The sequence below is a fragment of the Niallia sp. HCP3S3_B10 genome (assembly GCF_052064465.1).
Lineage (GTDB): Bacteria > Bacillota > Bacilli > Bacillales > Cytobacillaceae > Niallia > Niallia hominis.
Genome location: NZ_JBQHVO010000041.1, coordinates 1 through 48,739, shown reverse-complemented (window position 1 = coordinate 48,739; position 48,739 = coordinate 1). Strand labels below are relative to the sequence as shown.

General features: G+C 34.6%; 42 protein-coding genes and 1 pseudogene. 13 read left to right on the top strand and 30 right to left on the bottom strand.

Annotation, left to right across the window (positions count from 1 at the left end):
* Positions 1 to 907: 907 nt before the first annotated feature.
* Positions 908 to 1,180, top strand: a pseudogene (locus ACTNDN_RS16785) (transposase domain-containing protein); the annotation flags it as partial.
* A 271-nt stretch (positions 1,181 to 1,451) separates the two neighbouring features.
* On the opposite strand, the gene ACTNDN_RS16780 reads toward ACTNDN_RS16785, so the two are convergent.
* The 17 genes from ACTNDN_RS16780 to ACTNDN_RS16700 form a co-directional block, all read right to left on the bottom strand.
* Entirely contained in the window at positions 1,452 to 2,618 is a 1,167-nt protein-coding gene (locus ACTNDN_RS16780; protein WP_441131594.1) for a nucleotide sugar dehydrogenase, read from the bottom strand.
* Between the two features lie 53 nt (positions 2,619 to 2,671).
* A complete protein-coding gene (locus ACTNDN_RS16775; RefSeq protein ID WP_441131593.1) occupies positions 2,672 to 4,054 on the bottom strand; it encodes a sugar phosphate nucleotidyltransferase in 1,383 nt (460 codons plus the stop codon).
* Positions 4,055 to 4,367: 313 nt separating this feature from the next.
* Positions 4,368 to 5,627: a WcaI family glycosyltransferase gene (locus ACTNDN_RS16770; RefSeq protein WP_441131592.1), complete on the bottom strand. Its 1,260-nt coding sequence runs from the start codon at positions 5,625 to 5,627 to the stop codon at positions 4,368 to 4,370.
* Between the two features lie 29 nt (positions 5,628 to 5,656).
* Positions 5,657 to 6,223, bottom strand: a complete 567-nt coding sequence (locus tag ACTNDN_RS16765; protein ID WP_441131591.1) for a putative colanic acid biosynthesis acetyltransferase — start codon at positions 6,221 to 6,223, stop codon at positions 5,657 to 5,659.
* A complete protein-coding gene (locus ACTNDN_RS16760) occupies positions 6,198 to 7,295 on the bottom strand; it encodes a glycosyltransferase family 4 protein (protein WP_441131590.1) in 1,098 nt (365 codons plus the stop codon). Before ACTNDN_RS16760 ends, ACTNDN_RS16765 begins: the two co-directional genes overlap by 26 nt.
* On the bottom strand, positions 7,292 to 8,233 hold the full coding sequence (locus ACTNDN_RS16755) for a glycosyltransferase (protein ID WP_441131589.1): 942 nt from the start codon (positions 8,231 to 8,233) through the stop codon (positions 7,292 to 7,294). Before ACTNDN_RS16755 ends, ACTNDN_RS16760 begins: the two co-directional genes overlap by 4 nt.
* A gap of 18 nt (positions 8,234 to 8,251) precedes the next feature.
* The gene (locus tag ACTNDN_RS16750; protein WP_441131588.1) at positions 8,252 to 9,700 is read right to left on the bottom strand and encodes a flippase; all 1,449 of its coding nucleotides are present in this window, start codon (positions 9,698 to 9,700) and stop codon (positions 8,252 to 8,254) included.
* 2 nt (positions 9,701 to 9,702) lie between these two features.
* On the bottom strand, positions 9,703 to 10,827 hold the full coding sequence (gene glf, locus ACTNDN_RS16745) for a UDP-galactopyranose mutase (protein WP_441131587.1): 1,125 nt from the start codon (positions 10,825 to 10,827) through the stop codon (positions 9,703 to 9,705).
* A 35-nt stretch (positions 10,828 to 10,862) separates the two neighbouring features.
* Positions 10,863 to 12,020 carry a glycosyltransferase family 4 protein gene (locus ACTNDN_RS16740; RefSeq protein ID WP_441131586.1) on the bottom strand — a complete coding sequence of 386 codons (1,158 nt, stop codon included), beginning with the start codon at positions 12,018 to 12,020 and terminating at the stop codon, positions 10,863 to 10,865.
* A 34-nt stretch (positions 12,021 to 12,054) separates the two neighbouring features.
* The gene (locus tag ACTNDN_RS16735) at positions 12,055 to 13,215 is read right to left on the bottom strand and encodes an EpsG family protein (protein WP_441131585.1); all 1,161 of its coding nucleotides are present in this window, start codon (positions 13,213 to 13,215) and stop codon (positions 12,055 to 12,057) included.
* A 126-nt stretch (positions 13,216 to 13,341) separates the two neighbouring features.
* Positions 13,342 to 14,418, bottom strand: a complete 1,077-nt coding sequence (locus ACTNDN_RS16730; RefSeq protein ID WP_441131584.1) for a glycosyltransferase family 4 protein — start codon at positions 14,416 to 14,418, stop codon at positions 13,342 to 13,344.
* An 89-nt stretch (positions 14,419 to 14,507) separates the two neighbouring features.
* The gene (gmd, locus tag ACTNDN_RS16725; protein WP_441131583.1) at positions 14,508 to 15,587 is read right to left on the bottom strand and encodes a GDP-mannose 4,6-dehydratase; all 1,080 of its coding nucleotides are present in this window, start codon (positions 15,585 to 15,587) and stop codon (positions 14,508 to 14,510) included.
* 40 nt (positions 15,588 to 15,627) lie between these two features.
* A complete protein-coding gene (gene fcl / locus ACTNDN_RS16720) occupies positions 15,628 to 16,569 on the bottom strand; it encodes a GDP-L-fucose synthase (RefSeq protein WP_441131582.1) in 942 nt (313 codons plus the stop codon).
* A 13-nt stretch (positions 16,570 to 16,582) separates the two neighbouring features.
* Entirely contained in the window at positions 16,583 to 17,257 is a 675-nt protein-coding gene (locus tag ACTNDN_RS16715) for a sugar transferase (protein WP_441131581.1), read from the bottom strand.
* Between the two features lie 118 nt (positions 17,258 to 17,375).
* The gene (locus ACTNDN_RS16710; RefSeq protein ID WP_441131580.1) at positions 17,376 to 18,140 is read right to left on the bottom strand and encodes a tyrosine-protein phosphatase; all 765 of its coding nucleotides are present in this window, start codon (positions 18,138 to 18,140) and stop codon (positions 17,376 to 17,378) included.
* A 122-nt stretch (positions 18,141 to 18,262) separates the two neighbouring features.
* Positions 18,263 to 18,970, bottom strand: a complete 708-nt coding sequence (locus ACTNDN_RS16705) for a CpsD/CapB family tyrosine-protein kinase (RefSeq protein WP_031536211.1) — start codon at positions 18,968 to 18,970, stop codon at positions 18,263 to 18,265.
* Positions 18,957 to 19,703 (bottom strand): YveK family protein, encoded by a 747-nt coding sequence (locus ACTNDN_RS16700; RefSeq protein WP_031536210.1) that lies wholly within the window; start codon positions 19,701 to 19,703, stop codon positions 18,957 to 18,959. Before ACTNDN_RS16700 ends, ACTNDN_RS16705 begins: the two co-directional genes overlap by 14 nt.
* Before the next feature lie 231 nt (positions 19,704 to 19,934).
* On the opposite strand from ACTNDN_RS16700, the gene ACTNDN_RS16695 reads away from it, so the two are divergent.
* The 5 genes from ACTNDN_RS16695 (at position 19,935) to ACTNDN_RS16675 (ending at position 29,254) form a co-directional block, all read left to right on the top strand.
* The gene (locus ACTNDN_RS16695) at positions 19,935 to 20,741 is read left to right on the top strand and encodes a hypothetical protein (protein ID WP_441131579.1); all 807 of its coding nucleotides are present in this window, start codon (positions 19,935 to 19,937) and stop codon (positions 20,739 to 20,741) included.
* Positions 20,742 to 21,171: 430 nt separating this feature from the next.
* Entirely contained in the window at positions 21,172 to 23,901 is a 2,730-nt protein-coding gene (locus ACTNDN_RS16690) for an N-acetylmuramoyl-L-alanine amidase (RefSeq protein WP_441131578.1), read from the top strand.
* 136 nt (positions 23,902 to 24,037) lie between these two features.
* Positions 24,038 to 25,153: a mechanosensitive ion channel family protein gene (locus tag ACTNDN_RS16685; RefSeq protein WP_441131577.1), complete on the top strand. Its 1,116-nt coding sequence runs from the start codon at positions 24,038 to 24,040 to the stop codon at positions 25,151 to 25,153.
* A 1,109-nt stretch (positions 25,154 to 26,262) separates the two neighbouring features.
* Complete coding sequence (locus ACTNDN_RS16680; RefSeq protein WP_441131576.1) at positions 26,263 to 27,009, top strand: hypothetical protein; 747 nt, start codon at positions 26,263 to 26,265, stop codon at positions 27,007 to 27,009.
* Positions 27,010 to 29,068: 2,059 nt separating this feature from the next.
* Positions 29,069 to 29,254 (top strand): hypothetical protein, encoded by a 186-nt coding sequence (locus ACTNDN_RS16675; RefSeq protein ID WP_441131575.1) that lies wholly within the window; start codon positions 29,069 to 29,071, stop codon positions 29,252 to 29,254.
* A gap of 133 nt (positions 29,255 to 29,387) precedes the next feature.
* Here ACTNDN_RS16675 and ACTNDN_RS16670 read toward each other — a convergent pair whose 3' ends face one another.
* Both ACTNDN_RS16670 and ACTNDN_RS16665 read right to left on the bottom strand, forming a co-directional pair.
* Positions 29,388 to 29,579 carry a YgaP family membrane protein gene (locus ACTNDN_RS16670; protein ID WP_031536171.1) on the bottom strand — a complete coding sequence of 64 codons (192 nt, stop codon included), beginning with the start codon at positions 29,577 to 29,579 and terminating at the stop codon, positions 29,388 to 29,390.
* Between the two features lie 108 nt (positions 29,580 to 29,687).
* Entirely contained in the window at positions 29,688 to 30,353 is a 666-nt protein-coding gene (locus ACTNDN_RS16665) for a Crp/Fnr family transcriptional regulator (protein ID WP_441131574.1), read from the bottom strand.
* Positions 30,354 to 30,581: 228 nt separating this feature from the next.
* Here ACTNDN_RS16665 and ACTNDN_RS16660 point away from each other — a divergent pair, with 228 nt between their 5' ends.
* Positions 30,582 to 30,896, top strand: coding sequence for a hypothetical protein (locus ACTNDN_RS16660; RefSeq protein ID WP_031536169.1), 315 nt, complete (start codon positions 30,582 to 30,584; stop codon positions 30,894 to 30,896).
* A 67-nt stretch (positions 30,897 to 30,963) separates the two neighbouring features.
* On the opposite strand, the gene ACTNDN_RS16655 is transcribed toward ACTNDN_RS16660, so the two are convergent.
* The 4 genes from ACTNDN_RS16655 to ACTNDN_RS16640 form a co-directional block, all read right to left on the bottom strand.
* On the bottom strand, positions 30,964 to 31,464 hold the full coding sequence (locus ACTNDN_RS16655; RefSeq protein WP_251629187.1) for a MarR family winged helix-turn-helix transcriptional regulator: 501 nt from the start codon (positions 31,462 to 31,464) through the stop codon (positions 30,964 to 30,966).
* Between the two features lie 82 nt (positions 31,465 to 31,546).
* Positions 31,547 to 33,310 (bottom strand): ABC transporter ATP-binding protein, encoded by a 1,764-nt coding sequence (locus ACTNDN_RS16650; RefSeq protein WP_441131595.1) that lies wholly within the window; start codon positions 33,308 to 33,310, stop codon positions 31,547 to 31,549.
* A gap of 43 nt (positions 33,311 to 33,353) precedes the next feature.
* Positions 33,354 to 35,105, bottom strand: coding sequence for an ABC transporter ATP-binding protein (locus tag ACTNDN_RS16645; RefSeq protein WP_441131573.1), 1,752 nt, complete (start codon positions 35,103 to 35,105; stop codon positions 33,354 to 33,356).
* A 236-nt stretch (positions 35,106 to 35,341) separates the two neighbouring features.
* A complete protein-coding gene (locus tag ACTNDN_RS16640) occupies positions 35,342 to 35,899 on the bottom strand; it encodes a thioredoxin family protein (protein WP_441131572.1) in 558 nt (185 codons plus the stop codon).
* Positions 35,900 to 36,060: 161 nt separating this feature from the next.
* Between ACTNDN_RS16640 and ACTNDN_RS16635 the strand changes: the two genes are divergently transcribed.
* The gene (locus ACTNDN_RS16635) at positions 36,061 to 37,119 is read left to right on the top strand and encodes a hypothetical protein (protein ID WP_441131571.1); all 1,059 of its coding nucleotides are present in this window, start codon (positions 36,061 to 36,063) and stop codon (positions 37,117 to 37,119) included.
* 459 nt (positions 37,120 to 37,578) lie between these two features.
* On the opposite strand, the gene ACTNDN_RS16630 is transcribed toward ACTNDN_RS16635, so the two are convergent.
* Positions 37,579 to 38,529 (bottom strand): nuclease-related domain-containing protein, encoded by a 951-nt coding sequence (locus ACTNDN_RS16630; protein WP_048717868.1) that lies wholly within the window; start codon positions 38,527 to 38,529, stop codon positions 37,579 to 37,581.
* Between the two features lie 422 nt (positions 38,530 to 38,951).
* Positions 38,952 to 39,794: an aldo/keto reductase gene (locus tag ACTNDN_RS16625; RefSeq protein WP_031536162.1), complete on the bottom strand. Its 843-nt coding sequence runs from the start codon at positions 39,792 to 39,794 to the stop codon at positions 38,952 to 38,954.
* 197 nt (positions 39,795 to 39,991) lie between these two features.
* On the opposite strand from ACTNDN_RS16625, the gene ACTNDN_RS16620 reads away from it, so the two are divergent.
* A complete protein-coding gene (locus ACTNDN_RS16620; protein WP_031536161.1) occupies positions 39,992 to 40,282 on the top strand; it encodes an AbrB/MazE/SpoVT family DNA-binding domain-containing protein in 291 nt (96 codons plus the stop codon).
* Positions 40,283 to 40,355: 73 nt separating this feature from the next.
* Here ACTNDN_RS16620 and ACTNDN_RS16615 read toward each other — a convergent pair whose 3' ends face one another.
* The 3 genes from ACTNDN_RS16615 to ACTNDN_RS16605 form a co-directional block, all read right to left on the bottom strand.
* Positions 40,356 to 40,676: a YnfA family protein gene (locus ACTNDN_RS16615; protein WP_235252681.1), complete on the bottom strand. Its 321-nt coding sequence runs from the start codon at positions 40,674 to 40,676 to the stop codon at positions 40,356 to 40,358.
* Positions 40,677 to 40,867: 191 nt separating this feature from the next.
* Positions 40,868 to 41,200 carry a CBO0543 family protein gene (locus ACTNDN_RS16610; RefSeq protein ID WP_251629182.1) on the bottom strand — a complete coding sequence of 111 codons (333 nt, stop codon included), beginning with the start codon at positions 41,198 to 41,200 and terminating at the stop codon, positions 40,868 to 40,870.
* Between the two features lie 14 nt (positions 41,201 to 41,214).
* On the bottom strand, positions 41,215 to 41,793 hold the full coding sequence (locus ACTNDN_RS16605) for a CBO0543 family protein (protein WP_048718529.1): 579 nt from the start codon (positions 41,791 to 41,793) through the stop codon (positions 41,215 to 41,217).
* Between the two features lie 159 nt (positions 41,794 to 41,952).
* Between ACTNDN_RS16605 and ACTNDN_RS16600 the strand changes: the two genes are divergently transcribed.
* The 4 genes from ACTNDN_RS16600 (at position 41,953) to ACTNDN_RS16585 (ending at position 46,079) form a co-directional block, all read left to right on the top strand.
* Positions 41,953 to 42,873 carry an HD-GYP domain-containing protein gene (locus ACTNDN_RS16600; protein ID WP_441131570.1) on the top strand — a complete coding sequence of 307 codons (921 nt, stop codon included), beginning with the start codon at positions 41,953 to 41,955 and terminating at the stop codon, positions 42,871 to 42,873.
* A gap of 195 nt (positions 42,874 to 43,068) precedes the next feature.
* Entirely contained in the window at positions 43,069 to 43,521 is a 453-nt protein-coding gene (locus ACTNDN_RS16595) for a MarR family winged helix-turn-helix transcriptional regulator (protein WP_031536157.1), read from the top strand.
* A complete protein-coding gene (locus ACTNDN_RS16590; RefSeq protein ID WP_031536156.1) occupies positions 43,518 to 44,168 on the top strand; it encodes an HlyD family secretion protein in 651 nt (216 codons plus the stop codon). The genes ACTNDN_RS16595 and ACTNDN_RS16590 overlap by 4 nt, the downstream gene beginning before the upstream one ends.
* A 9-nt stretch (positions 44,169 to 44,177) precedes the next feature.
* Positions 44,178 to 46,079 carry a DHA2 family efflux MFS transporter permease subunit gene (locus ACTNDN_RS16585; RefSeq protein WP_441131569.1) on the top strand — a complete coding sequence of 634 codons (1,902 nt, stop codon included), beginning with the start codon at positions 44,178 to 44,180 and terminating at the stop codon, positions 46,077 to 46,079.
* 544 nt (positions 46,080 to 46,623) lie between these two features.
* Here the strand turns inward: ACTNDN_RS16585 and ACTNDN_RS16580 are convergent.
* Complete coding sequence (locus ACTNDN_RS16580; protein WP_235252504.1) at positions 46,624 to 47,601, bottom strand: Gfo/Idh/MocA family protein; 978 nt, start codon at positions 47,599 to 47,601, stop codon at positions 46,624 to 46,626.
* Positions 47,602 to 47,679: 78 nt separating this feature from the next.
* Complete coding sequence (locus ACTNDN_RS16575; protein ID WP_048717698.1) at positions 47,680 to 48,591, bottom strand: glycoside hydrolase domain-containing protein; 912 nt, start codon at positions 48,589 to 48,591, stop codon at positions 47,680 to 47,682.
* Positions 48,592 to 48,739 lie beyond the last annotated feature (148 nt).

The window sequence follows — 48,739 nt, the reverse complement described above, 5'->3', positions numbered from 1 at the left end:
ATTCAGTTGCTATTTCAGTTTATCACATTCACACAATCTAACTCTCTATCAATCTTCGACAAATTTCGGGCCGTCACTGTGACCAAGAGTTCAATGATTTTGGATTCGACAAAACTCGGGTAGTCACATCGAGGTAAACATAGAAGGAAATCTTTTTGAACAAGAACAACTAACAGAGGCAAAGAAACAATCTACCACTCCAATATTCTACAAAATAATCAAATTTCCTGCCAAAATGAAAATAAAAAGAAGAAGACAACAATACACTTGCTGTACTTCTTCTTTAATAAATTCCAACAGCAATCACGCACAAAGCCTCCTGTGAAACATTCGTGTGAAACAAGATTTTTCGGGGTGTCACTGTGACCAAGTATTCTTTAACAAATTCCATCAGCAATACCACAAAGCTTCCCGTGAAACACCCCTGTGAAACAAGATTATTCGAGGCGTCACTGTGACCATGAATTCTAGTTTGACGCTTACCTTAATCCAATGCGTGATGAGGGAAAAAGGAAACGTTGAGTCCGCCTTAATACACTTTATTCCCTGATGATTTGAATGGAAAGAATGGATTTCCTTTCCATTCAAATCATCAGGCCAGCAAGCGTAGCGCGGTAGCCTTGACTGAACACAACACTAAAGTAACTAAATGCGACAACTATGTTGACAAACACCGTTTATCACTCACACAATCTAATTTTCTATCAATATTCGACAAATTTCGGGGCGTCACTGTGACCAAGAGTTCTAACTCTCTATCAATCTTCGACAAGTTTCGGGCCGTCACTGTGACCAAGAGTTTCATTTCATCTGCAATAATCATTACTATTTCAGCTTATCATTCACACAATCTAATTCTCTATCAATCTTCGACAAATTTCGGGGCGTCCCTGTGACCTAGAGTTATAATCGAAGTGAACGGTCGATCAAGTCAGTAGTGATCGGAAGAAAGGCATGGCTGTTCAGCAATACACCGCAAGGTGCTAGAGCCAGTGCCATCATATACAGTATGGTGGAGACAGCAATCGCAAATGGATTAAATCCATATTACTATCTTCGCTATCTATTTGAGCAGCTTCCCAATATGAATTTGACAGATATGGATGCCTTAGACCGAATGCTTCCTTGGTCAACAACTTTACCAGTTTCTTGTATCTCTTTTAAAAAGTTATCTAAATAATAACTTAGGTCCCATCTAATTAATAGGTGGGGCCTATTTGACGCTTACATCGCTATAAAGAATCAATCATACAGAGTTAAATTCCGTTGGCAAGTGGTAACATTTTTAATTGCCGTTTTAAACATTTTTTGCTTGCCAAATACAATAAGCTCTCTGGAACCCCACAGCATAGCCAAGGATTTTCGTTACCATTAATAAAATACAATACCCTCATCTAATTTTAGATGAGGGTATCAATAAACATTAAAATACTATGCAAGTACTATATCAATCAATCTCTACTAAACAAATCTCTAGTATAAACTTTCTCTTTAACATCTTCTAAATCACTAGATAATCGATTAGCAACTATCACATCAGAAATTTCTTTAAATTGATTAAAATCATTAATCACTCTAGAATTAAAGAAAGTTTCTTCCTGTAATGCTGGTTCATAAACAACAACTTCAATACCTTTTGCTTTAATACGTTTCATAACACCTTGTATAGCTGATTGTCTGAAGTTATCAGAGTCCATTTTCATGGTTAAGCGATAAATACCAACAACTTTTGGATTCTGTTTAATAATCATTTCTGCTACATGATCTTTTCTAGTTCTATTGGCGTCAACAATTGCAGACATGATATTATTTGGAACATCCTCATAGTTAGCTAATAATTGCTTTGTATCTTTTGGTAAACAATAACCGCCATAACCAAACGATGGGTTATTATAATGGGTTCCAATTCTTGGATCTAAGCCCACTCCATCAATAATTTGCTTGGCATCTAATCCCCTTACTTCTGCATAGGAATCAAGTTCATTAAAGAAGGCTACTCTCATTGCTAAATATGTATTAGCAAAAAGTTTAATAGCTTCTGCCTCTGTAGAATTTGTAAATAAGACATCGATATCTTCTTTGATTGCACCTTGAACTAATAAATCCGCAAATACCTTTGCTCTTTCTGATTGTTCTCCCAATACGATTCGTGAAGGATATAAATTATCATAAAGTGCCTTACCTTCTCTTAAAAATTCAGGCGAGAAGATAATATTATTCGTTTCAAACTTTTCTCTTATTTTCTCTGTATAGCCAACAGGAACAGTTGATTTTATTACCATAATAGCATTGGGATTAATAGAAAGAACATTAGAAATTACAGTCTCAACGGTTCTAGTATTAAAATAGTTTTTTTCTGGATCATAATTTGTTGGAGTGGATATAATTACATATTCAGCATCTTTAAATGCAGAAAGATTATCTGTTGTTGCCTCTAAATTTAATTCCATTCTCGCTAGATATTCCTCGATTTCATTATCAATGATAGGAGATTTTTTATTATTGATTAAATCTACCTTTTCTTGAATAATGTCAAGGGCAATAACTTCATTATGTTGAGCTAAAAGAATAGCGTTTGATAAGCCCACATACCCTGTCCCTGCTACTGTGATTTTCATTAGCTTTAGCCCTTCTTCCCCGGTATATTAATAAATTATTTTATATTTTATTTTTATAAAATAACACTTGACTTTGAATCTTTATGATAAGTAAGAATATCCTCCCACTCATATGCTATTCGATGTACATCTTCCCCGCTTATTCCAGAACCTGTTTGAACCTCAATAAACTCTAATTCAGAAAAAGCACGAACTCCATGCTTTTTACCAGCAGGAATGTGTATAACGTCACCTGCTTTTACACGAGTAATAGTAGTATCAAGTATTAATTCTCCCTCACCTTTCACTATTGTCCATACCTCATCTCTAAGGTTATGAAAATGATAAGTAGAGTTTTTCTCCTGGTGGATACAAATACGTTTAGTAACCATTTCTTCCCCATTGCTGTATTTAGAATAATCTAGAGTTCGTGACCATCCCCAAATACGTTCTTCATACATAGGTGGTTGGTCAAAGTCCTTAATAAAATCTTTTATTTTGGGGCTTGATGCTTTATCACTAACTAAGATCCCATCTGGACTTGCTGCAACAATCACATCTTTTACTCCAAGTACTGTAATAGGAATATCCAACTCATTAATTAAATGTGTATTTATCGAATCCTCACTTATAATACCTTTACCAACTTGATTAGTTATCATCTCTTCTGTCAATGTATTCCAAGTCCCAAGATCCTTCCAGTAACCATTATATGGCAAAGTAATTATATTGCTGGATTTTTCAACTACTTCATAATCAAAACTAATTTTAGGTAAACTATTATACTGGTTGTTCATCTCATTATAATCAAGATTAAGTTTTTTTTCTCTAAGTATCTCTAACAAGTAACCCAATTTAAATGCAAAAACACCACAATTCCATAAGGCATTTTTTTCTATTAATTTTTTTGCTTTTTCTTCTGTTGGCTTTTCTTCAAAATGACTAACTTTCAAATAATTATCCAAAGCTTCATTAGAAACAATGTAACCATATTTTGAAGATGGATATGTCGGTTTTACACCTATTAATGCTAAATCAGCACTTGACTCTATAATAGCTTTTTCTAAATCTTTTACTCGATGAAAAAAGTCAATTTCAACAAAGGGATCAACAGGTAGAACTATTATAACTTCATCCTCTGATATTTTTTCAACTGTATACAGATAGGTTACAGCTAGAGCTATTGCAGGAAAAGTATCACGTCTATCTGGTTCTGTTATTATTGGTACATCTAAACCTAACTGACTTTGGATTATTTCACGTTGAATTTTTGATGTTGCTATAGTTGCATCATTAGCAAGGCCAGTTTTCTCTAATTGACCCCAAACTCTCTGAACCATAGATACTTTATAGTCCACGTTACTATCTAAGACTTTTAAAAATTGTTTTGATCGTGTATCATTTGATAAAGGCCATAATCTCTTTCCCGAACCTCCAGAAAGTAAGATAAGTTTCAAATTTAACCCTCCTTTTTACTACCTTTATAAAAATAATAATTAACTTAATAACTAATTAGAAATAATTCAAGCTGTTCCCTCTTCACTAGACAAGACTCTTTGCTTAGTTTTAGCGAACTAGTTTTGAATTGTGTATATTTTTCTATTTTCACATTATAATTCAAAGTAGAATATCTTTTCCTCATGAATAAATAGATTAACCAAACAATTCTCTGTTTTCTTTGATTCCAAGCTTTTTTATCATTACCTTATCCTTAAAAATTTTTATAATTGATTAAAGACTTAGTTAATAATAAGATATTTTCTGTCAAAGTTATAGTTTACCTTCACTAAGGAGTTTATCCAAATCCTTTTCAAACCTAGATAATATTTTATTCTTATCAAATGATTCCTCTGCATACTTTCTAGCATTCTTTTCGTAAACATCCAAATTTTCTTGATTTACTAAATTTGAGATTGCCTCATATAACAAATCAGAACGCTCTGGTTCAATTACAAAACCCGATTCAGAACTATTTACAACCTCATACAAAGCTGTCCCTTTATCAGCCGTAGCAATAACAGTTCTTCCAGCTGATAAAATATTCGTCAATTTTGATGGCATTACTAAATCAGCAGCCTCCTTTTTCTGAATAACTAAATGAACATGTGCAACTGCCAATAGTTCAGGTAGTTTTTCTAAGGATTGGACAGGGAAAAACAATACATTATCTAAGCTATTACTTTCTTTTTTACGTACTAATTCTTCTTTTGCTACTCCGTCACCAATAAATACAAATTTAATATTACTAATTTCATTTTTTTTAAAGTCGCTTGCTACATCTAGCACAATGTCCAACCCTTGCTTTTTCCCCATATTCCCAGAGTACATAATAATTTTATCGTACTTACTAATACCAATCTCCTCTCTGAAATTATTTATTTTTGAGAGTGGAGCTATAAATTGGATATCCGACCAATTTGGAAATAAAATAAATTTATTAGTCTTTATTTTTTTTTCTTTAATTCTTAAAATCATTGAATTTGTTATGGACGATATTATGTTAACTTTATTTAAAAAGTATACTTCTACCTTATTAATTAAACTATTTATAAATTTTTGCTTAATAATACCTAGTCTTATTGCAGCATCAAATTCTAAATCCTGTACATGTAATAAAATAGGTATTTTTTTTATAGTTTTAAATATAATAGCATTAATTAGGGGTATTAACGGTGGACAAAGGACTATTATTATATCAAATTGTTTTTTCTTAAAATAAATTGGAAACCAATATCTTAAGGAGTTAAATGTAAATGTAATTTGCATTAATATTCTTTTTAGTGCTGAAGTATTTTTTTTATTAGGAACATATAGAAATGTCCGATATATATTAACTCCATTAATTGTTTCTTTTACATATTTCTTCCCTTTATATTCATCATATATTTCCCATTCAGGATAAGAAGGCATTGCAGTGTATACATCAACCTCATGACCTTTAGATACAAGCCATTCAGCCATTTCGGTATTATATTTTGCTATTCCGGTCATTTCAGGATAATAATTTGTACTATAAAGTAATATTTTCATTTTACACCCTATTATTTAATAAATATTTTTTAGTAATTCCCTATTTTCTCGGCTATATTTCGTTTTTTACAAAATTTCGCAGGATTACCTGCATAAACCATATTATCGGGTACGTCTTTAGTAACTGTACTTCTTGCAGCTATTACTGCATGTTCATTAATTGTTACACCTGGATAAACAAAAACATCACTTGCAACCCAAGCTCCATCCTTTATTATTATTGGCTTTGTTACTAATCCAAAATAAGGGTCTGATATATTATGACTTCCTGTACATAAATAGGATTCTTGAGAAATAATACAATTTGATCCTATAACTATATTGTCAAGGCTATACAACTTTACATTATCACCAATCCATGTATAATCCCCTACTATTACTTTCCATGGATAAGTAAATTTAGCAGTTGAACGTATTTGAACATTTTTTCCAATTTTAGCACCAAACAATCTTAAAAGAAAATTTCTCCAACTATACATATTATGTATAGAAAATCGAAATAACGATCCTTGAACTATCCACCATATTAAAACAACTAAGTTTGATCTACCTCTTGAATACCAAGATTGATCATATTTTTTTAATTCCACTTTCATTTGTTAATACCTCATTAAATATTTTATCTAGTCTTTCAATGTAATGCACTTCTTTGAATTTTGTTAGAGTATAATCTCTATTATTTTTTGCAATATCTATTAAACTATTTTTATCTGATAAATTTATTAATGATTGTACAATTTCATTAGGAGATTGAGGATATATTAAAGCACCATTACTCTCAGATACGATATCAGGTATCCCAGCATGTCTAGTTGTTATTATAGCCAAACCATTTCCCATCGCTTCAATTATAGAAATAGGCTGTCCCTCTTTTTTATAGTACGTTGGTAAGATAAATATTTCACATTTATATAATAAATCTCTTTTTTGCTCTTTTTCAACAATATTATGATAGATAATATATTCTTCTATATCATGTTCTTTAATATAACTGTGAAAATTATTTTCTTCCTCTAGAGAAAAAAAGGCGCCTGCAAAATGAAACTTCATTTTATAATTTGTTTTCTTCAAGATACAAATTGCCTCTAGTATATCTTTATATCCTTTACTCTCTATAAAATTACTTAGAAATAGTACATTCAAAGTATCATTTTTCTTATGATAATTATTTATCTTTTGGGTAAACCTTTTATCACTTAACAAACTTGAATCTTCTATAAAATTTTCACATACTCTAATCTTATCTACACTTATTACATTGCTAAATATACTTTTTAATCCTTCGCTTAAAACAATCACTAAACTCACTTGGCTAATTAACTTCTTATTTAATCTTTTTTGAAAAAAATTAAGAGAATTATATAAACTCTTATAATATCCTCCATGGTAATGGATAATAACTTTCTTGTTTTTTTTTAGCAGTTTATTTAGGATAAGCATATCTCTGATATTTCCCATTTTGGACTGTGAAATTGTAAAATAATAAATATCTGCATAACTATTGTTAATAGATTTTAAATAGCTAAATATTTTCTTATTATTTGTAATATCGAGATTTTCAATTTCATATTTTTCATTTAGATAATCAGATTTTAGTATAGTATCCAAAGCTTTTGATAATCCATGAATTGGAGGAGGAAATTGCCCTATTAAATATACCTTTTTCATTTATTTTTCACCTTGATTTTCTTTTGTATCTTCCTTAAATACTTATAGATTCCAATTTTTCTGCTATAAACACCGATTAAACCAATTAAAGATAAATTATAAAAAGATCCAAAAGATTTTATTATATCTTTATTTAGATAATCATCCTCATTTATATTAATATCACAGATTTTTTCATTAAGAGTAACTTTATATTTATCACTTCTAGAACTATGTGTACCACTGAAATCCATTCCAATATTGTAAATATATGAATATAAAGGATAAACCGTGTGTTTTTTTTGAATAAATTGATTATAAACCCATCTGATGGCCCATGAATCAATCCTATTATTCATTTGATCTTCCAACATATAAACTAAATCATTTCCACCCATATTAAATTCTTTTTTTTGAATCCTATTTTTTTTAAAGTTATAATATTCTTTTATTTCCCAATCAATCGATTCCCATCTATTTTTCCATGTTGCCCATCCCCAAGAACAGCCCCTTGGAGCTAAATAGACACAACTTTTATAATCTTTTTCAATATTTATTTTAGGTCCATATCCTGATATAGACCATATATTCTCATCAGAAGCATACTTCTCTAAACACTCATTCATATAATTCAAAAAAATAGGAGAAGATACTAAATCATCTTCTAGAACAATTACTCTTTCATACCTATCAATTACTTCGCTAACACCATCAATTACGGATTTTGCCAGCCCTTTGTTTTCCCTCTGCTCAATAATATGAATATTTTTAAATCCTCGAATTGAATTAATTACCTTTCTTACTTCTTTTACTTTATCAACATCCCTTTGATTTTTAGGAGCATCTGAAAAAATAAATAAGTCTGTCTCATTTGCAAGAGAGTTTGATTTTAAACTTTGAATTGTTCGTTTAGTATGCTCAGGTCTATTATAAACAAATAAAATTACTGGAGAAATCATCAGATAGTCACACTTTCTTTAAAGTTTTCTAAACTTCACTCTATAATGCATAATGTATTTTAAAATATTGTTAAATACCATTTTATTTAGAGTTGATTTAAATAAAAATAATAAACTAAAATACACTACAATACCTACTACAATTTGAAACAACAATTTAAATTCATTAGTAATAAAAGGGGATAAAAGTCGAATTGATATATACATTAATAAAGAAGAAACAAAATATTTCCAAGTTGATTTTAGCATTCTAGTTATATCTAAGGCTTTCCGCACTAAATAGAATTGCACTAATGTAACTAATATCTCAGCAATTAAAGTTGCAATAGCTGCTCCAACAGCATGATATAATCTAATTAAATATAGATTCAATACAAAATTAACAATCGCTCCTATTAAAACAGATAATGTAAATTTTCTGACTTGCTTTGTTGGCATTAAATATTGTTGCCCAATTACATTACTCCAAGCAATAAAAATGATAATAGGACTAATAATAGTAATTATTATTCCTGTATTTTTAAATGCCTCACCAAAAAACCATGGTGCGAAGTTCATAGCGATACTTGCTAAACCAAAAGCTAATGGAAATGATAGATATGAAGAAAAATTAAATGAGTTATACAAATAATCCTTAACTTGATTCATTTCACCTTTTGCAAATGTATTAGATACTCTAGGTAACATAACGATTCCCATAGAGGTAACGATAGCCAAAATAACTTTTACAATCTTATCTGCATTTTCGAATATACCTACTTCATCAACATTAGAAAAAATACCTAACATTGTTTTATTCAATATCACATATACTTGAATAGCAATCTGAGGAATAAACAATACTATTGATGGAAAAAAATGTTTTTTTATTTCATTCCAACTCATTTTAATTACATTTACTATTTTAGGTAAATAGAACCATAAAGATAAATTGCCTAAAAATTGAGAAAACGTTAAAATAAAAACATATTTCCATAAGTCTTCTGGGTTCTTTACAAAAATAAAAACACATAAAACTCCAAGTAGCTTTACTAATAAATTTCTAACTACCGTTTTTTTAAAATCTTCTAACCCTATAAATAACCATGAAATATCAATTGCCGCTGCTATGATTAAAATTGATTGTATTAAGAAAATTACTTTAAATGAATCAACAAACATAAGAAAAAAAAAGAATAATATTAACGAAAATATCGAAGTAATGAACTTTAGCGAAAAAATGCCCCAAAAAGTTATACTTAATTGGTTTTTATTATCCCGAATATATGCAATTTCTCTACTTCCATATAAACTAATTCCTATAGTTCCTATTAAAATAAAGTATTGCACTATTGAGTTAGTATATGCATTTATACCAATCCCACTCTTTCCTAAAATTCTAGAAACATAGGGAATTGTAATCAATGGTATGACCAAGGTTGCAACTTGATATGTTATGTTATAGATGAAATTTTTTTTTAAATTCATTATTAATTTCCTATACTCTGTTCACTTTCAAATTCATTTTTCACAATTGCTAAAGATGACGCTATTACTTGATGCATATCATAATATTTATACATTCCTAGGCGACCACCAAATATTACATTTGGTAAACTTTCCGATAATTTTTGATATGCTCTATATTTTTCATTATTTACTTTATTATTAATAGGATAATAAGGTTCATCACCTTCAGTCCAATTTTTTGGATATTCTTCTGTTACAATAGTTTTATCCTGTTGTCCAAACTCAAAATGTTTATGCTCTATGATTCTTGTATATGGGGTACTAGAATCTGTATAATTTACAACGGCGTTCCCTTGAAAATTCTTTTGATTTAATATTTTTGTATTAAAAGTTAAACTTCTATACTCTAAAGTCCCATATTTATACTCAAAAAATTGATCAATCATACCAGTATATACAATTTTAGGAAAATTATCTAAATACAGATCTTTTTTGTCAAAGAAATCTGTATTTAATTCAACATCAATTAAGCTACTTGATAACATTTTTTCAACTATTTGTGTGTAACCTCCTATTGGTATTCCTTGATATTTATCATTAAAATAGTTATTATCATAATTAAAACGCACTGGTAATCTATTTATAATAAAGGCCGGTAATTCTGTTGCCTTTCTTCCCCATTGCTTTTCTGTATACCCTTTAATTAATTTTCCATAAATATCAGATCCTACCAATGATATTGCTTGCTCTTCTAAATTGTTTGGTTTCTGAATATTCGCTCGTTTAATTTGTTCTTTTATTTTTGCTTTTGCTTGATCAGGTGTAATAACTCCCCACAACTTATTAAAAGTATTCATATTAAATGGCAGATTATATATTTCACCCTTATAATTAGCAATCGGACTATTTGTATATCTATTAAATTCCGCAAATTGATTTACATATTCCCAAATATTAGTATCATTCGTATGAAAGATATGTGCTCCATATTTATGGACATTTATCCCCTCAACATTTTCGGTATATATATTTCCAGCAATATGTGATCTTTTTTCAATAACTTTTACTCTTTTCCCTCTTTTTGCAGCCTCGTAAGCAAACGTACTGCCAAATAATCCTGAACCAACTACTAAATAATCGTACATTTATATTCTCCAATCATTTAAATTTTTTACCTTGATTAAATCTCATTTAAAATCTCATTAATAATTTTTATATATCCTTCCCCAAATTTCTCTAAAGTACAATTATTTTCATAGAACCTCCTATTACTTTTTTCGTACTCACTTATTGTTCCTTTAGTTAATTCATTCACAAATCTAATTTTTTCAATCATATCTTTTGTATTGGCATTTTTAAATAACGTAACTCCCTCTGATAACCTAGATAAAGTTTTATTCCCACCAGTGTTCGAGGCAATTAATATTTTTCCTTGAGCCATAATTTCTAAAGCAACTAGATCAAAATATGTGTTTCTATTAGGTAACAGAACTATATCAGAACTATTGATTAAATTTTCAACATCATTAATTCTCCCAAGCTCTATCCAATTATTATCAATGGGATGAACTAATCCATCATCATTCCCTGCACATACTACCATAAAGCCCATTTTTTTTATTTCTTCAAAGGATTCAATTAATACATCGTATCCTTTCACAAAATTATGCCTTCCAATATATGTTAGGATTTTCTGATTAGAATTTATTCCTAATACATTCTTTTTATATTCATCTTTTTTGATTGTTGGAATTAGGTAATCAACTCCACTATATAGATATTTAAAAGGGATATTTTTACTTCTTTTGTTATAACCTGGGAATTCATAATAAATTTCTTCTGCCTCTTCACTCGGAAATATAAATCCATCAGCATTTTTATAAGCAAATTTTTCAATTTTTCTTAAGAATAGCTTCAAGATTGGAAAATTATATGATGTATCATACTTAATTTGTAATGAAGAAATAATTTCATTTGATAAAGGTTCTGGTCTATGTGGTGTTAAGATAACCTGTCCTTTATATCGTAATTGTCGTTTTAATAAAAATAAGTCTTCAACAGAATGAACATGTAATACATTTGTGGTACGAAAATTTCCATTTACTTTTATTGCTTTTCTCTTCTTACCAATTAAAAAATGTAAAAGATATTTTAGCTCTTCTAAAAACATATTATTAATTCTACTATTACTAGTATTATTGTCAGTCTTTACTTTTCCCCAAGAAAAAACCTTAACTTCACTATTATTTAGGCCTCTTAATAAATTTGATAAATATCCTGATGGCCCGCCAGCTTTTTCTTTTATAGGACCATTCATAAAAATTCCAAAATTTTTCACGTAACTGATTCTCCCTATAATATTTCATAATAGATTACCAACCAAGATAAAACATACTATCCGGATTATGAACTCCTGCTTCATATAAAATGATCATAAAATTATAAAGTAATAAAAATAAGAATGTTAAATAAACATACCAATTTTTATTTTTATTATTATTATTATATACAAATAGTATTTTAGATAATAGCATAAAATTGCCTATACTAAACAAATAACTTAATCTATATCCTATTGTTGTAGCTGACAAAATTATAAAGATAATATTCACAAAACTCCCAATAATTTGCGAGTTCATGAGCACTCTAAAAGTGGTATCTTTTTCTATGAGCTTATAATATTTAAAAGATATCAATATAATAAGAATATTCATTATTATTATAAAATAAAGATTAAAATTCAAAAGAATAACATGTAATCTACCTAAATAGTGGTATCCATTTCCACTGTTATAGTAAGTTAAATAATAGAAAAATTTCCAAATTATATAATTTTCACCTGAATAATTTATACTTATCAGTTGAGGGAATACTACAACTCTGAAAAAAATGGTTAAAAATATGGTTAGGAATAGTGTTATTAAATACTTTTTCTTTGTCCATTTAGCTTTTAAAAAAGGAAATAAAATTATTGAAGCAACGCTAGAAAAGTGAAATAAAATCGTACTTACATTCTTAATATATGCCTTAAGTTTTTCTCCTTTCGATAAGCTATAAATAGCACTTAAATAAACTATTGCTGCAAAAAAACCCCTAATAACTTCTATCGGTCCTTTTATTAAATATATTAATAAAAAAACACAGTATATTTTAACTGGATTCTGTTCATTTTTAATAATATTGTATAAGATAATCATTGGAATACTTCCCGCAATCAATAAGAAATATTCATAACCAAATCCTCTACTATTCAAAAATATAGATAATATATTAAAAAAAGGCTCCAATCTACTACTAAAGAGTGAATCTAGTGTTAAATCAGAGAATGAACTTCCACTACTTTCAAACCACAATCTATGAGGTTCTAAATCTAATCCAATAACTCTTAAAGATAAAAAAATTGAAATCACTATTGTATAGACCATCAAAAATCTTTTATTTGCTTTTTCACTAAATTTTCTTTCATGAAACGCATGAATTATTATAATTAATAAAATTAAACATACAAATAATATGTTAATTATTCTTATCATAAAATTAACCCTTCTAATTTTTGCTCTTTTTTATTTATTAACTTCTTTACAAACTATTAAATTTAATTCATATCTTTCAAGTCCCAACCAATTATTATGAAGTCGGAATGACTTTATAATAATTGGCTAAATATCTTCTAAAATTTTCACCCATTTGTCAGTTATATTAGTAATATTAAATTTATCAGTTAAATTGGATGTAGCTTTAGACATGGATTTTCTTAATTCAATATCTTCTATTAAATTTGATACTTTTTCAACCATCATATTCTTATTACCAGGCTCTATTAAATATCCATTCTCATTATTTATTATAATTTCACTGGGACCTGTTAAAATATCATAGCTAACTAGGGGCAGTTTATTTGCCAAACCCTCTAATAAGGTCATTGGAAAGCCCTCATATAATGAGGTCATTACCAGGATTGAATAATCAGGGTATTTACTATATAAATTATCAGATTGCCCCATAAGTATTAATTTATTCTGCAATTCATGCTTTTTTACTTCGTTGCTTATTCTTTCCTTTAATTCACCATCTCCATAAATATGCCATTCCCATCCTGGATATTTTTTTAATACTTCAGACGCAACTTCAACAGCATCTATAAAGTTTTTTTGATATGTTAATCTTCCAACACTTATAATTTTTTTTGAATTAATATTATAATTTAATTCATCTCTTTGGAGATACTGATCAATAGGATTATAAATATAATCAATATTATTTAAAACTAAGTTTTCCTTATAGTTTTCCATATCCTTTTTAGTTAATGTTAACACTAAATCAGAAAATCTAGCACCAACTTTTCTTGTAAATCTTTGGAATGAATTATCAGTTGTAACATAAAAATTTGAATGTTCCCAACAAATAAGTTTAGTTTTATTCATTCGTGTTGCTAGTACACCCATTGGGAAAAATAAAGCTCCACAAGCAATTATGACATCAAATTTATTTTTTTTCATTATTTTTCGTAGCTTAAAGGTTCCAGATAATAAGCCTTTTTTCATATCTAATCTGCTATCTAGTAATACATGTTGTTTAACATTTTTATTCAACTTTTTATATAAATTATTCTGATTATAATAGCTGACAATTGATATATCAAAATTCCCACTCAGTTTATTAGCTATTAGGGATACAACCCTTGGTATCCCACCGCTTCCAGAGATATCGCCTAGTAAAAAACAAATCCTTTTCATTTCCCCACCATTTTCTTTTAGAGACTATATTTATCCCATATATAAGCATCTTAATTTCTATATATAATTCTTATTGTATTGGTTATATATTAGTCAAACATTTTTCTATACTTATCTTCATTTTGTACTTTTTTCATATCAGCAATGACCATTTTACGTACTAGCTCATCAAAAGAAGTTTTCGTAGGATTCCAACCTAATAAAGTTTTAGATTTAGTAGGATCCCCCAACAACTGATCAACCTCAGCAGGACGAAAAAACTTAGGATCAACTTCTACAATAACTTCACCAGTAGATTTATTAATCCCTTTCTCCTCTACACCTTGTCCAGTCCATTCAATCTCAATATCAACATGCTTAAACGCAAGATCAACAAACTCACGAACTGTATGCATCTCCCCAGTAGCAATAACAAAATCCTCAGGCTTATCATGTTGAAGAATCAACCACATACATTCAACGTAGTCTTTAGCATAACCCCAATCACGTAATGAATCTAAGTTACCTAAAGTAAGCTTCTTCTGCTTTCCTTGTGCAATACGAGCAGCAGCTAATGAAATTTTTCTAGTTACAAAAGTTTCCCCACGTCTTTCTGATTCATGATTAAATAAAATACCATTAACGGCAAACATATTATAGGACTCACGATAGTTCTTTGTAATCCAAAAACCATAAATTTTTGCTACCCCATACGGAGAACGAGGATAGAAAGGTGTAGTTTCTTTTTGCGGAACTTCTTGAACCTTACCATATAGCTCAGAAGTAGAAGCTTGATATACACGTGTTTTTTCTGTCAGTCCTAAAATACGAACAGCTTCTAAAATATTCAAAGTACCTTTTGCATCAACGTCTAGTGTATAACCCGGCATATCAAAAGAAACTCTCACATGCGATTGTGCAGCCAAGTTATAGATTTCATCAGGTTTAATTTCACCAATTATACGAGTAATATTTAATGCATCCGTTACATCTCCATAATGCAAGTGAAAATTAGAATTATCTAATAAAGCCTTTGATTCTTCCTCAGTAAGAAGCTCTTCCAAACGCTCTTGGTTATAGGAAGAACTTCGGCGAATAATCCCATGTACTTCATAGTCCTTTTCTAATAATAGTTCTGCTAAATAAGAACCATCTTGTCCTGTAACACCCGTAATTAATGCCTTTTTCATCATAATCCCCCAAAATATATTAATTTAAATAGTTTATAAATTATTTAGATACTTCCAATTCATTTTCTAAGAACCAATTATAGGCTTTTCGCAATCCTTCTTCTAAAGAAGTCGTTGCCTTCCAGCCTAAAGAATTTATCTTAGTTACGTCTACTAATTTCCTTGGTGTTCCATCAGGTTTTGATGTATCAAATTTCAATTCACCTTGGAAACCTGTCACCTTTTTAACCAAGTTAGCAAGATCTTTAATAGGTAAATCATCACCAACACCAATATTTACAATTTCATTTCCTTCATAATTATTCATTAAGAATAAACACGCATCTGCTAAATCATCAGAATAAAGAAATTCTCTTTTAGGTGTACCGGTACCCCAAACTTCTACATACTCGCTTTTATTCACTTTAGCCTCATGGAATTTTCTTATTAATGCAGGCAATACATGGGAAGATTTCAAATCAAAGTTATCATTTTCCCCATATAAGTTAGTAGGCATTGCCGATATAAATTTCGCACCATATTGTCTGTTATAAGATTCACACATTTTAATTCCAGCAATCTTCGCAATAGCATAAGGTTCATTAGTTGGTTCTAATTCACCTGTTAGCAAATATTCTTCTTTAAGTGGCTGAGGTGCCATTTTTGGATAAATACAAGTGCTTCCCAAGAATAATAGCTTCTTCACATTTGTACGATAAGATGCGTCAATTACATTTGTTTGAATCATCAAATTATCACGAATAAAGTCAGCTGGATATTCATTATTTGCAACAATCCCACCAACCTTAGCTGCTGCTAGAAATACATATTCAATTTGTTCTTCATCAAAAAATTTGTTAACTTCAATTGGGTTTCTTAAATCCAATTCTTTGCTTGTTCTAGCTACTAGATTTGTGTATCCTTCCGATTCCAGCTTTCTATAAATTGCTGAACCAACTAATCCTCTATGACCCGCCACATAAATTTTTGAATCTTTATTCATGGATGATTTCCCCTTAATAAGCATTTTTCGATCCAAATAACACCAATACAGTTTTTAATATTATTTTTATATCAAATAATAAAGATCTCTCTTTAATATATTTTAAATCCAACTCAACCATCTCATCAAACCCAACATTACTCCTACCACTAACCTGCCAAAGCCCTGTACACCCCGGAGTCACTAACAACCTCTGCCTATCATAAGCAGAATACTCCGCAACCTCCCTAGGAAGAGGCGGTCTTGGCCCAACCAAACTCATATCCCCTCTAAGCACATTAAACAACTGTGGCAATTCATCCACACTAGTTTTCCGAATAAACTTCCCAATCTTCGTTACCCTCGGGTCATCCTTCATCTTAAACATCGCCCCAGAAACCTCGTTCAAAGCCAATAACTCGTTCAAACGCTCTTCTGCATCAGATGCCATCGAGCGAAACTTATACATATAAAATTCTTTCCCGTCTTTCCCAACTCTCAATTGCTTAAAGAAAACCTTCCCCTTTGGATCTTCTACTTTGATCAATAGCGCAATGATAACAAAAAGAATACTTAGCACAACCAATCCACAGAATGAACCAATGATGTCTATTGCTCTTTTCATTACAAGGTAACTACGAGCTGTATTTACAGATATATTCTTTTTCTTTTCTAAATACAGAGATTGATCCTTATAAAACTCAGACATCACCATACCACCTATCTTCCCTTAATTTTTTCTGTCTCTCTATGTAACTATCAGATAACTAACGATAAAATATATTCACTAGTACATTCTATCGTTAGTTATCTAGTAAACTTTCCTATTAAAAAATCCCTAAAAACTTCTTTCTCTGAATACGTTCAGGAATTTCTTTTATCACATTCTTATCTTCCAAAAGCAACTCTGCATTCTCTTTAAAAAGATAAACATAATCTACTCCAAAGTTATCTTCCACCATATCTAATCCTTCCATCATCTTAAAACTTCGATTATGGACGTTATGAGCATCTGAAGCTAAGAAGTGCGTTAAATTACTCTCAATCATCTGCTCCGAAAACTTCTTCACATTCTTCCCAAAGTACCCAGCCACACTAGATGCTGTCACTTGCGTTAACGCCCCATTTTTCACAAACTGATAAAGAAGATCAGGTTTCTCCTGTAATTCTTTATTTCTCTCTGGATGAACAATAATTGGAATGATTCCCTCTATTTGCAGTTCATACAGCAATCTCTCTGCATATCGTGGAACAGAGGAAGAAGGAAACTCAATGAAAAGGTATTTTGTATGATTAAGTGTGAGAATTTCTTCCTTATAATAATCTTCTAACACTTCTCCATAAATTCTTACTTCCTGTCCTGGAAGTATCGAAAGAGGAATATTTTCTTGTTTTAAAACGGTGTTTAAGTCATTTACTTTTGTAAGAATAGAAGATTTTGGATTACTGAACTTGTTATTCTTATGATGAGGTGTAGCAATAATCGTTGTTATTCCTTCTTGGACAGCCGCTCTTGCCATCGCCACGCTATCTTCTATTGTCGCTGCCCCATCATCAATCCCAGGTAATATATGACAGTGAATATCAATCATTATGCTACACCTCTCTATTTTTAGTAATCTATTATTATTTCCAGATAACACTTCAAAAATAGTAACATTGAACTACTGATTCGTAAATAGCGAAGATTGTCGAATTCTCGTCTACTTACTTGTTAATTTGTTCCATAGTAATAATAGTCACCTTTTTTGTCCGCTTTTTTATTATTTAGGACAACTCCTAATACTTTCCCTGAAGTCGCTGATAGCTTTTCTTTTGTTTGCACAACTGCTTCTTTATCCGTTTTTCCACTACTAACTACCAATATACTTCCATGACAATGATTAGCGAGCACTTGTGCATCTGTAACGGCTAATACTGGTGGTGTATCAAATAGGACAATATCAAACTCCTCTAGAGCTCTCTCTAAGAAATGATTCATCGCACGGGAACCCAATAGCTCAGAAGGATTTGGTGGGATCGGACCACTAGGTAAAACATACAGATTTTTCTCTTCATTTTCATGAACAGCTTCCATTAAGCCTAACTGATTCGTTAGAACGGATGTTAATCCAGATGAATTATTCAAGTTAAAGGTATAATGAACAGTTGGTTTACGTAAATCAGCATCAACAAGCAGAACTGTTTTTCCTTGTTGAGCAAAAACAATCGCTAAGTTGGCTGTCGTTGTCGATTTTCCTTCTCCTGGTCCAGAAGATGTCACTAAGATAGAACGTATCTCTTCATCAATACTTGAATAAAGAATGTTTGTACGGATTGTTCTGTATTGCTCAGAAATAGGAGATTTCGGATCATACTTTGCAATAAGTTTTCTTCTATTTAATGCTAAACCGCCTTTTTTGCTTCTCTTACTTGCTGCCAAGTAAATCCCCCCTACTTCTTCCTTTTTGAGCGCCTCTTAACTTCGCTTCATGGCTTTCATCAATGGTTGTAATGGCACCTAATACCGGTAAACCTAGCAATTTCTCAATATCCTGTTCTGTTTTCAGCGTATTATCTAAGTATTCTAGTAAAAATGCTAACCCAACTCCAATCATTAACCCTACTACCGCTGCAATCGCAATATTAAGTGGTGGGTTTGGACTGATTGGCGCTTGATTTTCTTGGTCCTCTGCAAGTGGCAATACTGTCACATTGTCAATGGACATAATATTTTTAATTTCTTTTTCGAACACTTCTGCCGTTTTATTGGCAATTTGCAAAGCTACTGTTGGATCAGCATCCGTAACAGATAGAGTCATTACCTGCGAATTTTGCGCACTTTCCACAGTAATCTTACTATTCAATTCTGAAACACTCATATCTAAATTCAATTCTTCTTTTACAATATTTAAGATAGCCGCACTTTTTAGAATCACACTATATGTGCTAATCATTTGCACGTTTGCCTGTACTTCACCTGAATTAATGACAGCTGATGATTCTTCTTTCTTTTGGTTGACAAGAATTTGTGTTGAAGATTTATACTCCGGTGTAATAATGAAATAACTTACTACCCCACTTACAATCATTGCAATTAAAGTGATGGAGATAATAAGGGCAAATCGTTTCTTAAGTGTGTCGAATAATTCTTTTAGACTAATCGTTTCTTCCATGACTTCCTCCTAGAAAAATATAAAAAACTAAAAATATTATATCATATATCATTGCATATATTATCATTTCTTGTCATAATTTTAATAGATTTGAATTACTACGTTTATTACTATACCAATTAATTGACATTTTTCCTATCTATTTTTTACAAAAGGGAGAAGTTACCTACATACTTGTAAATTATCGGTATACTTAAATAAAACGATTATACTGAATTCCTGGAGGTTGAAATGAAAGCAGCTATTCTATCTATTCTTTCTATTGTTCTTGTTGTGGTTCTTATTATTGGAAATATTCATTGGAATATTCGGGGAGATAGTCCTTTATCACCGATTCACGATACACACGATTCAACGGTTTCCCAAGAAAAAAGTTCTAATTCAGAGAGCTACTTTAGCCTTGATTACTATATGGGCTTTGCTAAATCTTGGCCAGAACAAGCGCAACAAGTATTAGAAGCGAAATTATCAGACAAAAATTCCTTTCATATTTTACTAGTCGGCTCAGATGCGATTGGCGATCAAGAGTCTGGTTTACTTCCCCCTTTAAAAGAAGCATTGACTAGTAAGTATGATCAATATGTAACCATCGACAGTATCGCTTATGACGGAACTACTTCCGATTATGTAAATGACGAAGAGTATGAATCTCTAATTGACAAGAAACCAGATATGGTTATCTTTGAGCCATTCTTATTACATGATAATGACAAAGCAGTAAATATTTCTACAACATTAACGAATATCAATAAGGTCATTAAAGAAACCAAGGATTCGTTGCCTGATGTTACGTTCGTTTTAATGCCAGCACATCCATTATATGAAGCCAACCTTTATCCTATGCAAGTCAGTGATTTAGAGAAATATGCCGAAGCTGAAGAAATTCCCTATTGGAACCATTGGGAAGCTTGGCCAGATAGTAAGGATGAAAAGGTTCAAGATTATTACAAGGAACTAGATGGCGATAAATCGATTGCGAATGAACAAGGGTTTGAAGTTTGGAGCGAGTATTTGGCTGATAAGCTCATTTCACAGTAATTATGTATATAATGTCCTAAATAAGCGAGTAGTACTCGCTTATTTTTTTGTTTAGTCGTTCTATATAACGTACGATTATCTTATCATATTTACTGAATATTCGTAAATACGATTTTTCGATGTGTTTTTATGTAAGCGTTACCTAGTTTCTTCTATTATATATAGTTGAATAATAAAAAGGTAAAGGCATTCCTTTTTTCAACTGTTTTATCACTTTATTTGTTTGATCTGCCTTCCTTTCTTTGTCTTCGGGAATCAAATTTCCCATATTATGCAATTTATTCGATAGGTCTTTTTTCTTATTTATACATTTATAATTAAAAAATACCATAATTTAGTAGGAAAATAGTACTTTTTTCTGCCAGAATTATGCTAGAATAGTAGTGTTATACAGATATATTCTGCAAAAAAATGAAGAAGGGTTTTGGTGATGAGGAATAAAGTTTTATTATTAATTGCTGTAATGGTATTTAGTTTGGTGTTTCCTACTAACTTAAATGTCGGCTATGCCACGGAAAACGGGGATACCGATGAGTTAGATATTGCTCCGAGTTATTATTTCATCTACTATAATGGCGAAAAACAAGATATTAGTCTAAATAAGGATGTGGTTTTACACCTAAATGGCTGGACAGATGACACACAGACATCCGTTCAAGGTTATCTATCAGATAGATTAGGTGATCATGAAGTTTTTTCCATGAATGTTGGAGAAGAGCGGGAACAGCTTTCGATTTCTGATGAAGATAGTATTCTTTATCGAATAGCACCCTCTGAATCCTATAAAGCGGAACAAGTAGAACCGGTTACATTCACAGATCAAACTACTGTGGTGACTGAAAATGATAATGGTACTTCTATAGAAGAAATAAAGACAGTGGATGAATATGGTACAATCGTTCACAATCAAGGTTTAACCTACTATTCTACTGACGAAAATCAGCAAAAAACGGTGATTACGAAGGAAGAATATGATGCTTTAAACCTTGTAACAGACCCTTCTTCTTCTGAAGATGCAGAAGAAACGGCGACTCCTAGTGAAGAAGTTTCTGAAGAACTGCCAACAGAAGATAAGGTGGAACAAGAGAAAGATCAAGATGCTTCCTTAGAAAAGGCGGAAACAGAGGAGAGCAAATCGAAAGAGGAACCGACTACTGTCATGCCAAAAGCAGAAGCTTCTCGTGCTCTGAAAGCAGCTGTCGTGAATCCTTCTATTAACTATTCAAGCTATGTAGAAGGAATCAAATGGCAACTTCCCGTTAAAGACGGAGAACTGTCTGGAACAAGCGGACAAGCGAAGCGATTAGAAGCAGTGAAAATTTTCATCGAAAATGCAACTTACTCTGGTGGCGTAACCTATAAGACGCATGTTCAAGGCTATGGCTGGATGACAGAGGAGAAGGATGGCGCAATCAGCGGTGCACCTGGTGAGAATAAGCGGATGGAAGCTATCCAGATAGAGCTAACCGGTGAAATGGCGAAACATTATGATGTTTATTACCGCCTACATGTACAAACATTTGGCTGGCTTGGATGGGCAAAAAACGGCGCATCTGCTGGTACGGAAGGTCTTTCCAAACGAGTAGAAGCTGTTGAGATTAAATTAGTAGAAAAAGGCGCAAAGGCTCCTGGTTCTACCGATAAATCCTTTATTACCAAACCATCTGTTACATATTCAACACATGTTCAAACAATCGGCTGGCAGCCTAATGTTGCAGATGGAGAAATGAGCGGAACTTCTGGACAAGCAAAACGACTAGAAGGCATTAAAATTGATTTAAAAAATAAGCCGTATGGTGGAAGTATCGAGTATTCCACACATGTTCAAACAATCGGCTGGCAAAATGCTGTGTCTAACGGGGAGCTATCTGGAACTTCTGGACAAAGCAAGCGTCTGGAAGGTATCCGTATAAATCTAACCGGCGATATGGCGAAACACTATGATATTTACTACCGTGTTCATGCCCAAAGCTATGGCTGGCTTGGATGGGCGAAAAACGGCGCATCTGCTGGTACGGAAGGTCTTTCGAAGCGTCTCGAAGCGATTGAGATTGTCTTAGTGGAGAAAGGGGCAAAGGCTCCTGGTTCGACAAGTACATCCTTCGTGAAGAAGCCAACTGTCACATACAGTACGCATGTACAAAGCAAAGGATGGCTATCTAATGTCGCAAATGGTGCTTCAAGTGGCACAACAGGACAATCAAAGCGATTAGAAGCGATTAAAATTGATTTAGCGAATACCGCATTTAGCGGAGATATTGTTTACTCTACTCATATACAAGGCACAGGGTGGGTAACGAACTCTTCTAACGGAGATATCTCTGGTACGGTTGGAAAAAGTAAACGAATGGAAGCAATAAAAATTAGTTTAACTGGTGATATGGCGAAATATTTCGATGTTTACTACCGTGTTCATGCCCAAAGCTATGGCTGGCTTGGATGGGCGAAAAATGGAATGAAAGCTGGAACAGAAGGATTGTCTAAGCGATTAGAAGCCATTCAAATCAAGCTTGTTCCAAAAGGTAGTGGCTCATCTGTGAGTGCAACAAAAGCATTTAAAAAGGCAAAATCTGTTTTCTTAGATCCAGGACATGGCGGATCTGATCCAGGTGCAATGGCTGGTGGGTATACAGAAGCTGGCTTGAATTTAGCAGTTGCGAAGAAAGTGGAAAAGTTATTGAAAGACCGTGGCTATATTGTCTATATGTCTCGAACATCTGACACCTATCTTTCTTTACTAGACCGTTCCAAAAAAGCCAATGAGCTTAATCCAGACATCTTTGTGAGCATCCATCATAATTCAACTGGATCTGGTTCGACAACAGCGTCTGGAATCGAATCGTATTACTACAAATATAATCCAGCCTATCCTTCTGTCATCAATAGCGATAAGCATAATGATCCAAACCGCGTGATGAAAAGCACATTGCTAGCGGATTTGATACAGAATGAAATGATTAGCGCAACAGATGCCACTAATCGTGGCATTGATGGTGAAACACTTGCTGTTTTACGAGAAACAGCAGTACCAGCTACTTTACTGGAGCTTGGATTTATTAATAATACAGCTGAGCGTAAAAAGCTTGTAACGAGCAGCTATCAGAATAAATTAGCAAAAGCTATTGCAGATGGCATCGAAGAGTATTTTGAAAGATTTTAAGCTTAATCAAGGATCAGCAGGAATGCTGATCCTTTTTTCTATGGATAGACTTGTCATATTACATTTTATTTACTCTTGTCGTGAGTTGCTTGGGTTTGCTTATTCCTATGCTATAATATTTTTCGAGGTGATTTAGATGGGGGATTTACAAGTATGGTCGCAATGGGAAAGATTTATCGCTGCGTTTCAGCGTTTCAACTGGATTGATATAGGTATCGCCTTACTAATCTTTCTTGTATTCTTAGGGTTTAGAAAGCTATTTACGACCTATATTTTCAAGTTAGTGTTAGGAATGGTAAAGAAATTACCAGTAGCTACGGTTTCCAAAGTATTATTAGCGTTTGAAAAACCACTTCGTTGGTTCTGGGTCATTATCGGAACTTACTTGGCTTTAACTTATTTGCCATTTCCGATTACTACTTTCTACTTTGTGCAACAGATATATAAGTCCTTTATTATCGGATTAATCGGCTGGGGAATCTTTCAGTATTTTTCCGATCAATCGAATCCTTTTGAACGACTGGTGTCGCGAACAAAGCTAGATGCTGATAGCATGCTGATTCCTTTCTTAGGGAAGGTATTCCGGATGCTTGTTGTTATCTTTACTGCTGTTAGCATATTGGACATTTGGGATATTCAAATTGGTGCCTTCGTTGCTGGTCTCGGGGTTGCTGGTCTTGCCTTCTCCTTAGCAGCACAGGATACTGTGGCTAACTTCTTCGGCGGTGTTGTAATTATTACGGAAAAGCCATTTTCCAAGGGAGACTGGATTCAATCTCCTTCAGTGGAAGGAACAGTCGAGGATATCACATTCCGCAGTACGCAAATTCGCACATTTGCTGATTCGATTGTGACCGTTCCTAACTCAAAGCTTTCCAATGAAGCGATCACAAACTGGTCTAAAATGGCGAAGCGACAAATCAGCTATGAATTAGCGCTCTCCTATCGCACGCCAAATGAGAAATTACGGGTCGCTTTAAGAGAAATAGAAGAAATGCTTCATGCACACCAAGGTGTACATAAAGATGTCATCATGGTGCGATTCACGGAATTCCGAGATTACAGTTTAGGTGTCTTCATCTATTTCTTCTCGAAAACTACCGTTTGGTCAGAGTTTTTAGAAGTGAAGGAAGATACGAATTTACAAATATTAAATATTTTAGAGAAACACGGAATAGAAATCGCATTGCCTAGTCAGCAGATTTATTTGCCAGAGAAAGAGGAAGGGAAAAAGCTGATGGCTGGGGAATGATGGTTTTTCTTGAGGGATTGGTCTTAGGTGCTTTGATGCGCTTTGAGGCTGTCCCTTTTTCAATATTGAACTACAACTAATTTATTTTTAATTATTGCATCTCTCCTTTTGTTTCCATAGAATTTCTTACTTCTCCACATTCATTGCATCATACTTCTATTAAATTTAGCTATGACTGGTTTTGTATCTTGATATAACTTAGTATATTTTTCTCTATACCACGCTGGCGATATATTTACAAATACGGATATCGCTTATAGTAATAAAACAATATGGAGGATATTAAATGGCTATACAAAAAGACCATATAATCAGTGTATACGGACAGAATGTTACTTTTAGAAATGCGTATTCAAATCACCTACTTTTCAGGTAATAAAGATGAACTAAAAATGGAATACTCTGTTTTTGAAGACTCCACAAAAGATACTTTCATAGAAAAAATGACTTATGTCTTTATTCCTTCCGTAGCAGATGATTCTTTAAATTCGTTGAAACAAGGTTATGAAAACTTAAAAAACCAGAAAAGAATTTGAAGGAGCAATTGATGTAATGGAAGAAGGACAAACTTCTCATAAATAGTACAGACTTTCAACTACAAATAAAGGTAGACACACTACAATATAGTGTGTTAAGGAAAAGGTATAGGATCGCCATTTTTGCATTTGGAAAGACGCTCAATAGTCATCCCTTTGTTATCTTTAGTGTAATTATAGGTTGCTCCACACTCACAGAAGCCACTATATCGATTGCTATTATGACCTGAATCAATTTCTATATATACTTTTCTTTTTTTACAACAGAGACAATCTAAAATCAAAAAGTTCAACTCCTATATATTATTTATTCTGACTATATAAAAAATAATAAATTTGTGTATTTTTTACAATTTAGTACTATTGTATAGAGATTAAATACGGGGGAATATAATTTACATCCCCTAATTATTGCTATTTTAATAACCTATGGGTACTATTATATAAAAAAGAAGCCACTTTACGGTATTTATTTAAATCATACAGATTATTGGTATTAAGGAGGAATGTAGTAGGTAAAAACCTCACTACTAAAAATATATGAAAACTGACCAAGAATCTATAAGAATTGCAATGAAAGCATTAAAACGTTTAAAATGCCCAGAATTGAAGAGAGGCGAGGGCAATAATAAATTTATTAAATTCCAATCTAGTACTTACTTTAGAACGCCTGACCTTGTATCAGGTCCAAATAATGGGGATAAATTAGATTTTTATATTGATGTTCATTCTCCGAACGGTTCAATGTTTGATGTAAATAGTGCAGCTTACTTATCCCCTATTGCAGATAATATTGAAAATATGGTCAATGTACTGAAGGAAAATCCACATGGTACAATAGATAGAGTTTTTTTATCACCATATAAACAGTCCTATATTACTGAATGGGAAAATCCACTGAAAAAAAAGTCTAAAAGATACGGTACTGATAGGAATACACACTTATTTGGATTAGTTGGGATAGTTGATGGAAGGAAAGGTGGTGAGGATATTCTTAAGTCAGCAACTGACTTTGCAACTTTATCGGACACCGTTTTTGAAAAGTTACAGAGATACTACGCTAACGATTCTGTTAATCTAGAGCTTTTGAAAGAGGAGAAGAGAATACTTTTTAGTGAAACAGGGAATTTAATAAGAGTACAGTATGAAACTGATGAGCACTTCGCATTTTACTTAATTTTAGGATGTGGAGAATTAAAGAATTTAGGCTTGTTGCTAGTAAATTCAAAAGTATTTAAGTTGAAAGAATACAAATACCATCCAACTGTAATATGGCTTAAAAAGCTTTATAATCGCCCATACGATATCAAACTTCCATAAGTTTTTTCTATGTTTAAATCTAGATTCATTTATAGTAACATTAGATTTAAGAATAACAAAAAAACAAGGTTTAAAATAGTCGCTATAAGTGGCTATTTATTTTGCTTATTAAAAGGATACTATTATGTGAAAATCTCATTAAAGCACAATTAAAATAGCAACCTTCATGATAGCGCCATTTTCCAGAAATGAAGGTTGTTCATTTGCTCTTTTTCAAGGGTAAAGAATAAGAATAAAATTATTATTTCTCGAATTAAAAGGGCAATTAATAATTGTTGATTTTGATGAAGTTTATACTACAAAAATTGATTTATTTTTCTCACACTTGAGTACTATCTTTTTACTTTCTTATTAAACATCTAATTTATTTAAAACGCGATACCCCTTTCCCCCTTTTTAATTTCCCTTTTCTATAATTATCACACCTTACTCCGAATAGAAGATTGTGATTTTTCTCAACAAGCGATATCAGTGAGTAAATAGATGTATTTATCCATGTAGCCTTTCGAACCATTCCTACTATTTTTACTATAAGCTGTTTGTGAAAAGCGATATATGTTATTGGATCATTTCTCACCCGAGTTGGATTATATATGCATTGTTCACTCTCCGATTTCGCTACTCATTCCATTTAATTTAGTTATCCACCACTATACTATTGTATATTTGTTGTTTTTCCCTGAAACTGTCCTTTCCATATGTACACTTCTAAGAGTTTGTCTTTTTATGGTGCCTGTCACCGGTATTTCGAAACATTATATTCTAAACGGCAAAAAGGGCATGGGCGAAGTGCATGTAAGAATGGTGTCGGCGAGCCTGTGCGGGGAGACTATCAAGCTAGGTTGTTTCAGTTGCAGAAATTAGATTGAGTTTTGAAGTAGGAGTGAGCTAATGTTCACTTCTTTTTTTAATAAGCGAGTAGTAAATTGATGTATTATTCCATGTTGTATTTCGGGCTTTTCCTACTATTTTTCTAATAAGTGGTTAGAATAACTGTTATCAGGGGTAAAGTGGACTTGTCATTATCGAGGAGTGTTTCTACATGGAAAACGAAAAATTTGTTAAAGGCTTCACGATTGGATTAGGCATCAGTATTCCATTATGGACTTCTTTCTTTGGATGGATAAAGATTCTGTTACATGTGTTGGGGAAATAAGGATTGAGTGGTGAATGGAAGAAAATAACGGATGACTGGGACAGGCCACTGAAAAAGTGAATTACCTGGTGAATCGGTAGTTACCAAACCATTCTAACTTAGTGTAGGCTTTTGTTTTCCGAGGCTTACCGCTCGCTTTCCACGGGGCGAGCGCCGAGCCGCTTCGTCGCTACGCTCCTGCAGGGTCTCGGACTTTCTCGCATCTCCCGTAGGAGTCGAGCGGACACCTCTCCAAACTAACTTATTATTTGCTTTCAAATAAATATAACCTCATTTAATTTGCAGAACTAGACTTTTTCAGTGCCCTCGACTGGGAGAAGTGTCTTTTGTTTTGTTTTGCATTCTTTTGCTCGCGTTTTTTGGATATGAACAATCGTTTTTCTGTTTCCTACAAGATAAACACTTTCAACCTAAGTTGGTGTATACGACGGAGAACCCTTATTGTCTTCATTCAGTGTCCTTCTCATATGTACCATTCAGGCAGTTTGTCTTTTTGTGGTGCCTGTCACCGAAAAAAAGGTTAATAAATATTTCATATTTGCTAAACATATCGTTCATAATACTTTTATAAAATAAAGGTATAGGGTATATGCGTAATATACTAACGAAATGAGGTGCTTTAAAATGTTGGGAAAATGGATTAATTCTATCATCGAAAAACCTTTAATAAGTGCCGAAGATAATTTGGAGTATGAACATTTGCTAGAAATGGATTTTGAAGATAGTGACATAGAGATAATTAATATAGTATAGGGCGCCTTTTTAGGTGCCTTTTGTTTTGCTCTATAAAGGGATATTTATTTAATGGAAGTCTGCCTTTTGTTATCTATAGAATGTATCGGAAATAAAGTATAACATCCATTAATTTAACAGATAATACCTTCAAGTTGAGGAGGTGTAAGAATGGCATGGAATGGGGCAAAAAAAATAATCTGGTTTTTACTAGGAAGTACGCTTTTATCCAGTTTATTTAGTGGATTTATGATTTATTTATGTACGATGATAAATAAGGATGTATCCTTTTTAAGAAGAAAATTAAGTAATTCAGGTGACAATACGATAAGATTTCAAAAGTATCGGCAACCATAGGAAGTCTTGTTAGCTATTCATTCTATTCATCAGTCGGAATAATATTTCCTATCAAAACACCCCTAAATAGTTAGGCACCCCCCACCTACCTTCTTTATCGGCGGGGGGATTGCCCTTCCATCCAAGTACAAGCTTAATTAATTCTACAAGTATTTCTACCTAACAATTTATTGATGCCACACTTTTGTGTAAGTCCAGTGATTAGTAAAGGAAGGGAGATTAGGCCAAATAGCTTCCAATACCCTGGTAAAAAATAAAATAGTGATAAAAGGGCAATTCCTAATATGATGCGAAAACCTCTATCAAATCCTCCGACATTTTTCATTGTTAATTCCTCCTTTCAAGATATTTCTATCTTAGCAGGAGGAAGAGCATGAACTCCGTAACTAAGTTACATAACGAATAAAAGCAAAAAAAATTCTTTAACATGTCGTTATTCTACTAATTCTTCTAAGCCTGCTCGGTCTAAAATCATGATTTTCCCTCGCGTCAATGCGATATATTGATCTTTTTCTAGTTGTTTTAGTGTGCGACTAATTACTTCGCGAACAGATCCTAGTTCGATTGCTAATGTATCATGAGTTGTTTTGATAACATTTCCTTCCGCTTGTTCTAACAAATATTCTACTACTCGGCTGCGAATGGATTTGAAATTAATGTTATCGAGTAATTTAGAAAGGGTGAGGATTCTTCCGCAAATCGATTGAAAGATAAATTGGCGGAAGCTCTTATATGTATCAAACCACTCCCGAAAGATTGGTGTCGGAATGAAAAGCGCCAGGCTGTGGGTTTCCACACTAGCGGATGCTTCATATTCTGTTCCCCCTAAAATGCTCGAGCTCATTAAAGGACAACACTCTCCATCACTTATTCGGTATAGCGTTATTTCGCGCCCACTTTCACTTACTTTGTACATTCTCACCCTTCCATCTAAAATAAAAACAGCATAATCTAGAATAATTCCTTCTGGTATCGTTTGAGCTGGTTCCAGTTTCTTTACATCAATTCCAGCTTTACGCCATTCTTCATCTGGCAAATCAGCTAAATCAGGGAAAATAGAAACAATTTTTGGTAAATGGTCCTGTACGTTATTACTCATCGATTATTCTCCTTTCACCTTCTTCTTATTTATTTCATAGGATAGGATTTATTTGTTAATTCTATATTATAGCATTCGTTATATCTTTTCCTATTTTTCAAATCAAAACAAATCAGGCTTTAAACATGACAACATGCTGTCAACTTTCCTATGTTATTTTTAGTAAGTGAAGCAGATGGTGGAATCCTCATTCCATCATCTAACAACATTATTAGGAGGATCCTTTACATGAATTTTAAAGAAGCAGTAGAACGCTCTCTTCAAATTAGACAGGCTTATCATCAATTAGAAAAACAATACCATGGTTCAGAGTGGTCTGTTGCGGAAGATGCACTTGCTTTTCTTACAGATGCTGCATTGGTTGGGCGATTATCAATGGCGCAGCAAGAGAGATGGCCAACTGGTGATGATCCAGAGGCAGAGCTTACGCATAAAATTGGCGAATCCATCTGGTGGCTCATTATTTTAGCGGAAAGAATGGGGATTGATAGTAACGAAGCATTGGAACAGTTTTTAGCACGTAAGGAAAAACAATTTTTTTAAGTAAATAAGCATTCTCGACAGGCCAAAGCCATGTTAACTAGGCGTTGAACATGGCTTCCCTTTTCTTTTACTTTTTCTTCTCTTTTGGCAAAAATAACACTTCAAAATCTTCTAAACTCTCGATTCCATCTGCTTCCATCTTCTCGCCCACTGCCGCTACCAATAGCCTTATTCCTTCTTCAACAGTCGCTTGCTCGCTTGGCTGCAAATTATCTAATACCGCACCCATTATTTGCTGAATCGGCTTTGGTGAGGTTTCTTCGATTATTTTTACCATTTCTTCTGTTAACATAATCTGAACAGATCGCTTGTCTTGTGGATTCGGCTTCTTGATGAGAATCCCTTTTTCCGTTAGTCTTTCTACAATATCTGAAACCGTACTCTGTGTCATGCGAAGATTTTGGGTTAGCTCCTTGACACTAATTTTTTTATTAATAAAGACCTCTAGAATGACGCGTACTTGCGGGGCAGTCATTCCATGTTCTTCTGCATGTCTCTGGAGACTCTTCATGATAAAACGATTCAAGAAATCGATGGATTCCCAAATATACGTGGCCCTATCTAGCATTTGTTAACTCCTTTCTTCAAAAGTTATTATGAAGAAAAACTCTTAAAGCCAAACTGCGAGTCTTTCTTGGCTTAGGTAAAATTTAAGACGCTTCTTCAAACTGACTATTATAAAGCTCTGCATAGAAACCATTATTCTCCATTAGTTCCTTATGTGTTCCTGCTTCCATAATATCTCCTTCTTTCATTACGAGAATTAAGTCAGCATTTTTTATCGTTGACAATCTATGTGCAATAACGAAAGAAGTTTTTCCTTCTGTCAGCATATCCATTGCTTGTTGAATCAGCAATTCTGTGCGTGTATCTACAGAGCTAGTCGCTTCATCTAAAATGAGCAATGGTGCCATTTTTACCATCGCACGGGCAATGGTGATAAGCTGCTTTTGCCCTGCCGATAAGCTCGTCTTGTCATCTAAAATTGTATCATACCCGTTTGGCAATGTTTGAATAAAGTGATGCAAGCCAACTGCTTTGCAAGCTGCTTCTACTTCTTCATCAGATACGTCTTCTCTGGAATAAACAATATTATCACGGATAGAGCCTTCAAATATCCATGTATCCTGAAGAACCATGCAGAATAGGTCATGAAGAGATTCTCGTGTCATTTGGTTAGTCGGGACACCATCAATCATAATTTCTCCGCCATTCACTTCATAAAAACGCATAAGCAAGTTAATTAATGTTGTTTTTCCAGCACCAGTTGGTCCAACGATTGCTACTTTCTGACCAGCTTTTACTTGTACGGAAAAATCCTTGATAACTGCTTTATCTTGGCTGTAGCCAAATCGTACATGCTTAAATTCCACATCGCCTTTGACATTTTGCAGTTTTTCTTTCTTTTCGTCTTCTTTTACAAGCTCTTTCTCTGCTAGGAATTCAAAAACACGACCACTTGCTGCTGCTGTTTGCTGTAGATTTGTCGCTGCTTGTGCATTTTGCTGAAGAGGCTGTGTAAATAAGCGAATGTACAGCATAAAGGCAACGATGACACCAAATGAAATAGTGCCATTAACAGCAAGCACAGCACCAACAATACATACAACGACATAACCAAAGTTTCCGATAAACATCATTAATGGCATCATTAACCCTGACATAAATTGCGATTTCCATGCGCTTTCAAATAGGCGTGAATTAATGGCAGAGAAAGCATCCTTTGCTTGTTGCTCTCCATTATATGCCTTCACAACATTATGACCAGAATAGATTTCTTCGATATGGCCATTTAGTTTTCCAAGTTCTTGTTGCTGTTGGGCGAAGTATTTCTGTGATTTCGAAATGATCATACCCATAGACGCAAAGCCGATAAATGTAGATAAAATAGCGGCAATAGCCATAATCCAATTTGTATAGAACATCATGATTAACGAACCGATGAACATCGTAATAGCCGTAATTAAGCTACTAACACTCTGGTTCATTGTCTGTCCAACCATATCGACATCATTTGTTACACGGCTAAGGACATCCCCTGTTGTTGTATTATCAAAATAGCTTAAAGGCAATCGATTAATTTTTCCCGAAATATCTCTTCTTAATTGCTTAGAAATCCTTTGAGTGACGGTAGCCATAATAAAACCTTGAACATAGTTGAAAATATAGCCTAAACCATAAAGGAATACGAGAAAAATAGCGACATCATAGACAGCATCCAGGTTAATTTCTCCCATTAAGCCTTCTGTAATATAATCCGTCATTTTGCTAAGCTGGTCAGGACCAATAATGCTAAAGATAGAGGCTGTCATCGCAAGGATTAAAGCAAGTAAAATGATTGGAAAATACGCCTTACAGTAAACCGCTAGTTCCTTCAAGCTAGAAAATTTCATGCCTTTTGCATTTGGAGGAATCGATTTTGTTGATTGATTTTTCGTTTCTTTAACATCCTTTTTCTTAGCCAATTTCGAGCTCCTCCTTTGATAATTGTGATAAGGCAATTTCTTGATAAACATCGCAAGTAACCATCAGCTCATCATGTGTCCCTATTCCGACTACTTCTCCTTTATCTAATACAAGAATTCGGTCTGCATCCTTAATGGTTCCAATGCGCTGTGCAACAATAATGTTTGTAGCATCGTTTATTTCCTCTTTAAGCTTGGAGCGGAGGACACGGTCTGTTTTATAGTCCAATGCGGAAAAAGAATCGTCAAATAAATAGATTTCTGGATCTTTGTAAATAGCACGGGCAATCGATAATCGCTGTTTCTGACCACCAGAAAGATTGGTTCCACCTTGCGAAATAGTCCCCTCATATTGCTGATCCATTTTTTCGATAAAATCCTTCCCTTGGGCAATTTCTACGGCTCGTTTTACTTTATCTTCTGATTGCTTAATCTCCCCGCCGAAAGCAATATTGGACGTAACGGAACCACTGAACATAACAGCTTTTTGAGATACATAGCCTATTTTATCTCGCAAAGCTTCCAACTTGTAATTTTTCACATTTTGACCATCCACTAAAATTTCCCCGTCTGTTGCATCCATAAAGCGTGGGATCAGGTTGAGAAGGGTACTTTTTCCACTACCAGTTGAACCAATAATGGCTACTGTCTCTCCCTTGGATGCAGTGAAGCTAATATCTCGGATAATGTAATCACTCGCACCAGGATATTTAAAGCTAACATGGCGGAATTCGATTTCCCCTTTGCTGTCCCCTTCTGTCTTCGTGCCACTCTTTATTTTCACATCTGTATCGAGCACTTCGTTGATTCTTCTTACAGAAACAGCCGCACGAGGAAGCATGACGAATGCAACAGAAACCATCATAAAGGCCATGATGATTTGCATGGCATAGGAAGAGAATACAACCATATCAGAGAATAAAGGCAATCTATCTGCCATAGGAGCATTGTTGATGATCACCGCTCCAATCCAATAGATAGCAAGACTCATTCCAGACATAATAAGGGTAATCGTTGGCATCATAACAGCCATTGTTCTTGTTGTAAAAAGATTCGTATCTGTCAGTTCCTTATTCGCTTTCTCAAACTTATCCTCGTGGTAACGAGTTGCATTATACGCATGAACCACACGGATTCCTGATAAATTCTCTCTTGTTACCATATTAAGATTATCCGTTAACTTCTGGATTACTTTAAATTTAGGCAGGGCCACAAAAACTAGGATGGCGATTAATACTAATAATATAGCGATTGCTACACCTGTAGCAGCAGTCCATTCCCAGCTTTTTCCCATAATCTTAAAAATGCCCCAAACGGCAATAATCGGAGCCTTTATCACAATTTGCAAGCTTAGGATAATTAGAATTTGCACTTGCATAATATCATTGGTAGAACGAGTAATTAAGCTCGCTGTCGAAAAACTAGACAGTTCTTCCATGGAAAAAGATAAAGTTTTATCAAACACTTTTTTACGCAGTCGATTAGAAAAACCAGCAGCAACCTTTGCCGCAAAAAATACAGTTATAATCGAAGCGGCCATACTTCCCACTGCACAAAGCATCATAAAGGCACCTTGTGTGAGAACATCACTTAACTCACTACCTTCTGTCTGTACAAGTCTAGTGATTTCCGCCATATAATCTGGAAGTTTTAAATCAAGCCATACCTGCCCGCAGATGAAAACAAGGGCAAATGTGATAAACATCCAGTCACTTTTTTGAAAATTTTTCAAGATTTTTAACATGAATCTATTCCTCCTCATGCAGCAAAACACATTTATTTTTTCGCTGTAAATCCTCTCTGCTATTCTGGACCATTTTACAAATAATGATCAAACAAAAATTAATCGAATAAGATGTATCGTATACGATATATCGTATGCGATTATATTAATGATTTTATCGCTAAATGTCAAACGAAAATAATTCCATCTCGTGGGTAAAGAAAAAAACAGCCCCATCGTTGGGAGCTGTTTTTCCTTTATTTTATGATTTCTTTTAACGTGCTCTTAAAGCTATTGTACACATATGTCCAAATTGCCGGATCCGTTCGGTACGTTTTTTGTAATTGCATATAAAATTCCTTTTGCTTTTCCGCAAATGCTGGGTCCTCTTTCGCTGGAAGCTTAGCTCGACCTTCTGTCACCATCTCTTGTACCTCTGGCGCCCTCGGTCCCCACTTGCCGACTAGCTCCCCTTGTTCATTTAAAACAAGGACCATCGGAATAGCTCTGCCGCCGTTTGTTAAATGTCTGTCAATTAAATCCGTGTCCGCGTCTCTAAGTGCCACATGCATCTGAAGATCAGCCGCTTCCACTAATTTGCGAAGAATCGGATTAATCACCATTGCATCTCCACACCAATCCTCTGTTATGGTTAAAAAGTGGAGGTTGTGTTGCTTTAATTCTGCTGCAAAGCCATCTTCAGGCAATGTAAAGTTTTGATACACCTCATAGCTTTCCTCTTTTAATGTACTCATATTGTCCATATACGCTTGGATGGTAGAACCTTCTTCGAAATACTGTTGCTCTGTCTTCATTTATATACCTCTCCTTTTTATGTATGCCTTGTCTATTATTTTACTATTTAACTGTTTTTCATTCTATTTTTCAGATTTGGGATAAATTTCTTTTTTTGATAGATGATTATATAAACGTCTGATACAATTATTTTAGATTAATGAGGGATAGGAGTTATGGCATGAAGAAATTTCTTTCTACACTTGTAATGGTTGTGATTGGCGCTGTATTTGGTGGTGCGCTTTCACTTCTTATTTTATCAGGGGATGTAAATATTACTAGTATTATCACTAGCTTGATTTGTTTGATTGTATTTTATATTGTACATATTATTTTGCATGAAGCAGGACATCTTATTTTCGGAAAATTAACTGGCTATTCTCTCGTATCCTTTCGCGTCTTTTCGTGGATGGTTGTTTCGACAAAGAACGGCTTAGAGCGTAAAAAGCTGCATGTTCCAGGAACGCTTGGACAATGCTTAATGGCCCCGCCGCCATATGTTGCGGGCAAGTTTCCATTTAAGCTGTATTTATGTGGTGGAGTCATCATGAATTTTCTTGCGAGTGCTGTCGTTGGGTTGATTGCCTGGATTGCAGGAGAATTACCTTTAGTTGCTAGTATTTTTATCCTTCTCGGGTTGCTCATCGGGTTAACGAATATTATTCCCGCTGGCTTTAATGATGGCATGACGCTAAAAATGGCTTGGAAGAAGGAAAGCAAACAGTGGCAGCTTTTTTCCCAGTTTTATATTAACGCCCAAACGTCCAACGGTGTCACTTATCAGGAGCTGCCAGAGGAACTATTTGCATTGCCCCCAGGCGATGATGGGAAGGACTATTTTTCACAGTGGACTCTCTGCATCCAGCAAGCACTGGCAATGGACCGCCTTGATTTTGAAGAGGCAAAAAGGATTAATGATATGCTGTGGGAAAGAAAAGAACAGCTTATTTCCCTTTTCAGAGTCGAGATTGCAAAAGAACGATTGTTTTTATTAGCTGTTTTAGAGGTCGATAAGGAAGAAGCACGTTCCATCTTTGCTTTGAAGGAAGTTAAACGGTTTTTAGCAATTAAACAGATGAGCAATAAACGAATCGCAGCTGCCTATGAGCTTTTCGTGAATGGGGACCGAGATAAGGCGGTTGCTCTATGCGAAGAGGGTGTTGGGTTGGAGGCTAATAATCCAAATGCTGCGGATGTTGTGTTGGAGAGGAAGATGATGGGGGTTTTGTTGGGGGATTGAGGTTTGGGTGGAGTTGATTATGTTGGTTTGGATCATATATTTAATTTTTGGATTATATCCTCTCCGCTTTGGACAATATATTTCTATTTTGAATCATATCTGTTCACCTTTGGATCATATATTTAATTTTTGGATCATATCCGCATTTTTTCCTTTCTAATTTAGGCTAACTCTACTATTAAATAGATGAAGTTAATAATTTCCACCTGAAAAAGAGTCATTTTTATTCAATTGTTTTTCGTAAAGATTAAGAATGGGGAAAAATGACTCTTTTTTTATTCAAATGTTGCTTTCGTACAACTTTGGATCATATATCCGTTTTTTGGATCATATCCTCCCTGCTTTGGACAATATATTTCTATTTTGGATCATATCTGTTCACCTTTGGATTATTTATTTAATTTTTGGATCATATCCGCATTTTTTCACAAATCTTCACTCCATTCTCTTCTTGAAAAATCATGGTTTGTAATAAACTCTGCCTTTATTTTCTCCTTTACTTGGTAAATTCATCTTTACTAGCATTTTGGAGGCGATTCCACGTGAGGTAAGCTGGGAGAATTCACGAAACTCCTTATTTGTAATGGTGGATTTTATCAATAAAAAGTAATCCATTACCGCCTTTTGATGGGCAGCTGCATCATATGTCTCACAATGAGGACAGCACCATTTCCGTTTTTGGCGAATCATTGCAAATTTCGCGCATGCTGGGCATTGCACTCCTGTAATTAGATCATTTGGTTGAATTCCATACTGTTTTAATAAATTTAAGGTTTCGGGAGTGTTATTTTTTAAGAGGTTTTTGGATATTTTGCGGAGAATCTTCCAATCAATCGCAATCATTTTATATTTTACAGAGAGTAATTCCCATTTTTCTAAAAAGCTGTGGCTGTGTATGACTTTGTCTTTAATTGCGGGATTTCCTTTTATGATGGTTGATGGCTTGCTGAAAATGACTAAGAAATCGATGGGAATTGGTGGGAAGTTGTGCAGCTTGAAGTATGTTTGCAATTGGTGCTGATGCCTTTTGGCTTGGGATATAGGATCAGAAAATCCCTCTTCCTTTTCATCAACTTTGCGAATCATTTGATTAAACTTAGCATCAAAGTAAACCTCTCCGTAATAATTTTTGCATTCAACAATGAGGCAAAACCGCTGGTTGAGAATGAGATAGTCTATCTGAAAATATGTTTTTCCATCATAAAGGCGGAGATTATGAATGATAAGACACTCTTTTTCCGGCAAAAATTGCAGATAATACTTCATTTCTTTCTCGCCGCGATAACCAGCTAAAAGTTTCCTTAAATCTTCCATTACATTCGGTCTAAGTTTATAAGTTTCTTTTAACCTTCCTACTAGCACCTCTGTTGATCTCAGTCTATCACTCTTGCAAATTTCATTTAAGAACAATTTTCCACTTCCTTTCTTTTTTTCTAGATTAGTTATTCTACTTGATTGCTTGAAAATCCTTTTTGATAATGTGGCGGAATGTGGTTTGGATCATATATTTGTTTTTTGGATCATATCTGCTTTGCTTTGGATCATATATTTGTTTTTTGAATCATATCTGCTTTGCTTTGAATCATATATTTGTTTTTTTGGATCATATCTGCTTTGCTTTGAATCATATATTTGTTTTTTGGATCATATCTGCTTTGCTTTGAATCATATATTTGTTTTTTGGATTATATCTGCTTTGCTTTGAATCATATATTTGTTTTTTGGACCATTTCCACTGCTTTCGATTATATATCCACATTTCCGACCATCTCCACCCCACTCCAACCAACAAAAAAATCCCTTATCGCTCAACACAATAAGGGATTCTAACCTCAAAACTCCTCATAAACAGCTGGATCTTGATCCGCAATCCGCCCGTCTTCGCGCGTTAGCCCAGAAATTTGCTGCATTTGTTCTTCTGTTAATTGAAAATCGAATATTTCTAGGTTTTCTTTTTGTCTTTGTGGGGAGCTTGATTTTGGAATTGGCAAGGCTCCTAGTTGGGTATGCCATCTTAGGATGACTTGGGATATTGTTTTGCCGTGTGCTTTTGCTATTTGTTGAATCGTTTCGTTTTCTAGGACATTATTTGCTCGGCCGAGTGGGCTCCATGATTCGGTTACGATTCCGTTCTCTTTGTCATAGGCTAGTTGCTCTTTTTGTGAAAAAAATGGATGTAGTTCTACTTGATTTATGCTCGGCAATACGCCGGTTTCTTTTTTCAAGCGATCGAGATGCTCTGGTAAGAAGTTGCAGACACCGATGGAGCGAATGAGTCCCCATTTTTTGGCGTCAATTAACGCTTGCCAGGCTTCTACGTATAAATCTGTTTTGGGATTTGGCCAGTGAATTAGGAATAAATCGTAATAATCTAGTTTTGTGCGGTAGAGTGATTCTTGGATAGTATAGATGGCTTTGTCGTATTGATGGTGTCTTCCTGGAAGTTTGGATGTAAGGAATAATTGATCTCTGCTAACAGCACTGCGGCGAACGGCTTCACCGACTGCTCCTTCATTTTCGTAATTAAATGCAGAGTCGAGTAAGCGATAGCCCATATCAATTGCTGACGTCATCGCTTGAACACCAGACGCGCCTCGCAAATCATATGTACCAAATCCAATGGCTGGAATCACAAGGCCATCATTTAGCGTTATTTGTGGAATTGTTGTATGCATGATTGATATCCTCCTTCTATAAATTAGAAAAGATTTCCTCTCTTTAAAAGTATAGACGATACTAGATAACAAATTCTACTGATATGCTTCATCTCTTTCATTAAATTATCTTCACTTCAAAACATTATTCTTTCAATACTTAACCAATATGTTAAAATATAGTATATATATTAAAAAATGTATCGGAGGGATAAGGGATGAAAAGTACTGGAATTGTTCGGAAAGTGGATGAATTAGGTCGTATTGTTATTCCAAGAGAATTGAGAAGAACATTGGGAATTGAAATTAAAGATCCATTAGAGATTTTCGTAGAAGGGGAAAAAATCGTCTTCCAGAAGTATAAAGCCTTTGAGGAGTGTGCGATTACTGGGGAAGTCTCACCTGATAATATCACCATTGGCAACGGAAAGATTGTGTTAAGTAAAGAAGGCGCCGAAATACTAATGAAAGAATTAGAATCCGTTTTTGCGAATGATTCTCAGAAGTAAGCTTTCAAATTCCATTTATGATAGGACAATTCCCTCTCCATTCACTCGATAGACGGAATTGTCTTTTTTGATTTTATTGTCTCGGTGCAAACAGCATCACACCTACTCCTATTAGGCAAATACCTGCACCTATCCAGTCATACAAATCAGGTGTTTTTCGATCAATCCCCCATCCCCATAAAACAGAGAGGATGATAAAGATACCTCCATATGCAGCATATACTCTTCCAAACGACATAAACGATTGAAAGGTTGCAATAATACCATATAAAACAAGAGATATTCCGCCAAATATCCCCCAATAATAAGGCTTGCCCTCTCGAAGCCATTGCCAAATGAGATAGCCCCCACCGATTTCAGCTATACCAGCCAAAATAAAAATGATAATTGTCATCAAAAATCACCCTACTATCCATTTTCCATTCATTATACCAAATACTAGGGTAATTAATCACTTCTTTCCCGTCTACTTCTTTCAATCATTCTCACTGTTAATTTGTGAAAAAGCATCAAAAAAACATATAGAACTGGATAGGTAAAAATGGAGTAAAATTGCTTCCAGCCATTCAAATAAAAGGTTCCTGTTTAAATAAAGAGGGTTTCGTATACCATTGCAATGACTCCCCAAGTGAAAATATAGACTATCTTTTTATGAAGACCACTTTTATACGGAAAGTAATTTAGAAAGATGACGTTAATCGCCGGATAGATTCCCCCAATATAAATCAAACTTTCCCAATCTACCCCTATTCTAAAATAACCATATAAATCATATTTCAAATCGAGAAAGGTATCAGTTACTAGTTGAAGAAATGTGGCAAACAATGTCGTTGTCAACAATTCAATAGCTGTTAAGCGTTTAGGAATAAAATAAGCAATTGTATTAAATAAAATTACCATCAAGATAAGAAAGAACATAAAATAACTCCTGTCTATATTGGCTTGTCCGTTCTTTTTTCCTGCAACTTCATAAATAATCTTGTTATTAGATACCCACCAATATAGAGGAACCAATAAATCAGAAAAATATAGAAGAAATTAATCCATTTATAGGGTTCAAATAACCCGATAGCTGTCAAAAGTGGTTTAAAACCAAAGCCAAAAATAACTGCTAATATGGTTGCATAAAGATAGAAGTTTTTATTATGCTTTAACGTCCATTGAAATACGAGCATAATAGCCACTGGAATAATCGCCCCATCTAGTGAGAAGCTTGGTAAGAATGGCAGAAACTGATACGGGTAGGCCCATAAACCAAAGCGAATACCCGTTGCATCTACATAGGAAAATAACATATGCACAGCAAAACCAAAGAAACCAATTATGAATATACGCTTTCTGTCAATAGTAAAAAATAAGACGATTAGTGGAATGACTAACATCAGCACTCCCACCCAAAACTGCCATGTATCCAAACCGGAATACTTACTCCAATACTCTATTGCCTCTTTTGTATAATTCTCTTGTATAGAAACTAATCGATCAAAAAAAGATCGTTGTTGGTCATTCATCTGATCACCTCAGGGATTATTTCATTTTTTTAGTATGAACTATTTACTAGAAAATATTTCACTTACTCATCGCTCATTAAATAAAAAGAATGGGGCAGACTTCAATTATTAGAAACTTCTTTCGATTAATAGTAACTAGATGAACACTGGGGGTACTTTATGTATCATCGAATATGGAATAATGCTACTTATTTCCGATATTTTTTCTTTATTCTTTTATTTATTAGTATCATATTGAATCTCTGTATTTTTGAAAATCACGAAAACTATTTTATCTTCTATATTCTATGTTCCATTTTTCTAGGAATCGGCTTTTATCAAAGTCCCATTTGGGTAATTTTCTTACTTACTTTCTTGGTAGTTTCCTGTAGATTTTTTTTCATCAAAGATCAATCACTCACTATGTCTACCTTTATTACCTATTTATTGACCTATTTACTAATCAGCCTTATTTCGGTTGGCCTTATGTCTAGAGTTCAAAGAGTGCTTGAAGATAACTTAGCGTTAACAAAGGTGCTTTCCAATGCGTTAGATTCTAGAGATTCCTATACGATGCATCATTCTAAAAATGTAGCAAAATATGCCATGGAAATTGCAGAAGAAATGAATTTACCCCCTTCTTTATGCCATGTCATTCATATCGGAGGCCTGCTTCATGATATTGGAAAAATTGGCATACCAGAAAGCATATTAACAAAGCCCGGAAATTTAACCAAGGAAGAATATGAATTAATTAAATCGCATCCAATAAAGGGATACGAAATTATTAAACATGTGAAGCAATATAAGAATAATGGCATACTCGATATTGTCCTCCATCACCATGAACGATTTGATGGGAAGGGATATCCAAAAGGGTTAAAAGGAGAAGAGATTCCATTAGTTGCTCGGATTGTTGCAGTTGCCGACAGCTTTGACGCAATGTCATCCCAGCGCGTCTATCGACAGGAACTCCAATTAGACCACATCCTAGAAGAAATAAAATGTAACAAAGGAAAACAATTCGATCCAATTGTAGTTGATGCCTTTCTATCTTTAATCGAAGACAAGGATAATCCATTTAAGAATAGAAGAAACTAAGATAGCGAAAATATTTTTCCAGCGTTAAATCGTTCGACCGCCTTTTGGTACAAAATGCTATAGCCTATATAACGAAAGCCAACCCAAATAACTCCTCTTAAGAAAACAATTGACTAAAGTAAAAATATATGCGACAATCCAATAGTTCGTATACGAACAGTTTTAATAAAAACAATAGAAAGGGAGAATTTTCAGATGAACGGGTCGTTAAATAACGAATTAATTCGCTCTTATTCCCGGATTCATAAAGCCTATAACCACCTTGTCCAGCTAGATGCGAACAAATTGGACTTAACAGCCGTACAGCTTAAAACACTGTACAGAATCTACTTCCAACCTGATATCGGAATCGGAGAACTAGCGACAAAGCTCTCTTTAACGAAAAGCACCGTTAGCGGAATTATCGATCGACTATCCCAACGACAATTAATTGAACGAACCATTCCTGAAGACAATCGTCGAGCGGTAAATATCCAACTAACGGAAGAAGGACACAGCATTATGAAACAATACTTTGCTGGAACATCTACTCTATCAAAAAAAGTTAAAGAAGTGATGGAGCTTCCTGAAGAAGAAATAAACAAAATACTAGAACTAAATGGGAAAATATTAGCCATTTTAAGTGAAATTGAGGAGGAACAACTATGAATAGTAAACGCATGATTTTATTAAATATTATCCTTTTAATCGTTTTAGTAGGAGGAGGATTTGCCGGTTATTACTTCTACGACCAATCAATCTCCTATATTAAAACAGACAATGCCCAAATCGCCGGACAACAAATTAGCATCGCATCACCAGCTACAGGGAAACTAACAGAATGGAAAGGCGAAACAGGTACTTCTTTTAATAAAAACCAAAAAATTGGTACTGTAGAAGTTGTAACAGAATCAGGCACAACTGATATGGATATTACCGTTCCAGAAAATAGCACCATCGTTCAATCAAGCGCCGTACCAAATACTTATATTGCAGCAGGAACATCCCTAGCAAAAAGCTATGATTTAGATAATCTTTGGGTTACAGCAAACATCGACGAAACAGACATCAATAAAGTAAAAGTCGGCCAAGAAGTAGACTTATACGTAGACTCCTATCCAGATACAGTTCTAACAGGTAAAGTAGACAGCCTAGGACTTGCAACAGCAGGCACCTTCTCCCTACTGCCAAGCAACAACAGCTCAGGAAACTACACAAAAGAAACACAAGTCATACCCGTAACCATCTCCATCGATAATTACGGCGGCCTAAAACTAATTCCAGGTATGAACGTTTCCGTAAGAATTCATAAGTAGGTGATGGATATGACCACTTACATCACAAGCTATATTATCGTAAGCATCCTCCTGCTCCTAATCATCAATCTTTTTTTACGAAAAAAGAAAATAGTGGCGAAACCAGAAAACGTCCTAGATGATGCAAAGAGGAATAATGACATTCAGCCATCCCTTGAAAAATCGGATCTAGCTAAACCTGTAGAAGCGTCTAAGGAAGCGGATGTGGGAGAAACTCATGAGGAACAAATAGAGTTGATTGAAGAGAAACGGGAGAATGAAAGTGCTGCTGAATCCTCTGTTGAGTTCCATGAGAAAGCTTCAGTAGAGTCGAAAGAGGAAGAGGAACTCTCACAAACGAAGGAAGCGAATAAGGAGAAAGCTCCTTATAAACCACTTGACACTGGCGAAGAAATAAACCGCGGCAAAGTAATTGTTGCCCTGATGCTTGGCGCATTTGTGGCGATTCTTAACCAGACCTTATTAAATGTGGCCATTCCACATATTATGAATGATTTAAATGTATCTACAAGCACCGTCCAATGGCTATCCACTGGATATATGCTAACAAATGGTGTGTTTATCCCAATCACTCCATTTTTGATAAATAAATTTGGAACAAGGAAATTACTTATTGGAGCGATTTCTGCTTTTACCATTGGTTCGGTTGTGTGTGCAACCTCTGTTGGTTTTTCCATGCTCTTAATAGGACGCATCATCCAAGCAGCAGGAGCAGGCTTATTAATGCCACTGTTGATGACCGTTTTCTTAATCATTTTCCCACCAGAAAAACGCGGAACAGCGATGGGCATTATGGGTGTTGTAATGATTTTCGCCCCTGCCATCGGTCCGACTTTATCTGGCTGGTTAATCGGCCATTACTCTTGGAGAGTATTATTCGAGCTAGTTATCCCTATCGGCATTCTCGATTTAATTATTGCCATTATTTGGATGAAGGATGTCACTAAAGTTTCGAATCCAGTCTTTGATACCATCGGCTTTATTACTTGTACTGTTGGCCTAGGATCCTTGCTATACGGATTCAGTGAGGCTGGGAACAACGGCTGGGATAGTAAAGTAGTTGTTCTTTCCCTTGTGATTGGTGTTATTTTCTTATGCCTATTCGTATGGAGAGAACTTACAACGGAAGCACCTATGATTGATTTGCGTGTATTCAAATATAGTATCTTTACTTTAACAACCTTAATAAGCATGATTGTAAATATGGCCATGTTTGCAGCAATGCTGCTTCTGCCTATATACTTACAAAATATTCGTGGCTTTACCGCATTGGATTCTGGATTATTAATGTTACCAGGTGCCATCATCATGGGAATCATGTCTCCAATTGCCGGAAAGCTATTTGACCGCTTTGGTGCAAGACCACTTGCAGTCATCGGTTTAATTATCACTGTTTTAACGACATGGGGATTCACCCAATTAACCATGCAGACATCTTATTCACATTTGATGATGCTCTATATTTTCCGGATGTTTGGAATGTCCTTTATTATGATGACCGTTATGACAGAAGGAATGAATCAGCTTCCCTTAAACTTAACAAGCTACGGTACAGCTGTATCCAATACAGCAAGAACCGTTGCCGGAAGTATCGGAACTGCTTTCTTAATCACCGTCATGACAAATCGTACAGCATTTCATTTAGATAACTATAACAACATCATCTCTTCTGCCAATCCGTTTATCGCAGAAAAGTTTGCACAGTTGGGTCAAGGGTTAGCAAGCCTAACTGGACTTCCAGTAGGAGCAGGTCAAACACTTGCCATCTCCACCATCTACGGAAAAGCAGCACAAGCATCTACCATCAGCGGAATAAACGACGCCTTTCTCGTCGCAACCATTATTGCCAGCGTCGCCTTAGTTCTTTCCCTGTTTATACGTAGAGCCACAAGCAGTTCTAAAGATAGTTAATAAAGGCAGTGTTTCCATCCCAGAGCATAGTAGTTGCTCTGGGATTTTTTTGGTGGGATGGGGAATGTGGGGTTCATTTCTTCTATAATCTCTGTTTCCATCTTTCTTTCTCTCGGGCACAGAGACGGCTTCTCTGTTACCTTTTCCTCTGCTTTTTCTTGCTTTTGGGCTCAGAGACGGCTTCTCTGTTACCTTTTCCTCTGCTTTTTCTTGCTTTTGGGCTCAGAGACGGCTCCTCTGTTACCTTTTCCTTTGCTTTTTCTTGCTTTTGGGCTCAGAGACGGCTTCTCTGTTACCTTTTCCTCTGCTTTTCCTTGCTTTTGGGCTCAGAGACGGCTTCTCTGTTACCTTCTCCTCTGCTTTTTTTTACTTTTGGGCTCAGAGACAGCTCCTCCTCAAACCGGTCCATCAAAACAAAATCCCATCTTAATCTGGTTTTCAAATTCCTCTAATAACTTCAGCAGTTCTTCCCCCATACACTTTCACACTTCCTCCCACAAAAAAAGAAACACTCCCCAAAAGAAATGTTTCTCTCCCCGTTTTATTATTGATAATACCCTTTTATCAGCTGGTCCATTACCCAATTCGTTCTTGCTCCACTAACACCTGTGCTTGGGCTAGTTCCTTTTCCTGTTAATTCATCCACCATCAATTGAATCAGATGCTGTTGGATGTGGCGAGGATTTTCGATTACCCACTCTTCTTTTGATTCTGGAGTCGTGAAGGTAATTGGGCCGTTGCCAAAGGTTGCGAAAGTAAGTTTGCCTTTGCTGCCGACGATTTCGTTTTCGTCGATATGGTCATGGGCACTGAAACACCAAGTGCCTGTCCCGTGAACGCCTGACTCAAATAGATAGGTGCCGGTTACGATATCTTCCGCTTGGTAGCTGCCATTTTGATTGGATGCGAATCCTTTTGCTTCTTTAATGGGACCAAACAGAAAATCAAGAATATCTAATGTATGACTTGCTAAATCAAGGAAAAGGCCGCCGCCAGCAAGCTCGGGCTGCACTCTCCATGCTTGATCATCTTTTAACGCTGGCTGATATTGGATTGTTCGCACAAATCGAATATCCCCTAATACGCCGCTGTCGATGATTTCTTTTATTTTCAAAAAACGAGGAAGTGCTCGTCGATAATAGGCTACAAATAAAGGTACCTCTGCTTGTTTACATGCTTCAATCATGTCTTGACATTCCTGATAATTTCTTGCCATTGGTTTTTCTACATACACTGGTTTGCCTGCTTTAGCTGCAAGAATCGTGTATTCTTTATGAAAACCTGGAGGGGTAGCGATATAAACAGCATCAACCTCTGGATCATTAATCAAAGCTTTTGCATCGTCATACCATTTAGGAACATGATGACGCTCTGCATAATCTTTTGCCAATTCGCCATTCCGCCTCATTACAGCGACTAGCTTAGAATTTTCAGCGAGCTGAAACCCTGGTCCGCTTTTAACCTCTGTTACGTCTCCACAGCCAATAATTCCCCATCGAACTTCTTTCTCAAATGATTTCATCTTTTTATTCACCTCATTTATTCATTCGCTATCCTCTCTTGAAAACCCTTTATTAATATCATAATTTGTCTAGTCAAATTATATTTTTATTACCTGGCCCACATAGATAAGGTTAATATTCTTAATCTGCGGATTCTTTGCTTGAATCGCTTGAATGGTGGTGCTATAGGTTTTCGCAATTTTCGTTAACGTTTCCCCACTTGACACAATATGAATCGTTTCATGATGGGGATTGATCCAAGATCCCGGCTTGCCCTCCACTTTCGTAACATTTATCATTCCTTGGGAGGTATTAAAAATTGCATAGGTTCCCGGCTTGACGGTCCCTTTTTTATTTTTCCCAGATTTGGCATCAGCAGCTGTCAGAAAAGCGCCCGTTTCCTGTTGAACAGTATACTTACTGGTCTGCACAGCTTCCGCCGCTCCCCAATGTCCTGGACTTTGCATAATTCGATTTCGATCGATATTGACCCCTTCGATGATAATATTATTCTCGTGCTGATACATGTGAATAAATGGTGCTACTTCCCCGCGGGACCACGCATAGGTTTGCCAAAAATAATCGGCATCGTTCTTCATCGCATACATCACCGCATAGGAACCATAAATCCCTACCTTATAGGACGGCAATTGCTTTTTCACGGCTGATAAATAGGTTTGGATATTTGCCATTTGCTTACCCGTTATATCACAATCAACGGCAAAATAGATTGCCGTTCCTTCTGGTTGATCGACTGCTTTAGCCCATTTTTCTGCGTCTTTTCCATCTGTGATTCCTTGCTTTTCGGTAAAATAGGAAAGTTTATTGGCACTTTTTTGAAAAATGCTAATTAGCTTGATTCCTGCTTTTTGAATAATCTCTGCCTCCTTTTTATCAAATGACTTCCAACTTGATCCCAAATATCGCGCGGCATATTCAAAGCCTGCCCCCTTTAAATCCCTCGCCATTTTCTCCGTTAATTTTGTCGCACAATCAAATCCTATTGTCATTTCAACAACTCCTTTTTTCTTTTATATAGAAAAAAAGCTAGCAAAAGGACAGGAAATTGGACTAACCTAAAATAGCGAGACAATATAAAACACCTCCAAAATGGCAATACTTGAGATAAGTATTGTGACATTATTCGGAGGTGTTTTT

Bases quoted from the DNA above. Each gene is read 5' to 3' on its own strand.
- ACTNDN_RS16575 (WP_048717698.1), bottom strand. From the start codon at position 48,591: ATGACAATAGGATTTGATTGTGCGACAAAATTAACGGAGAAAATGGCG.
- ACTNDN_RS16605 (WP_048718529.1), bottom strand. From the start codon at position 41,793: ATGAATGACCAACAACGATCTTTTTTTGATCGATTAGTTTCTATACAA.
- ACTNDN_RS16735 (WP_441131585.1), bottom strand. From the start codon at position 13,215: ATGATAAGAATAATTAACATATTATTTGTATGTTTAATTTTATTAATT.
- ACTNDN_RS16685 (WP_441131577.1), top strand. From the start codon at position 24,038: ATGGGGGATTTACAAGTATGGTCGCAATGGGAAAGATTTATCGCTGCG.
- ACTNDN_RS16675 (WP_441131575.1), top strand. From the start codon at position 29,069: ATGGCATGGAATGGGGCAAAAAAAATAATCTGGTTTTTACTAGGAAGT.
- ACTNDN_RS16730 (WP_441131584.1), bottom strand. From the start codon at position 14,418: ATGAAAAGGATTTGTTTTTTACTAGGCGATATCTCTGGAAGCGGTGGG.
- glf (WP_441131587.1), bottom strand. From the start codon at position 10,827: ATGTACGATTATTTAGTAGTTGGTTCAGGATTATTTGGCAGTACGTTT.
- ACTNDN_RS16760 (WP_441131590.1), bottom strand. From the start codon at position 7,295: ATGAAAAAGGTATATTTAATAGGGCAATTTCCTCCTCCAATTCATGGA.
- ACTNDN_RS16595 (WP_031536157.1), top strand. From the start codon at position 43,069: ATGAACGGGTCGTTAAATAACGAATTAATTCGCTCTTATTCCCGGATT.
- ACTNDN_RS16690 (WP_441131578.1), top strand. From the start codon at position 21,172: ATGAGGAATAAAGTTTTATTATTAATTGCTGTAATGGTATTTAGTTTG.
- ACTNDN_RS16765 (WP_441131591.1), bottom strand. From the start codon at position 6,223: ATGAAAGTGGAATTAAAAAAATATGATCAATCTTGGTATTCAAGAGGT.
- ACTNDN_RS16580 (WP_235252504.1), bottom strand. From the start codon at position 47,601: ATGAAATCATTTGAGAAAGAAGTTCGATGGGGAATTATTGGCTGTGGA.
- ACTNDN_RS16750 (WP_441131588.1), bottom strand. From the start codon at position 9,700: ATGAATTTAAAAAAAAATTTCATCTATAACATAACATATCAAGTTGCA.
- ACTNDN_RS16700 (WP_031536210.1), bottom strand. From the start codon at position 19,703: ATGGAAGAAACGATTAGTCTAAAAGAATTATTCGACACACTTAAGAAA.
- ACTNDN_RS16780 (WP_441131594.1), bottom strand. From the start codon at position 2,618: ATGAAAATCACAGTAGCAGGGACAGGGTATGTGGGCTTATCAAACGCT.
- ACTNDN_RS16655 (WP_251629187.1), bottom strand. From the start codon at position 31,464: ATGCTAGATAGGGCCACGTATATTTGGGAATCCATCGATTTCTTGAAT.
- ACTNDN_RS16610 (WP_251629182.1), bottom strand. From the start codon at position 41,200: ATGTTCTTTCTTATCTTGATGGTAATTTTATTTAATACAATTGCTTAT.
- gmd (WP_441131583.1), bottom strand. From the start codon at position 15,587: ATGAAAAAGGCATTAATTACGGGTGTTACAGGACAAGATGGTTCTTAT.
- ACTNDN_RS16640 (WP_441131572.1), bottom strand. From the start codon at position 35,899: ATGAAGACAGAGCAACAGTATTTCGAAGAAGGTTCTACCATCCAAGCG.
- ACTNDN_RS16710 (WP_441131580.1), bottom strand. From the start codon at position 18,140: ATGATTGATATTCACTGTCATATATTACCTGGGATTGATGATGGGGCA.
- ACTNDN_RS16600 (WP_441131570.1), top strand. From the start codon at position 41,953: ATGTATCATCGAATATGGAATAATGCTACTTATTTCCGATATTTTTTC.
- fcl (WP_441131582.1), bottom strand. From the start codon at position 16,569: ATGAATAAAGATTCAAAAATTTATGTGGCGGGTCATAGAGGATTAGTT.
- ACTNDN_RS16635 (WP_441131571.1), top strand. From the start codon at position 36,061: ATGAAGAAATTTCTTTCTACACTTGTAATGGTTGTGATTGGCGCTGTA.
- ACTNDN_RS16645 (WP_441131573.1), bottom strand. From the start codon at position 35,105: ATGTTAAAAATCTTGAAAAATTTTCAAAAAAGTGACTGGATGTTTATC.
- ACTNDN_RS16625 (WP_031536162.1), bottom strand. From the start codon at position 39,794: ATGCATACAACAATTCCACAAATAACGCTAAATGATGGCCTTGTGATT.
- ACTNDN_RS16665 (WP_441131574.1), bottom strand. From the start codon at position 30,353: ATGAGTAATAACGTACAGGACCATTTACCAAAAATTGTTTCTATTTTC.
- ACTNDN_RS16670 (WP_031536171.1), bottom strand. From the start codon at position 29,579: ATGAAAAATGTCGGAGGATTTGATAGAGGTTTTCGCATCATATTAGGA.
- ACTNDN_RS16680 (WP_441131576.1), top strand. From the start codon at position 26,263: ATGAAAGCATTAAAACGTTTAAAATGCCCAGAATTGAAGAGAGGCGAG.
- ACTNDN_RS16590 (WP_031536156.1), top strand. From the start codon at position 43,518: ATGAATAGTAAACGCATGATTTTATTAAATATTATCCTTTTAATCGTT.
- ACTNDN_RS16695 (WP_441131579.1), top strand. From the start codon at position 19,935: ATGAAAGCAGCTATTCTATCTATTCTTTCTATTGTTCTTGTTGTGGTT.
- ACTNDN_RS16715 (WP_441131581.1), bottom strand. From the start codon at position 17,257: ATGTCTGAGTTTTATAAGGATCAATCTCTGTATTTAGAAAAGAAAAAG.
- ACTNDN_RS16585 (WP_441131569.1), top strand. From the start codon at position 44,178: ATGACCACTTACATCACAAGCTATATTATCGTAAGCATCCTCCTGCTC.
- ACTNDN_RS16660 (WP_031536169.1), top strand. From the start codon at position 30,582: ATGAATTTTAAAGAAGCAGTAGAACGCTCTCTTCAAATTAGACAGGCT.
- ACTNDN_RS16770 (WP_441131592.1), bottom strand. From the start codon at position 5,627: ATGAAAATATTACTTTATAGTACAAATTATTATCCTGAAATGACCGGA.
- ACTNDN_RS16615 (WP_235252681.1), bottom strand. From the start codon at position 40,676: ATGACAATTATCATTTTTATTTTGGCTGGTATAGCTGAAATCGGTGGG.
- ACTNDN_RS16620 (WP_031536161.1), top strand. From the start codon at position 39,992: ATGAAAAGTACTGGAATTGTTCGGAAAGTGGATGAATTAGGTCGTATT.
- ACTNDN_RS16755 (WP_441131589.1), bottom strand. From the start codon at position 8,233: ATGATTTCTCCAGTAATTTTATTTGTTTATAATAGACCTGAGCATACT.